The sequence below is a fragment of the Candidatus Pantoea edessiphila genome, from assembly GCF_002933345.1.
Taxonomy (GTDB): domain Bacteria; phylum Pseudomonadota; class Gammaproteobacteria; order Enterobacterales; family Enterobacteriaceae; genus Pantoea_C.
In genome coordinates this window covers 1-57,671 of the sequence record NZ_PDKR01000002.1, presented here as the reverse complement: position 1 = coordinate 57,671, position 57,671 = coordinate 1, and the positions used below count along the sequence as shown (strand labels likewise).

The 57,671-nt window shown below is 26.5% G+C and carries 47 protein-coding genes, 5 tRNA genes and 1 pseudogene; 14 read left to right on the top strand and 39 right to left on the bottom strand.

The genetic code is table 11. The features are described 5' to 3' along the window. Positions 1–92 precede the first annotated feature (92 nt). A complete protein-coding gene (locus tag CRV09_RS01955) occupies positions 93–518 on the bottom strand; it encodes a DNA polymerase III subunit psi (RefSeq protein WP_158675181.1) in 426 nt (141 codons plus the stop codon). Positions 519–753: 235 nt separating this feature from the next. Between CRV09_RS01955 and CRV09_RS01950 the strand changes: the two genes are divergently transcribed. Beyond that, positions 754–841: transfer RNA gene (locus CRV09_RS01950), tRNA-Leu, on the top strand. Positions 842–939: 98 nt separating this feature from the next. Here CRV09_RS01950 and CRV09_RS01945 read toward each other — a convergent pair. Then, positions 940–1,022, bottom strand: a tRNA-Leu gene (locus CRV09_RS01945). 891 nt (positions 1,023–1,913) lie between these two features. On the opposite strand from CRV09_RS01945, the gene pepA reads away from it, so the two are divergent. The 6 genes from pepA (at position 1,914) to CRV09_RS01915 (ending at position 9,326) form a co-directional block, all read left to right on the top strand. Continuing rightward, complete coding sequence (gene pepA, locus CRV09_RS01940) at positions 1,914–3,422, top strand: leucyl aminopeptidase (RefSeq protein ID WP_136132457.1); 1,509 nt, start codon at positions 1,914–1,916, stop codon at positions 3,420–3,422. Between the two features lie 35 nt (positions 3,423–3,457). Further along, positions 3,458–3,910, top strand: coding sequence for a DNA polymerase III subunit chi (locus CRV09_RS01935; protein ID WP_136132456.1), 453 nt, complete (start codon positions 3,458–3,460; stop codon positions 3,908–3,910). Between the two features lie 14 nt (positions 3,911–3,924). After that, positions 3,925–6,774 (top strand): valine--tRNA ligase, encoded by a 2,850-nt coding sequence (locus CRV09_RS01930; RefSeq protein ID WP_136132455.1) that lies wholly within the window; start codon positions 3,925–3,927, stop codon positions 6,772–6,774. 71 nt (positions 6,775–6,845) lie between these two features. Beyond that, positions 6,846–7,853: an ornithine carbamoyltransferase gene (gene argF / locus CRV09_RS01925; protein ID WP_136132454.1), complete on the top strand. Its 1,008-nt coding sequence runs from the start codon at positions 6,846–6,848 to the stop codon at positions 7,851–7,853. A 48-nt stretch (positions 7,854–7,901) separates the two neighbouring features. Further along, complete coding sequence (gene pyrB, locus CRV09_RS01920) at positions 7,902–8,834, top strand: aspartate carbamoyltransferase (RefSeq protein ID WP_136132453.1); 933 nt, start codon at positions 7,902–7,904, stop codon at positions 8,832–8,834. A 105-nt stretch (positions 8,835–8,939) separates the two neighbouring features. Further along, positions 8,940–9,326, top strand: coding sequence for a Rid family detoxifying hydrolase (locus tag CRV09_RS01915; protein WP_136132452.1), 387 nt, complete (start codon positions 8,940–8,942; stop codon positions 9,324–9,326). A 192-nt stretch (positions 9,327–9,518) separates the two neighbouring features. On the opposite strand, the gene CRV09_RS01910 is transcribed toward CRV09_RS01915, so the two are convergent. The 18 genes and pseudogenes from CRV09_RS01910 to rplU all read right to left on the bottom strand — a co-directional run bounded on the left by CRV09_RS01910 (position 9,519) and on the right by rplU (position 30,137). Further along, positions 9,519–9,851, bottom strand: coding sequence for a PNPOx family protein (locus CRV09_RS01910; protein WP_338419101.1), 333 nt, complete (start codon positions 9,849–9,851; stop codon positions 9,519–9,521). Positions 9,852–10,146: 295 nt separating this feature from the next. Next, complete coding sequence (locus CRV09_RS01905; protein WP_136132451.1) at positions 10,147–11,934, bottom strand: DEAD/DEAH box helicase; 1,788 nt, start codon at positions 11,932–11,934, stop codon at positions 10,147–10,149. A 525-nt stretch (positions 11,935–12,459) separates the two neighbouring features. Next, entirely contained in the window at positions 12,460–14,559 is a 2,100-nt protein-coding gene (gene pnp / locus CRV09_RS01900) for a polyribonucleotide nucleotidyltransferase (RefSeq protein WP_136132450.1), read from the bottom strand. 244 nt (positions 14,560–14,803) lie between these two features. Then, positions 14,804–15,073, bottom strand: a complete 270-nt coding sequence (gene rpsO, locus CRV09_RS01895) for a 30S ribosomal protein S15 (RefSeq protein ID WP_136132449.1) — start codon at positions 15,071–15,073, stop codon at positions 14,804–14,806. 132 nt (positions 15,074–15,205) lie between these two features. After that, the gene (truB, locus tag CRV09_RS01890; RefSeq protein ID WP_136132448.1) at positions 15,206–16,156 is read right to left on the bottom strand and encodes a tRNA pseudouridine(55) synthase TruB; all 951 of its coding nucleotides are present in this window, start codon (positions 16,154–16,156) and stop codon (positions 15,206–15,208) included. Beyond that, positions 16,156–16,539 (bottom strand): 30S ribosome-binding factor RbfA, encoded by a 384-nt coding sequence (rbfA, locus tag CRV09_RS01885; protein ID WP_241973708.1) that lies wholly within the window; start codon positions 16,537–16,539, stop codon positions 16,156–16,158. The genes truB and rbfA overlap by 1 nt, the downstream gene beginning before the upstream one ends. Positions 16,540–16,606: 67 nt before the next feature. Then, the gene (gene infB / locus CRV09_RS01880; protein ID WP_136132446.1) at positions 16,607–19,252 is read right to left on the bottom strand and encodes a translation initiation factor IF-2; all 2,646 of its coding nucleotides are present in this window, start codon (positions 19,250–19,252) and stop codon (positions 16,607–16,609) included. A gap of 17 nt (positions 19,253–19,269) precedes the next feature. After that, positions 19,270–20,757 (bottom strand): transcription termination factor NusA, encoded by a 1,488-nt coding sequence (nusA, locus tag CRV09_RS01875; RefSeq protein ID WP_136132445.1) that lies wholly within the window; start codon positions 20,755–20,757, stop codon positions 19,270–19,272. A gap of 12 nt (positions 20,758–20,769) precedes the next feature. After that, positions 20,770–21,234, bottom strand: a complete 465-nt coding sequence (rimP, locus tag CRV09_RS01870; RefSeq protein ID WP_136132444.1) for a ribosome maturation factor RimP — start codon at positions 21,232–21,234, stop codon at positions 20,770–20,772. Between the two features lie 295 nt (positions 21,235–21,529). Then, positions 21,530–21,614 (bottom strand) — tRNA-Leu (locus CRV09_RS01865). Positions 21,615–21,666: 52 nt separating this feature from the next. Next, a complete protein-coding gene (gene secG, locus CRV09_RS01860; RefSeq protein ID WP_136132443.1) occupies positions 21,667–22,005 on the bottom strand; it encodes a preprotein translocase subunit SecG in 339 nt (112 codons plus the stop codon). A gap of 107 nt (positions 22,006–22,112) precedes the next feature. Then, positions 22,113–23,474, bottom strand: coding sequence for a phosphoglucosamine mutase (glmM, locus tag CRV09_RS01855; RefSeq protein ID WP_136132442.1), 1,362 nt, complete (start codon positions 23,472–23,474; stop codon positions 22,113–22,115). Further along, a complete protein-coding gene (folP, locus tag CRV09_RS01850; protein ID WP_136132441.1) occupies positions 23,467–24,312 on the bottom strand; it encodes a dihydropteroate synthase in 846 nt (281 codons plus the stop codon). Before folP ends, glmM begins: the two co-directional genes overlap by 8 nt. Positions 24,313–24,415: 103 nt before the next feature. Beyond that, positions 24,416–26,284 carry an ATP-dependent zinc metalloprotease FtsH gene (ftsH, locus tag CRV09_RS01845; protein ID WP_136132525.1) on the bottom strand — a complete coding sequence of 623 codons (1,869 nt, stop codon included), beginning with the start codon at positions 26,282–26,284 and terminating at the stop codon, positions 24,416–24,418. Positions 26,285–27,188: 904 nt separating this feature from the next. Next, entirely contained in the window at positions 27,189–27,665 is a 477-nt protein-coding gene (greA, locus tag CRV09_RS01840) for a transcription elongation factor GreA (RefSeq protein ID WP_136132440.1), read from the bottom strand. 799 nt (positions 27,666–28,464) lie between these two features. Beyond that, positions 28,465–29,463, bottom strand: a pseudogene (gene cgtA, locus CRV09_RS01835) (Obg family GTPase CgtA); the annotation flags it as partial. A gap of 89 nt (positions 29,464–29,552) precedes the next feature. Further along, positions 29,553–29,810, bottom strand: a complete 258-nt coding sequence (gene rpmA, locus CRV09_RS01830; RefSeq protein WP_136132438.1) for a 50S ribosomal protein L27 — start codon at positions 29,808–29,810, stop codon at positions 29,553–29,555. Positions 29,811–29,825: 15 nt separating this feature from the next. Beyond that, entirely contained in the window at positions 29,826–30,137 is a 312-nt protein-coding gene (gene rplU, locus CRV09_RS01825; protein WP_136132437.1) for a 50S ribosomal protein L21, read from the bottom strand. 228 nt (positions 30,138–30,365) lie between these two features. Between rplU and ispB the strand changes: the two genes are divergently transcribed. Further along, positions 30,366–31,334: an octaprenyl diphosphate synthase gene (gene ispB / locus CRV09_RS01820; RefSeq protein ID WP_136132436.1), complete on the top strand. Its 969-nt coding sequence runs from the start codon at positions 30,366–30,368 to the stop codon at positions 31,332–31,334. Between the two features lie 8 nt (positions 31,335–31,342). Here the strand turns inward: ispB and murA are convergent, their stop codons facing one another. Continuing rightward, positions 31,343–32,605, bottom strand: a complete 1,263-nt coding sequence (gene murA, locus CRV09_RS01815) for a UDP-N-acetylglucosamine 1-carboxyvinyltransferase (protein WP_136132435.1) — start codon at positions 32,603–32,605, stop codon at positions 31,343–31,345. 59 nt (positions 32,606–32,664) lie between these two features. Then, complete coding sequence (locus tag CRV09_RS01810) at positions 32,665–32,922, bottom strand: BolA family protein (RefSeq protein ID WP_136132434.1); 258 nt, start codon at positions 32,920–32,922, stop codon at positions 32,665–32,667. A gap of 364 nt (positions 32,923–33,286) precedes the next feature. Here CRV09_RS01810 and lptB point away from each other — a divergent pair, with 364 nt between their 5' ends. After that, entirely contained in the window at positions 33,287–33,946 is a 660-nt protein-coding gene (gene lptB / locus CRV09_RS01805; protein ID WP_136132433.1) for an LPS export ABC transporter ATP-binding protein, read from the top strand. A gap of 608 nt (positions 33,947–34,554) precedes the next feature. Here the strand turns inward: lptB and CRV09_RS01800 are convergent. The 5 genes from CRV09_RS01800 to zapE form a co-directional block, all read right to left on the bottom strand. Further along, positions 34,555–35,016, bottom strand: coding sequence for a ClpXP protease specificity-enhancing factor (locus CRV09_RS01800; protein WP_136132432.1), 462 nt, complete (start codon positions 35,014–35,016; stop codon positions 34,555–34,557). Between the two features lie 3 nt (positions 35,017–35,019). Next, a complete protein-coding gene (sspA, locus tag CRV09_RS01795; protein WP_136132431.1) occupies positions 35,020–35,664 on the bottom strand; it encodes a stringent starvation protein SspA in 645 nt (214 codons plus the stop codon). A gap of 231 nt (positions 35,665–35,895) precedes the next feature. Continuing rightward, complete coding sequence (gene rpsI / locus CRV09_RS01790; protein WP_136132430.1) at positions 35,896–36,294, bottom strand: 30S ribosomal protein S9; 399 nt, start codon at positions 36,292–36,294, stop codon at positions 35,896–35,898. A gap of 19 nt (positions 36,295–36,313) precedes the next feature. Further along, the gene (gene rplM, locus CRV09_RS01785; protein WP_136132429.1) at positions 36,314–36,742 is read right to left on the bottom strand and encodes a 50S ribosomal protein L13; all 429 of its coding nucleotides are present in this window, start codon (positions 36,740–36,742) and stop codon (positions 36,314–36,316) included. A gap of 186 nt (positions 36,743–36,928) precedes the next feature. Continuing rightward, complete coding sequence (zapE, locus tag CRV09_RS01780) at positions 36,929–38,041, bottom strand: cell division protein ZapE (RefSeq protein WP_136132428.1); 1,113 nt, start codon at positions 38,039–38,041, stop codon at positions 36,929–36,931. 457 nt (positions 38,042–38,498) lie between these two features. On the opposite strand from zapE, the gene CRV09_RS01775 reads away from it, so the two are divergent. Beyond that, positions 38,499–39,836, top strand: coding sequence for a Do family serine endopeptidase (locus CRV09_RS01775; RefSeq protein ID WP_479683926.1), 1,338 nt, complete (start codon positions 38,499–38,501; stop codon positions 39,834–39,836). Between the two features lie 664 nt (positions 39,837–40,500). On the opposite strand, the gene efp is transcribed toward CRV09_RS01775, so the two are convergent. The 4 genes from efp to CRV09_RS01755 all read right to left on the bottom strand — a co-directional run bounded on the left by efp (position 40,501) and on the right by CRV09_RS01755 (position 44,271). Continuing rightward, positions 40,501–41,067, bottom strand: coding sequence for an elongation factor P (gene efp, locus CRV09_RS01770; RefSeq protein WP_136132426.1), 567 nt, complete (start codon positions 41,065–41,067; stop codon positions 40,501–40,503). A 458-nt stretch (positions 41,068–41,525) separates the two neighbouring features. Then, positions 41,526–43,181 (bottom strand): chaperonin GroEL, encoded by a 1,656-nt coding sequence (gene groL / locus CRV09_RS01765; RefSeq protein ID WP_136132425.1) that lies wholly within the window; start codon positions 43,179–43,181, stop codon positions 41,526–41,528. A gap of 55 nt (positions 43,182–43,236) precedes the next feature. Continuing rightward, a complete protein-coding gene (locus tag CRV09_RS01760; RefSeq protein WP_136132424.1) occupies positions 43,237–43,533 on the bottom strand; it encodes a co-chaperone GroES in 297 nt (98 codons plus the stop codon). Between the two features lie 288 nt (positions 43,534–43,821). Continuing rightward, entirely contained in the window at positions 43,822–44,271 is a 450-nt protein-coding gene (locus tag CRV09_RS01755; RefSeq protein WP_136132423.1) for an FxsA family protein, read from the bottom strand. A 298-nt stretch (positions 44,272–44,569) separates the two neighbouring features. On the opposite strand from CRV09_RS01755, the gene cutA reads away from it, so the two are divergent. Both cutA and CRV09_RS01745 read left to right on the top strand, forming a co-directional pair. Beyond that, complete coding sequence (gene cutA, locus CRV09_RS01750; protein WP_136132422.1) at positions 44,570–44,884, top strand: divalent-cation tolerance protein CutA; 315 nt, start codon at positions 44,570–44,572, stop codon at positions 44,882–44,884. 191 nt (positions 44,885–45,075) lie between these two features. Next, a tRNA-Phe gene (locus CRV09_RS01745) sits at positions 45,076–45,148 on the top strand. A gap of 222 nt (positions 45,149–45,370) precedes the next feature. Here CRV09_RS01745 and CRV09_RS01740 read toward each other — a convergent pair. From CRV09_RS01740 to CRV09_RS01720, 5 genes are all read right to left on the bottom strand, one after another. After that, positions 45,371–45,964 carry a YfaZ family outer membrane protein gene (locus tag CRV09_RS01740; protein WP_136132421.1) on the bottom strand — a complete coding sequence of 198 codons (594 nt, stop codon included), beginning with the start codon at positions 45,962–45,964 and terminating at the stop codon, positions 45,371–45,373. Between the two features lie 504 nt (positions 45,965–46,468). Then, complete coding sequence (locus CRV09_RS01735; RefSeq protein ID WP_136132420.1) at positions 46,469–46,996, bottom strand: single-stranded DNA-binding protein; 528 nt, start codon at positions 46,994–46,996, stop codon at positions 46,469–46,471. Positions 46,997–47,233: 237 nt separating this feature from the next. After that, positions 47,234–48,637, bottom strand: coding sequence for a replicative DNA helicase (gene dnaB / locus CRV09_RS01730; protein ID WP_136132419.1), 1,404 nt, complete (start codon positions 48,635–48,637; stop codon positions 47,234–47,236). 221 nt (positions 48,638–48,858) lie between these two features. Next, positions 48,859–49,821 (bottom strand): tRNA dihydrouridine(20/20a) synthase DusA, encoded by a 963-nt coding sequence (dusA, locus tag CRV09_RS01725; RefSeq protein ID WP_136132418.1) that lies wholly within the window; start codon positions 49,819–49,821, stop codon positions 48,859–48,861. A 142-nt stretch (positions 49,822–49,963) separates the two neighbouring features. Next, complete coding sequence (locus CRV09_RS01720; protein WP_136132417.1) at positions 49,964–50,203, bottom strand: CsbD family protein; 240 nt, start codon at positions 50,201–50,203, stop codon at positions 49,964–49,966. A gap of 836 nt (positions 50,204–51,039) precedes the next feature. Here CRV09_RS01720 and CRV09_RS01715 point away from each other — a divergent pair. After that, complete coding sequence (locus CRV09_RS01715; RefSeq protein WP_158675180.1) at positions 51,040–51,276, top strand: 1-acyl-sn-glycerol-3-phosphate acyltransferase; 237 nt, start codon at positions 51,040–51,042, stop codon at positions 51,274–51,276. Between the two features lie 1,462 nt (positions 51,277–52,738). Here CRV09_RS01715 and lysC read toward each other — a convergent pair. Then, positions 52,739–54,088 carry a lysine-sensitive aspartokinase 3 gene (lysC, locus tag CRV09_RS01710; protein WP_136132415.1) on the bottom strand — a complete coding sequence of 450 codons (1,350 nt, stop codon included), beginning with the start codon at positions 54,086–54,088 and terminating at the stop codon, positions 52,739–52,741. A 379-nt stretch (positions 54,089–54,467) separates the two neighbouring features. Here lysC and pgi point away from each other — a divergent pair, with 379 nt between their 5' ends. Next, positions 54,468–56,114: a glucose-6-phosphate isomerase gene (pgi, locus tag CRV09_RS01705; RefSeq protein WP_136132414.1), complete on the top strand. Its 1,647-nt coding sequence runs from the start codon at positions 54,468–54,470 to the stop codon at positions 56,112–56,114. Positions 56,115–56,354: 240 nt separating this feature from the next. On the opposite strand, the gene CRV09_RS01700 is transcribed toward pgi, so the two are convergent. Both CRV09_RS01700 and CRV09_RS01695 read right to left on the bottom strand, forming a co-directional pair. Beyond that, positions 56,355–57,287 (bottom strand): homoserine O-succinyltransferase, encoded by a 933-nt coding sequence (locus CRV09_RS01700; protein WP_136132413.1) that lies wholly within the window; start codon positions 57,285–57,287, stop codon positions 56,355–56,357. An 83-nt stretch (positions 57,288–57,370) separates the two neighbouring features. Next, positions 57,371–57,447: transfer RNA gene (locus CRV09_RS01695), tRNA-Asp, on the bottom strand. Positions 57,448–57,671 lie beyond the last annotated feature (224 nt).

Here is a 57,671-nt window from a genome sequence, read left to right as displayed (position 1 = left end):
ACTCAGTCATAACTATATTCATATATAAATGCTTTTATCACATATGTTAATAAATAATAATATTTAAAACAATTTTCTTTTTAAACTAAAAATTACTTAAAATAAGTATAATAATTACATAATTTTTTCCAAAATAAACGTTTTTCTCTACTATTATTCATTAATTTAGAAATATGACTAGTATATAAAGTTAAACTATTGGATAATTTTTTAGTTTTTACACCTATTAACCAATAAGGACAAGTTAATTTATCTGTAGATGTTGTTAATTGTTCCGGCTGAATTACTTTTACCTGAGAATGTATTATATTTAATGAGTATAATACGTCGTCTATAAATATTTTATCTAATTTAGATATTTTATCAGTTACTATTACTATCTTTATATGTGGTGAAATATTTAAATTAGATAATCCTTTTAATAATTTTGGTCTATTTAACTTATACTGAATAATGCCTATGTTTTTTAAAATAAAATTTATTTCACAATTAGTTCGAATATCTTTAATATTAATCAAAATACATTCCACTTAGCAAAAAATCAATCATATATTAATAAATATTATTGAGCCAATATTTTTTATTAAAAATTATTTTAAAAAAACTAAAAAATAAATTTTAATTATTTCAAACAAGTGTTAGATTATAAAGATATATTAATTTCTGGGTTTACTATTTACAATAAATAAATTAACATAAACGAAGACAAATACTTTAATTTTAAGTTAACAATTTTAAAAAAAGAAATAATATGCGAGGATGGCGAAAATGGCAGACGCGCTAGCTTCAGATGCTAGTGTCTTAAATTATAGACATGAGGGTTCAAATCCCTCTCTTCGCATGATTTTTTAATTTTATATTACTGATCAAATTGATTAATTATAAACAATGTATTATCTTTTCAAGATAATTACTAATCAATTGTTTATATTAATAAAATGCCGAAGGTCGGATTTGAACCGACACGTATGTAATACGGTTGATTTTGAATCAACTGCGTCTACCAATTTCGCCACTTCGGCGCTACAATATGATAATTTTATAAATTAATAAAATAATATCAAATTTTTTTAATTGATAAAATAATTTTAATATATCGAGCTATCCTTTTTGAAAGGATAATGTTTCATACCGTACTGAATAGTATAGATAATACAAATGTATTTCAAATACAATTATTTTAAAATAGTAATTCATATATAAAAATTAATTAGAAAATTATAAATTAATTAAAAGAGTATATCATTTATTAATTATTTTAATAATATTATAAATTTTTTAAAATAGTACCAAACAGTAATTATAATTAATATATTGATTAATATTAATTAAAATCAATTAATTAAATTAATAAATATTTTATTGGTTAAATATGAAATATAATAATTTATAATTGAAATAAAGCTGATTTTTGATTTAGTTAGTTTCGTTTACTGATAACCCTATTTTTTTTTAATATATCACTGTGAATAAGTATACTATATATTTATTAGCTTTTATTCCTAATAATAAAATGCTAATATTAATTATATTTTTATTACTTATAATAATTTAATTTGAAGATCTTTATAAGATAGATTTTCAATTGATGTAAAATCAATTTCATGATATATAGAATAAAAAAATAAATTAATTCAATTTTATTGTATATTTCATACAATAGCTATTATTAAATAACAAGCTTAAAGCTAAAAATTTATTTACTAATATTTAATAAATGGATAATTTTAGCCGTTATTAATTTACCTTCTTTACAATTTATTACAAATATTATTTACATAAAAATTAATTTATATGTAATATCAGTTAATATTTGTATTTTCTAATATATTATAAAGCATAATAAGATAATTATTTTCCATGATATGTAGATTATTTATTTTTTAATATTTTTTTAAAATTTAGGAGAGCACATGGATTTTAGTGTAAAAAGTGGAAGTCCAGAAAAACAACGTAGTGCTTGTGTTATAGTTGGTGTTTTTGAACCAAGACGTTTATCAGTTATTGCAGAACAATTAGATAAAATTAGCGACGGATACATAAGTGCTTTATTACGTAGAGGTGAACTTGAGGGTAAGGTAGGTCAAACATTACTTCTACATCATGTACCAAATATTTTATCTGAACGCATTTTAATTATCGGCTGTGGTAAGGAACGAGAACTTAATGAACGTCAATATAAACATATAATTCAAGAAATTATAGATATACTAAATAATACAGGATCTATGGAAGCCGTATGTTTTTTAACTGAACTACATGTTAAAGGACGTAATACTTATTGGAAGGTACGCCAAGCAGTTGAAGCTTCTCTAGAAAAGCTATATAATTTTGACCAGCTAAAAACAAATAAAGTAGAATTAAGACGACCTTTACGTAAATTAGTTTTTAATGTTTCTACTAGAAAAGAATTAACCATAGGTGAAAAAGCTATTCAACATGGTATTGCAATTGCAGATGGTATAAAATTTGCAAAAGATCTTGGTAATATGCCGCCAAATATATGTAATTCTGAATATCTTGCATTGCAATCAAGTAATATTGCAGAAAAATTTGATAGTATAAATACCAATATAATTGAAGCACATCAAATGAAAAAATTAAGAATGAATGCTTATTTAGCAGTTAGTAAAGGTTCTTATAATAAGCCATTGATGTCAATAATTCATTATAAAACCAATACATCATCTACTGATAGACCTATTGTATTAATTGGTAAAGGAGTAACGTTCGATTCTGGTGGTATTTCCATAAAGTGCTCTAGTAGTTTAGATGAAATGAAGTATGATATGTGTGGTGCAGCTGCAGTATATGGCATCATGAATGTAATAGCAACATTGAATTTACCAATTAATGTAATTGGTATTATGGCAAATTGTGAAAATATGCCAGATGGAAATTCTCTTCGTCCAGGAGATATAATAGAAACAATGTCAGGACAAACTGTTGAAGTATTAAATACAGATGCCGAAGGTAGATTAATATTATGTGATGTATTAACTTATGTTGAACGATTTGAACCAGAATCAGTAATTGATATAGCAACTTTAACAGGAGCTTGTGTCATTGCTTTAGGCCATCATATGAGCGGTTTAATGTCAAATCATAACCCATTGGCACACGACCTCATTAATGCGTCTGAACAATCGGGAGATAGAGCATGGCGCTTACCTATAACCGATGAATATAATGATCAGTTAGAATCCAATTTCGCCGATATTGTAAATATTGGTGATCGTTCTGCAGGAGTTATAACTGCAGCTTGTTTTTTATCGCGTTTTACACGTAAATATAATTGGGCGCATTTAGATATTGCAGGTACAGCTTGGAAATCAGGAAAAACAAAAGGTTCTACTGGTCGTCCAGTAGCAATGATTTCGCAATATTTGTTAAATCGCTCAGGATTAAATGAGTATGATTAGTATTAAAATTTTATTAATTTAATTATATAATTTCCATGAAAATAGCAACATTTTACACCATGACACCACAATATGTATCAGATAACGATCTAAACAATATTGAAGTGTTAGTATGTTATATAGTTAAGAAATATTGGTATAAGGGGAAAAACATTTTAATATATTGTGAAAATATATATCAAGCTATACGTATTGATGAAATGTTATGGCAAAAACCTTTAAATGCCTTTATACCTCATAGTCTTATAGGAGAAAATATAACTTGTAAAGTTCCCATAGAAATAGCATGGTTAAAAACCAAAATAAATTCATCATCATATGATGTTTTAATTAATTTAGTCGTTGGCATTATAAATATTGCTAGCAATTTTAATGAAATAGTAGACTTTGTACCTTATAAAGAGCATTTAAAAAAATTAGCTCGTATTCGTTACAAAGAATATCGTAAAATTGGTTTTAAGTTAAATATAACAAAATTCAGTAATTAAGATAATATATAAAAATGGAAAAAAAATTTGATCCAAAAAGTTTCGAGCAAATTATATATGAAAACTGGGAAAAGAAGGGTTATTTTAAGCCCCAAGAAAATTTAAATGAAGAAAGCTTTTGCATAATGCTACCACCCCCCAATGTTACTGGCAGTTTACACATGGGTCATGCTTTCCAGCAAACAATAATGGATATCATTATACGTTATCATAGAATGCAAGGAAAAAATACACTATGGCAAACTGGTACAGATCACGCTGGTATAGCAACTCAAATAATTGTTGAAAATAAAATAAAAAAAGATGAGGGTAAAATACGTCAAGATTATGAACGTGATGAATTTATTCAAAAAATTTGGCATTGGAAAAAAGAATTAGGAAATTCCATTAATAATCAAATGCGTCGTCTTGGTAATTCAGTTGATTGGGAAAGGGAACGATTTACTATGGATGAGGGTTTTGCCACAGCAGTTAAAGAAGCGTTCATTAGATTATATAATGAAAAATTAATCTATCGTGGTAAACGTTTAGTAAATTGGGATCCTAAGTTGTGCACTGCAATTTCTGATCTAGAAATAGAAAATAAAGATATTAAAGGTACAATTTGGTATATTAGATATCCACTTGCCAATAGGGTTAAAACTAACGAAGGCAAAAATTATTTGATAATTGCAACTACAAGACCAGAAACATTATTTGGTGATACTGGAGTTGCAGTTAATCCTAAAGATTATCGTTATAAAAATCTTATCGGAAAATCAGTTATAGTTCCAATTGTAAAACGTGAAATTCCTATAGTTGGTGATAGCTTTGTAGATATACATAAAGGTACCGGTTGTGTAAAAATTACACCAGCGCATGATTTTGTTGATTATGACGTAGGTCTTCGTCATAAATTACCTATGATTAATATATTTACATCAAATGGTTGTATTTGTGACTATTATCAAATTTATAATACAAACGGAGAAAAAATTAATAGTTGCGAAATTCCTTTAAGATTTAGAAAAGTTGATCGTTTTGTTGCAAGAAAAGATATAATAAAAGTTCTAAATGAAATTAATTTATTAGAAAAAGTTAAATCTCATAATTTAACTATTCCATATAGTGACAGAAGTGGTGTTGTTATTGAACCAATGTTAACCAACCAATGGTATGTTCGTATGAAGCCATTAGCAATGGTAGCAATAGAAGCAGTAAAAAAAGGATATATAAAATTTATACCAAAACAGTATGCAAATATGTATTTTTCCTGGATGTATAATATTAAAGATTGGTGTATTTCTCGCCAATTGTGGTGGGGACACCGTATACCTGCTTGGTATTCAAATGATGGTAGTATTTATGTTGGGTCAAGTGAAATGGAAGTTCGAAAAAAAAATAATTTAGATCCTAATATTATATTATGGCAAGATGATGACGTATTAGATACATGGTTTTCAGCTAGTCTTTGGACTTTTGCTACACTAGGGTGGCCAAAAAACAATAACTTACTTAATACTTTTCATCCAACTAATATTATAGTCAGTGGTTTTGATATTATCTTTTTTTGGATTGCTCGTATGATTATGTTAACTATGCATTTCATTAAAGACATAGATAATAACCCACAAGTTCCTTTTAAAATTGTTTATATGACCGGTTTAATTAGAGATGAACAAGGTCAGAAAATGTCAAAATCTAAAGGTAATATTATTGACCCTATTGATATAGTAGATGGAATTTCATTAGAACAATTATTAAAAAAACGTACTAGTAATATGTTATTACCACAATTAGCTAACAAAGTTTCTATGATTACGGCAAAACAGTTTCCAAACGGAATAAAACCATCAGGTGCGGATGCTTTGAGATTTACTCTAACTGCTTTAGCATCGACTGGTCGTGATATTAATTGGGATATGAAACGGTTAGAAGGATATCGAAATTTTTGTAATAAGCTATGGAACGCTAGCCGTTTTGTAATCATTAATACAAAAGAATTTAACCATAATCAAATTTATCAAGATATTAAGTTATCTAATGCAGATCGTTGGATCTTGTCAAAATTTAATAATGGTGTAAAAAATTATCGTGAAGCACTTGATTCATATCGTTTCGATATTGCAGCTAACATATTATATGATTTCACATGGAATGAATTTTGTGATTGGTATTTAGAAATAGCTAAAATAGTATTTAAAGAGGGAAATAAACTTGAGGTACATAGTGTAAAGAATACTTTAGTTTTTGTTTTAGAATCATTACTTCGTTTAGCACATCCAATTATTCCATTTATTACAGAAGCTATTTGGCAAAAAGTAAAAAGATTAAAAAACATTGACGAAAGCACCATAATGTATCAACCCTTTCCTGTCTATAAAAAAGAAAAAGAAGATAAAGAAATAGAAGAACATTTCGAATGGATAAAACAATTTATTAGTACAATACGTAATATCCGTAGGGAAACTAACATACAATCAAATAAATTCATAGAACTATTTTTAATTAATTGTTCTACATCAGTTTTGTCTATCGTAAAAGCTAATTATAATATGTTAATAAATTTAGCAGGTTTAAAAGCATTAACTATTTTAGCTAAAAAAAATCAAAATTTAATTTCAATAACTAAAGTTATCAAAGGAGCAGAAATAATATTACCTATAATTGACAATATAGATAAAGATATTAAATTAAGTAGTTTAAATAATGAAATAATAAAATTAGATGTAGAAATACAAAAAATAAAACATAAACTTACTAATAATAAATTTATTTTACACGCTCCACAAAAAGTTGTATTACAGCAACAGAACAAAATGAAAGAATTGGAGCAAAAAAAAATAATATTAATGAATCATCTTATTGAAATTAAAAATTTATAATTAAAACCATACCAATATCTTATTAAAATAATTTTTATTTAGTAAAGTATAATATAAATGTAGGGAGATATATGTGTCATTTATATAAACGTCATTTTTTAAGGTTATTAGATTTTTCTCGTGATGAAATTAATTATTTAATTAGGCTTTCTTCTAGATTAAAACAGGCAAAAAAAAGTTTAAATGAAATTCAATATTTAAAGGGAAAAAATATTGTCTTGATTTTTGAACAAAATTCTACTCGTACTAGATGTTCTTTTGAAGTTGCTGCTTATGATCAAGGTGCTAATGTTACTTATTTAAATCAATTTGATACTCAAATCGGTAATAAAGAATCAATAAAAGATACAGCACGTGTACTAGGTCGTATATATGATGGAATTGAATATCGTGGATTTAGTCAAAAATCAATAGAGCAGATAGCTAAATATGCTGGTATTCCAGTTTGGAATGGTTTAACATCAGAATTTCATCCTACTCAATTGATTGCTGATTTACTAACTATACAGGAACATCTTCCAGATAAAAAGTTAAATGAAATAAAATTAGTTTATGTAGGTGATGCCAGAAACAATATAGGAAATAGCATATTAGAAGCATCTGCTTTATTAGGAATTAAATTGCGTATTTTATCACCTAAAGTTTTATGGCCAAAAAATAATTTTATTAAATATTGTTTAAAAATATCTAAGCACAATGGAGGAGGAATAATTTTTACTGATAATATTATTGATGGAGTAAAGAATGTAGATTTTATTTATACAGATATATGGGTATCTATGGGAGAAATGGAAGAAAATTGGAAGGAACGTATTGATTTATTACGTAATTATCAAGTTAATAATAATATGCTATCACTTACTAATAATCCTCATGTTAAATTTTTACACTGTTTACCTTCATTACATGACGAAAATACAATTCTTGGTTCAGAACTATCAGGAAAATATAATTTTCATAATGGTATTGAGGTAAGTAATGAAGTATTTGAATCAAAAAATAGTATTGTTTTTGATCAAGCAGAAAATAGAGTTCATGCTATTAAAGCAATTATGGTTGCAACTCTCGTTAAAATTTAATTTATTAATTTTATATTAGAGACTTAATATGAGGAAAAAAAGAAATATATGTATAATACAATATATCATAAACATATTATTTCAATAAATGATTTTAGTTCAGATGAATTAATGCTTGTATTAAATGCTACTGCAATGCTAAAGAAAAAACCACAACCTGAGCTATTAAAACATAATGTAATAGCTAGTTGTTTTTTTGAATCATCAACCCGTACTCGTTTATCATTTGAAACTGCTATTCATCGTTTAGGTGCTTCAGTAGTTGGTTTTACTGATATAAATACTACTTCATTAAGTAAAGGTGAAACTCTTGTTGATACAATTTCAGTAATTAGTAAATATGTTGATGCTATAATCATGCGTCATCCACAGGAAGGTTCTACACTTTTAGCAACGAAGTTTTCTGATGGTATCCCAATTATAAATGCAGGCGATGGAGCTAATCAGCATCCAACCCAAACGCTACTTGATTTATTTACAATTTATGAAACACAAAAACGTATAACAGATTTAAATATAGCTATAATAGGTGATTTAAAATATGGTCGTACCGTACATTCACTTACTCAAGCGTTAGCTAAGTTTAATGGTAATCGCTTCTTTTTTATTTCTCCTGTTATATTATCTATGCCTAAATATATAACCGATTTTCTGGATGAAGAAGAGATTCCGTGGTCATATTACAATAATTTTAAAGAAATAATTTCTTGTATAGATATTCTTTACGTAACTCGCATACAGAAAGAACGCATTGATCCATTAGAACCTGTTAATATTAAATCAAATTTAGTATTACAAGTTAATGATTTAAAGAATGCTCGTAATAATATGAAAGTTCTTCATCCTCTGCCACGTGTTAATGAAATTGATGTTAATGTAGATAATACACATTATGCCGGATATTTTAATCAAGTTAAAAACGGTCTTTACACTCGCCAAGCTTTATTAGCTTTGCTTTTAAATGATAAATTTGTAATATAAGATTAAATAATGAAAATTATAAACAAAAACTATATTTAAAAAAATATAAGATAACATAAAAAATAACATCTAGGTTATTAGATTAAAATATTATTAGGAATAAAAATGTTCTCAAGTATAAACACAAAAAATGCTCCTATTCCCATTGGTCCTTATGTTCAAGGTGTAGATTTAGGTAATATAGTAATTACTTCTGGTCAAATTCCAATAAATGCAATTACAGGTATGATTGATGATCAAATATCTAAACAAACACAACAGTCATTAGAAAATATAAAATCAATTCTTGAAGAAGCAGGATTAAAAGTAAGTAATATTGTTAAAACCACAGTATTTTTAATAAATATTAATGAGATTGATATAGTTAATTCAACTTACGAATTATTTTTTATAGAAAATAAAGCTAAATTTCCAGCACGTTCCTGTATTGAAGTTAATAGACTTCCAAAGGATGTAAAAATTGAAATTGAAGCAATTGCTATACGTTGTTAATTAAATAAAAACTTTCTACTTTAACAAAAAATATTGGTTAATTATATCAATGACTTGATTTTATAACTATAATTTATATTGATATCTTTATTATCTAAAAATTCCTGTACCAACTAATTTTTTTTCCAAATTTATCTGTATTATCCGTCATTTTTATTTCATTTAATGAAATAGACCAGATCGGAGAAGATATCATAAAAGACATTGGAAAGATTTTTTGATAGCTATTGAGTGCTTTTTTTTAATTTTACCCTCTAATATTGAAATATATCCTTTATATTGTATTCCTTTAACTAGAAGTATATTTTTTGTTTGGTTATTAATCGTACCAGCAACATAAGGGTGTTTTTTTAAGTTTGATCCATGTATTGTATCTAATTTAGTCATTATCCAAAATGACATATTATATTTATTAAATACATAAAAACAATTAGCACACCATACATGATGATAATCAGTATTACAACACAATGAAAGTATATGCTGTTTTTTTAAAAAATCTAGAATACGATAAAAACTAGACAAAATTTCATCCTTAAAATATTTAAGGTAATATATAGTATATTAAATTAAATTGATTAATTTAATAAATAATAATTAAGCATAACATCAATATTATTGATATAATATTATTTTAATATCTAAAAAAACAAAATAATTTATTAGTTATTTAGTAAAAAGGAACTTTCTATTATAGTTCCTTTTTTATGGTATATTAAGGTTATTTAATAACTAATATATTGATATATACCAATATTTTAATATATCAATCATATAATAAATATGGAATCATCCTTTCTATTAATTTTGATCATTGAAGTTATGATTTGTTTAAAATAATACGACGTTCTACATTGAAATGTCTATTATTCCTGCTAGATTGACGGTTAATATGTCCTTTATTTAATTGTACATTTCCTATTAATTGCATGTTTATTAGCTTGTTTAAAATACGTGTTTTATTAAAACATTGCATGATATTACATGTAATATTTTTTGATAACTCTATAGTTGAATGTGTATTAAATAATCTAATATTTCCTATATATCTACTATTGATAGAACCTTCATTTGCAATAGCGCCTACAATATGACGAACTTCTACTCCGTCATTAAGTCCTACTTCAATGCGATATAATTGCATTTCACCTATCTTAATATTTAAATTAGTTCCTTGGTAAGGATTATTTTTTTCTAGTTTAATTTTATTGCGTGAATTACGCAAATCTCGAGTGTATCTATTATATAATTTATTACGATTTAAGGTATTATTAGTAGTATATGATGGTGTATCTTTAGGTAACACTAATGGACGTTCTCCTTGAGCTATCTTTAGTAACACTGCAGCTAATGTCTCCATATCTAAGCTTTTTTCTGGATGCATTTTAGAAAGTAATCGGCGATACTGATCAAGATCATTATTTTGAAGTTGTTTTCTGACTTTTTCGGTGAATTTAGCTAAACGACGTTGACCAAGAACTTCAGCGTTAGGTAATTTAACTTCTGTTATTTTTGTATTTATACTTTTTTCAATGTTACGTAGTAAACGACGTTCACGGTTTTCAACAAATAAAAGTGCACGACCAGAACGACCAGCACGGCCAGTTCTTCCAATACGATGAACATAAGATTCTACATCTAATGGAATATCATAATTAATAACTAAACTAACACGTTCTACGTCTAAACCACGTGCAGCAACATCGGTTGCAATTAAAATATCAATTCTACAATCTTTTAGACGTTCTAAAGTTTGTTCACGTATTGATTGATTAATATCACTGTTCAATGCTGCACTATTATAGCCATTCTTTTCTAAAGTATCAGCTAATTCTACAGTAGCATTTTTGGTTCGTACAAAAATAATTGCAGCATCGAAATCTTCTGCTTCTAAAAAACGAATTAATGCATCAATTTTACGACCACAAGCTGTCCAATAACTTTGTCTAATATCAGGTTGATTTTCTATATTTGATTTAATACGTACTTCTTTTGGATTTTTCATAAAACGTTTAGTTATACGACGAATTGCATCTGGCATAGTTGCAGAAAATAGGGCAGTCTGACGATTTTTAGGAATCCTTTCTATAATACTCTCTACATCTTCAATAAAACCCATACGCAACATTTCATCTGCTTCATCTACTACTAATCCTGTTAATCGTGATAAATCTAATGTTCCACGTTTTAAATGATCTAAAAGACGTCCAGGAGTTCCTACAATTACTTGGGGTCCTTGACGTAATGCTCTTAATTGTATCTCATAACGCTGGCCACCATAGATAGCAACTATATTTAATCCTTTTATATATTGAGAAAATTTAGTTATAGCTTCAGTAACTTGAATAGCTAGTTCTCTAGTTATTGCCAATACTAAAATTTGTGGTGCTTTTATATTAGACTTAATATTGTTTAATAAAGGCAAAGCAAAAGCTGCAGTTTTACCACTTCCGGTTTGTGCCATTCCTAATACGTCATAACCTGATAGTAGATAAGGAATACAACTTTTTTGAATTGGAGAAGGCTTAATATAGCCCATGTTTTTTAACGATTTGAGTATTTCAGAATTTAATCCAAAATCATTAAAAGTAGTTTTAATGTCAGTCATGCAATGTATTTTCCTCTTAAATTTAGAGACTAGTTTATATAATTTATTAATAATTTTTTTATTAAAAATATAATATAGATTGATTGAAACAGAAAAGTATTAACAAAAAGAAAAGTGCATCATCATAGTATGATGACGACTTTTAAAAATACAATAAATTGTTTTATTTTAATAAAAATTTGTAATATTTTGTGGTTAATTAAATTATATAAAAATAAAATTTTATAACTACAAACTTATAATTATTTAATTAAATATTTTAATTAAGGCAAATAAAACTAATTCTTAGTAAATTCTATAATTACCCTCCTGATTGTATTTTATTAAAAATGATTTTTATTATTATAAATATTTCCAAAACATTTCTCATATCTACTTATTATATAAAATATTAAAAATTTAAAAATGATTATAAAATCAATATTAGTAATGAAATATAAATAAATTATTTTAATTAAATATTAATAATATATACTATTGAATATAATTAATTTATCTACAATATATTTTAACTTAATATTAGATTTAAATGTTTGATTTTTTTATAGCATCTTTTATACTTAGTCTGATACGACCTTGTCGATCTATTTCTATAACTTTTACTAATACTTCTTGACCTATTTTTAAATAATCAGCTACTCTATCGATGCGTTTATCAATTATTTGAGAAATATGCACTAGACCTTCTTTATTCCCTTGAAGGGTAACAAAAGCACCAAAATCTAAAATACGAGTTACTTTACCATTATAAATATTATTAAGTTCTATATCTGAAGTTATTTCTTTAATCCTTTTAATAGCTAATTCAGCTTTTATATTATCAGTAGCTGCAATTTTTATAGTACCATCATCCTTAAGTTCAATATTAGTAGATGTTTCTTCTGTAAGATTACGAATTACTGACCCACCTTTGCCAATTATATCCTTTATTTTAGCTGGACTTACATAAATAGTATAGATACGTGGAGCAAATTCAGAAATTTCATTTCTAGGTTTGCTAATAGCTTGTTCCATAACGTTCAGAATATGTAATCTAGCACCTTTTGCTTGATTCAAAGCAATTTGCATGATTTCACGAGTAATTCCTTCAATTTTAATATCCATTTGTAAAGCAGTTATGCCTTCTCTACTTCCTGCTACTTTAAAATCCATATCCCCAAGATGATCTTCATCTCCTAAAATATCAGATAATACAATAAAAATTTTATCTTCTTTTATTAGACCCATTGCGATACCTGCAACAGCAGATTTAATTGGTACTCCAGCATCCATAAGAGCTAAAGAAGCTCCACATACCGAAGCCATAGAAGAAGAACCATTAGATTCAGTAATTTCAGCTACTATACGAACAGTATAAGGAAATTCTTCTTCACTTGGCATAACAGCTAATATTGCACGTTTTGCTAATCTACCATGACCAATTTCCCGACGTTTAGGTGAACTAATAATACCTATTTCACCTACAGAATACGGAGGAAAATTATAGTGAAATAAAAAATTATCTACACGTTCTCCCATTAATTCATCTAAATTTTGAGCATCTCTTGTAGTACCTAATGTCGTAGTAACTAATGCTTGAGTTTCTCCTCTAGTAAATAAAGCAGAACCATGAGTTCTCGGTAATACACCAGTTCTAATATCCAAACTACGAATCATATCTTTTTCGCGACCGTCAATACGCAACTCACCATTTATTATACGATTTCTCACAATCTTTTTTTCTATAGAATGAAATATATCATTAATTTGAATATTTGATAAAGATATGTCTTCAATCTGCATTTTAGAAATAATATCGTTTTTTATTAAGTTAATTTGTTCATGACGTTTTTGTTTTTCAGGAATGTAATAAGCATCACTTAATCTATATATAGACAATTCTTCAATACGAGATTTTAATATATCATTAGTTTTTTCTGGTTGCCAATCCCAACATGATTTACCATTTTCATTGACTAATTCATTTATATTCTCTATTACAACTTGTTGTTGTTCATGACCAAACATTAAAGCATCTAACATTTGTTCTTCAGTTAAAAATTTAGCCTCAGATTCAACCATTAGCACAGCATTTCTATTACTAGAAACTACTAAATCTAAATTAGATTGTTTTAGTTCATTTACAGTTGGATTTAATACATATTGATTATTTATATATCCAATACGTGCAGCACTAATAGGACCATTAAATGGCAATCCTGACAGAGATAGAGCGGTTGAAGCGCCAATCATTGCAACTATATCTGGATGAATTTGAGGGTTAACGGAAAGTACAGTAGCTATAATTTGTACTTTATCTTGAAAATTTTCAGGAAAAAGAGGTCTAATAGGACGATCAATTAAACGTGCAATCAATATTTCACTTTCACTAGGACGCCCTTCTCGACGAAAGAATCCTCCTGGAATACGACCAGCTGCATAACTACGTTCTTGATAAGTTATATTAAGAGCAAAAAAATCCTGTTCATCTGCTATAGTTCTTTTTTGGCATACAACAGTTACAAATACTGCGGTATCATCCATGCTCACCATTACTGCTGAGGTAGCTTGTCTAGCTATCATACCAGTTTCTAATGTAATAGTATGTTGGCCGTATTGGAATTTTCTTAAAATCGGATTTAACAAAATCAAAGTCCTCAACTTTGAGGGCAGCGCTGTTTTGGCCTGCCGTTTATTACTGATCTTTAATTACATGTTCAAAAATAATTAATAAATTATTAAAATTTTAACTTTGCAACTAAAGATCACATTAAGCAACAAATTAATATTATTGCTAATTAATTTAATACTTAAATCTTATTGTTTAAGTATATAACAAACTTATTTAATATTTATGTATATTATTACTTATAAAATAGATCAGCTAGATTTACCGGCGTATATTAAGATTTTCAATTAAACTTGCATACTTTAAAGTATCTTTGCTCTTCAAATAGTTCAATAGCTTACGACGTCGAGATACTATACGTAATAATCCAATACGACTATGATGATCTTTTTTATGTTTAGAAAAATGTTCCTGAAGATAATTAATACGAGTAGTTAACAAAGCTATCTGTATTTCAGGTGTTCCCGTATCTTTAGAATTTCGTCCGTATTTAGAAATAATCTCTTTTTTAGTTTCTATGTTAAGAGACATAATGCACTCCATGTAATACAAAATTATATTAATATAACTAATGATTATATATTTGATATTTTATTAGATATTTTCTAAAAATAATATATTTGTTGTTAATAACTAATAAATTATATAAATAATTCATAAAAATTAGATTTGTTTATCATCTAGATAATTATTTAATAAACGATGTGGATACATATAATTATTTATAATTTTTGCAACCCCAATAAATTTACATAATTTACTTTCTATTACCCGAACAAAACCTTCTTGTATGGTTTTATCAATAAATATTATTGATTGTCCTTGTTTAAATTTATTTGCTAAATCAGGTAATAAATTGATCATTGGTAAATGAGACAACTGACTGTCAATTGGTAAGATCAATTGATTAACAAGTTCCTTTAGAGAAAAACCGGTTTTAATAAAAACTGAATATAAATTATTTATTTGATCTAAAGTAATCATTTTATTTATAGAACAATGTGCAACTTGTAAACGGCGTAGAGCAGCAACATGAGCACTACAACCTAATTTCTCTCCTATATCTTCAATAAGAGTACGGATATAAGTTCCTTTAGAACAGCTTATTTCCAATTCTAATTCATCATCAATGTATTTAATGATTTTTAATTCATAGATAGTAATCAAACGTGAATCACGTTTGATTACTATACCTTTACGAGCATATTTATACAAAGGACAACCTTTATATTTTATAGCTGAAAACATAGGTGGAACTTGTGAAATAACACCTTTAAAACTTTCTAATACAGTATATAAATTTTGCTTGGTAAAATTAATAAGGTTTTCTTTTAATACATTACCATATGCATCTGCAGTATCAGTACGTTTACCCAAACGAGCAATAACTAGATAACGTTTGTTTGCATTTATTAAATATTGTGAAAATTTAGTTGCTTCTCCGAAGCAAATAGGTAGCATACCCGTTGCTAGTGGATCAAGAGTACCAGTGTATCCTACTTTATTAGAATTAAAAATATGTTTTATTTTTTGTAATGCGTAATTAGATGAAATACCATTTGGTTTATCTAGCAATAAAATACCATTGATATTGAGATGATTGTTAACTTGCATTAAATTACCTTATTTTCATACACAACAGTATTAATTTTTTTTATAAGACTACAAATATATTCACCTTTTTTTAAAGAGCTATCATAAAAAAAATCTAATAAAGGAGTAATGCGTAATTTCAGGTTCTTACCTAATAAAAAACGTATATAACCACTATATTTTTTTAATATTCTTAACTCATCGTGTATGGTATCTAAATTTCGTTTTTCATTTAAAAAAGTAACAAATATTTTTGCATAAGATAAATCACGAGAAACTTCAACACCAGATATAGTAATCATCATTTTTAAACGTGGATCATTAATTTTTTTTTGTAATATTATTGTGATTTCTTTATGAATCTCTTGTGAGATACGTAACGAACGACTGAATTCTCTTGTCATAATTATAACACCCTAGAGATTCGATAGGTTTTCTATTTACCTATCGAATTGTATAAATCCGTATTAATTATACTATACGTTTTATTTCTATGTTTTCAAATACTTCAATTAAATCACCAACATGTATATCATTATAATTTTTAATTCCTATTCCACATTCCATGCCGTTTCTAACATCATTAACATCATCTTTAAAACGTCTTAAAGATTCAATTTCACCTTCATAAATAACTATATTATCACGTAAAATCCTAATAGGATTGTTACGCTTTATGTTTCCTTCTGTTACCATGCAACCTGCAATAGAACCAAATTTTATTGATTTAAATACATTACGTACTGAAGCTAATCCAATAATTTTCTGTTTACATTGTGGTGTTAACATTCCTTGCATTGCTAATTTTACTTCATCAATGAGATTATATATTACAGAATAATAGTGTAAATTTAAACCTTCATTGTCAATGATATAACGAGCTGATGAATCAGCTCTTACATTAAATCCTATTATAATGGCATTAGATGCAGAAGCTAGGGTTGCGTCCGTTTCAGTAATTCCTCCTACACCACCACTTATAATATTTAATCTTATTTCTTTATTAGAAAGTTTCATTAAAGAATCAGAAATAGCTTCGACAGAACCTTGAGTATCTGCTTTTAAAATGATATTTAGCTCAGATATTTTATTTGTTTCTAAATTAGAAAATACGTTTTCTAATTTAGATTTTTGTTGACGTGCTAATTTAATTTCTCTAAACTTCCCTTGACGATGGAGAGCAACTTCACGTGCTTTTTTTTCATCTCTAACAACAGTTAGTTCATCACCTGCAGATGGTACACCAGATAAACCTAAAATCTCAACTGGAATTGAAGGACTTGCTTTTATTATTTTATGTCCTATTTCATCACGCATTGCACGAATACGACCATATTCAAAACCACATAGAACAATATCGCCTTGATTAAGTTGTCCTTCTTTTACTAATATAGTGGCAACTGGTCCTCTGCCTTTATCTAAGGATGATTCTATTACTATCCCTCTAGCCATACCTTTATTTACAGCTTTTAACTCAAGCATTTCCGCTTGTAATAAAATAGCTTTTAACAAATCGTCTACCCCAACTCCAGTTTTCGAAGAAATATTAACAAATATATTTTCTCCGCCCCATTCTTCTGGAATAATACCATGTTGGGTTAATTCATTCTTAATACGTTCTTGATCAACCCCTTGTTTATCAATTTTGGTTATAGCTACTATGACTGGTACTTTAGCTGCTTTTGCATGCTGTATTGCTTCAATTGTTTGAGGCATAACCCCATCATCTACAGCTACAACTAATATTACAATATCGGTTATTTGTGCACCACGTGCACGCATTGCAGTAAATGCTGCATGTCCAGGAGTATCAAGAAAGGTTATCATACCATTATGAGTATCAACATGATAAGCACCTATATGTTGAGTAATACCTCCTGCTTCACAAGTTGCAATTTTGGAAGAACGAATATAATCTAACAACGATGTTTTACCGTGATCTACATGACCCATTATAGTAACTATTGGTGAGCGATTAGCTTTTTTTGCATTAATGTCAAGATCTTTTTTTAATGATTCTTCCAATTCATTTTCACGACGTAATATTACTCTATGTCCCATTTCTTCTGCAACAAGTTGAGCTGTTTCTTGATCAAGAATTTGATTAATAGTTGCCATTGCTCCCATTTTAATCATAGCTTTAATTACTAATGAGCCTTTTACAGCCATTTTATTAGCTAATTCAGAAACAGTAATAGTCTCTCCTATAATTACATCACGATTTACTATTTGAACTGGTTTGTTAAAGCTTTGATGTAACAAACTTTGTTTATTACGATTTTTATTACCTTTGCTAATTCTAATAAAACTACGTAATTCTTCAATATCATTTTTAGATTCTGTACGTTTATTACCTTTCTTTATTGAGCGTAATATTTTGTTATTACGTTTATACTTATGGCTAGATTCTATTTGACGGTCATTTTCATCTTCAGCTTGATGAATATAATTAGAATTAATGATATTATAATCGTTTTCTTCTTTCTTTTCCCATTCATCTGCTTTTTTTTCAGCTAGAATACGTGCGTTTTCTACTGCGAGACGTGCTTCTCTTTCAAGTTTAAGACGTGCTGTCTCTTCAGCTTTACTCTTCAATACAGCAGCATCAAATTCAAGACGCTCTTTATTATTTTGCAGATTGTATATCATTTCTTTTTTGATTGAGTTGTTTTTTGTTTTATTATTAAATAATGTATTTTTATTTGATAAAATTTCTGTTTTTTCTTTAATTAAGATAGATTTTTTTAATTTAATATTATGCTCAAAAATCTTTTTATTTTTTAAAACAGAATGTTTTATTGGATTAATTTTTTCATTTTCTAAAATATCTTTATTATAAGTATGTTTTTTACGGACCTCGATATTTATTGACTTATGTTTTCCACCAATACTTGGAATATTTAAAGTACTACGCATTTTACGTTGTAAAATCAATTTATCAAAATAGTTTTGTTTACCATGTTCATGATTTAAATATGATAATAAAACTTCTTTTTCATGCTGAGTTACTACATCATCTTCAGATTTAGATATTCCTGCATTAGCAAATTGTTCAATTAACAGATCTACTGAAATCTGAATTTCCGAGGCCAGCGATTGTACGGTTACATCTATCATTATATTCCTTCCCGTTATTACGCTTTATTACCAAACCAACATATATTACGTGCAGCCATAATTAGTGCACCAGCTTTTGTTTTGTTTAGTTCTTCAATATCAATCAAATCATCAACACTTTGTTCTGCTAAAGATTCTAGTGTAGATATACCTTTTAATGATAATTGAAAAACTAAAGAACGATTTAAACCTTTCAGACTTAAAAGATCTTTGTTTGGTTTGTGAACAACAATACTTTCCTCTTTAGCTAATTCTAAAGTAGTTAATATATGTTTTGCTTTTTTACGCAAATTCCTGATTATATTTTCATTTAAACCACCAGTTTCTACCAATTCATTAATTGGTAAATAAGCTAATTCTTCTAAAGAATATACACCTTTTTCAACTAATATTAATGCAATATCTTGACTAATATCAAGTTTTTTAGTAAATATATTTATAGCTGTATGTGCTTCAGCTTGATGTTTTTCTTTTAAATTTTCAACAGTCATTACGTTTAATTGCCAACCGCTTAGCTGAGAGGCTAACCTTACATTTTGACCATTTCGGCCTATTGCTTGTGCAAGATTGTTTGTCTCAACTGCAATATCCATAGTATGATTATCCTCATCAACTACAATTGATGTTACATCTGCTGGCGCCATGGCATTAATAACGAATTGTGCTGGATTATCATCCCATAGTACAACATCAATTCTTTCTCCACTTAATTCATTAGAGACAGCCTGAACCCGTGCACCACGCATACCGACACATGCACCTATTGGATCAATACGTTTATCATTTGTTTTAACTGCAATTTTAGCTCGAGATCCAGGATCACGAGTAGCAGCTTTAATTTCAATAATTTCTTCATTAATTTCAGGAACTTCAATACGAAATAATTCTATTAACATTTCTGGTTTAGAACGAGTAATAAAGAGTTGAGCACCTTTTGCTTCTGGACGTATAGAGTATAATACTCCTCTAATGCGATCTCCTAATCTAAAATTTTCTCGTGGTAAAACATCTTCACGTAAAATCACAGCTTCAGCATTACTGCCTAAATCTAAAGAAATACTATCGCGATTGATTTTTTTTACTATACCGGAAATCATTTCGCCTTTTTGTTCACGAAATTTATTAATTATCATTGCACGCTCAGCTTCACGTACTTTTTGTACAATTACTTGTTTAGCAGTTTGAGTAGTAATACGATCAAATTTAACTGATTCTATTTGATCTTCAACATATTCACCTAAATTAAACTCTTCATTTTCAAATTGAGCAGCTTCTAATGTTATTTCACGTGTTGGCTGTATTACTTCTGTAACTATTTCCCATCTACGAAAAGTATCAAAGTCACCGGTTTTACGATCAATGGTTACACGGACATCTATTTCTTGCTCATATTTTTTTTTAGTTGCAGTAGCTAATGCACGCTCTAATGCTTCAAATATTTTTTCACGCGGTAAAGATTTTTCGTTAGAAACGGCTTCTACAACAGCTAATATTTCTTTGTTCATGTTTGGTTATTCTCAATCCGAATTTTGGAAGCAAGGAACTAGATTTGCTTTTTTTATATTATTTAAAGCAAATACTTTATCATCTCCTTCAACTTTTACCGTAATCATATCTCCTTTAACAGATTTGATAATTCCCTTCCACTTACGACGGTTTTGAACAGCTACATATAATAATAAACACACTTTTTTTCCTAAAAAGGAAATATAATGTTCTAAGGTAAATAAAGGACGATCTAATCCAGGAGATGATATTTCAAGATTATAGGGAGTGTTAATTGGATTTTCCGCATCCATTATTGCACTTATTTGGTGGCTAACATTTGTACAATCGTCTATATTAATACCATTTTTACTATCAATATAAATACGAAATGTTGATATATGATTTTTGATAAAATCAATGCCTATTAATTGGTATCCTAAATTTTCTATCTCTGTTGATATTAACTTTGTCAAGTTTTTTTTAAGTTTAGACAAAACTATTATTCCCCGTATATAAATAAAAGGATGTTTTAGATCACTTTTATTAAATAAAAAACCCCGAATTCCGGGGTTGTTGTTATCAATTAAACAATAAATGATCCAAAATAACAAACAACCTCCTAGAAATTCTTTAAAATAAATGCTAAAAAATAAAGTAACAAAACAAATATAAAAATTAAATTTTAAATGATATTAGCTATTTTAATTATAAAAATATCAACAGCAAATATGTTAATAAACCAAGATAAATAAATTAATTTCATCAATATTAATATCTTCTAAATAATGATACCGAGGACGGGAGTTGAACCCGTAAACCAAAAATAGGCACTACCACCTCAAGGTAGCGTGTCTACCAATTCCACCACCTCGGTATTTATTTTTGCTAGCGGCTAATTTATAATCCAATTATGTACTTATTAATGACTAATAAGTAATATTAACTTTATTGTTTTTTAAAGAAGAATCATTGGTTTTTATTTTCTGAGATTTTACAGGAACAGAAAGTTTTTCCCATTCAGAATTTCTACTTAGAAAAGTATTGCTATTCCAATTAATCAACATTAGAAGAGTGATAAAAAACAATATAGCTAATATAGCAGTAATGCGATTTAAAAAACTATCAGAGCTGATTGAATTAAAGAGCATATCTGATCTTGAACTAAATGAAGTTTCTATACCTGCACCTTTACTATGTTGAAGCATAACTAAAGCCACAAAAAATATGGATACGGTAAAGAAAATTATCAAAAGAAATAGATACATAAGTAATCCATCAAAAAATCACTATAATTCAATTAAATTATAACAGAAATGTTATAAAAGAAACTTTTTTTCTGCAATATTTTTAAAATACTATAACTTCAATTAATTTATAATTCATCAATACTAATACTTAATTTAATTTCATTCACAAGACGATCAGATAGTTCTTTTATTTGTTTTTCATCTTTACCTTCTACCATGACACGAATAAAAGGTTCAGTACCTGACTTTCTTATTAGTACTCTACCACATCCTAATAATTCTTTTTCTATTTCATTAAATAAAATTTTCACTTTATTGTTTTGCAAAGGATTTTTATTATTAGATACATGAATATTTACCAATATTTGAGGTAACATTTTGATACCATCACATAAATCATGTAAACTCATTTGATTACGAACCATTGCAGTAAGTACTTGTAAACTAGCAATAATACCATCACCAGTAGTGGTTTTGTCTAATAAAATTACGTGGCCTGAATTTTCAGCGCCTAATCTCCACCCTTTTTCATTCATTTTTTCAATTACATAACGATCTCCTACTTTTGCACGCTCAAAAGGAATTCCAAGTTTTTTGAGTGAAATTTCTAATCCTATGTTACTCATTAAGGTACCTACTGCTCCACCACGTAAATTACCCTGCAGTAGACCTTCCCGTGCAATGATATAAAGAATTTGATCACCATCTATTTTTTGTCCTAAATGATCAATCATAGTAATACGATCTCCATCACCATCATAGGATAAACCTAAATCAGCTTTTTCTGAAAGTACACGTTGTAACATATAAACATGTGATGTACCACATTCTTTATTAATATTTATACCATTAGGTTGTACAGCAATAGGAATTACTTTAGCTCCTAGCTCATTTAATACATTAGGAGCGATATGATAGGTAGATCCATTTGCACAATCAACAACAATTTTTAATCCGTTAAGATTTAGATTATTCGGGAAAGTTCCTTTACAAAATTCAATATAACGGCCTGATGCATCAACAATTCGACTAGCACGTCCTAGTTGTGCAGATTCAACACAAGTTATAGGTTTTTCCATTTCTAATTCGATACATTCTTCTACATAATCAGGTAATTTAGTACCTTTTGAAGAAAAAAATTTAATACCATTATCATCATAAGGATTGTGTGAAGCAGAAATAACAATACCTGCTTCTGCTCTAAAAGTTCTAGTTAAATAAGCTATGGCAGGTGTTGGCATTGGACCAGTAAATGCTGCAGATAAACCTGCTGCAGATAAGCCTGATTCTAATGCCGATTCTAACATATACCCAGAAATACGAGTGTCTTTACCTACTATTATTTTTTTCGATCCATGTTTTGATCTATTTCTTGTAAGGACTTTTCCTGCCGCCCAACCTAACTTTAAAACAAAATCAGGTGTAATTGGCAATTTTCCAACCTTCCCTCTAATCCCATCAGTACCGAAATATTTGAGATTACCCATAACTGCATTCCTTCATTTTTTGCACAGTATTTACTATATTGATCGCTTCTAAAGTTTCTTTAACATCATGTACACGAATAATTTGAATATCTTGCATTAAAGCAATTACTGCACAAGAAATACTTCCTACTAAACGATCTGTTGGATTAATAATTTTTAACAAATTGCCTATCATTGATTTACGTGAAACTCCTATTAATAATGGCAAACCAAAATGATGGAATTTTTTTAAATTAGCTAATAATTGATAATTATGAAGTAAACTCTTACCAAAACCAAAACCTGGATCTAGTATAATATTATTTTTTTTTATCCCTGATTTTTCATAATAAGCAATTTTTTTAGAAAAATATATATTCACTACATCAATAATATTTTCGTGTTTGCTTGATTTATAAGAAGATAAAATAATAGGATTATGTGTTAAACAAACAGGATAATTATTCATGGCAGCTAATTCTACTGCTCCATCTTCAGATAATGAATGAATATCATTAATGATATGAGCACCTGCTCGTAAAGATTCCTTCATCACCTCCGTTCTAGAAGTATCTATCGAAATCCAAATGTCAAAATTTTTTGTAATAGCTTCAATTACGGGTATTACACGTTCTAGCTCTTCTTCAATGCTTATATTAACAGCTCCAGGACGAGTTGATTTTCCTCCTACATCAATAATATTAGCTCCTGCATTAATCATATTTTTGACTTGCAGCAAAGCACTTGATAATGAATTATACTTACCGCCATCCGAAAAAGAATCAGGTGTAACATTTAAAATACCCATCACTTTCGTATTGGATAAAACTAAACACGAATCCCTAGCAAATAATCTCACAATTTTAAACCCTAAATCAATTAATTTTAAAATTAAATATTATAATACTTTAACTAATCATTTTTATTATGCCTATTAGTATTATTATTATTTAAGTTGGATTTTATGATTCATTTGCAGAATTAATTTCATTTTGTTGTGTTTTAATATTACCTGAATTTTTCCAGCTAGCTGGACACCTAACTTGACGTCTTGACATTAAGTCATCTATTTGTAATGCATCGATAGTTTCGTATTTCATTAAAGCATCTTTCATCGCATGCAATATATCTATATTCTCATAAAGAATAGATCTAGCTCGCTGATAGTTGCTATCTACTAAACGTTTTACCTCTTGATCTATAATACGTGCAGTTTCATCAGACATATGTTTAGCTTTAGCTACTGATCGTCCTAAAAAAATTTCATTTTCTTCTTCAACATATAGCAATGGACCTAATTTTTCAGAAAATCCCCATTGGGTAACCATGTTTTTAGCTAAATTAGTAGCAATTTTAATATCATTTGAAGCACCAGTAGAAACGTAGTCCACGCCATAAATTATTTCTTCTGCTAAGCGACCACCATATAGCGTAGAAATTTGACTTTCTAATTTTTTTCTACTTATACTAATTTCATCGTCTTTTGGAAGAAAAAAAGTAATACCTAAAGCACGACCTCGAGGAATTATGGTTACTTTATGAACTGGATTATGTTCTGGAACTAAACGTCCAATAATAGCATGTCCTGCTTCATGATAAGCAGTTGATTCTTTTTGTGATTCTGTCATTACCAAAGAACGACGTTCCGCACCCATCATTATTTTATCTTTTGCTTTTTCAAATTCAATCATTGAAACAACTAATTTGTTTATCCTTGCTGCAAATAATGCTGCTTCATTAACAAGATTAGCTAAATCAGCGCCAGAAAAACCTGGAGTACCACGTGCTATAATAGTAGGGTCAACATCTGATGAAAGTGGTACACGACGCATATGAACTCTCAAAATTTGTTCTCTACCACGAACATCAGGTAATCCTACTACAACTTGGCGATCAAAACGACCAGGACGTAGTAATGCAGGATCAAGAACATCGGGACGATTTGTTGCTGCAACAACTATTATGCCTTCGTTTCCTTCAAAACCATCCATCTCAACTAGCATTTGATTTAATGTTTGTTCACGTTCATCATGTCCCCCTCCTAAACCAGCTCCCCTCTGACGACCTACTGCATCGATTTCATCAATAAAAATAATACAAGGTGCTGTTTTTTTAGCTTGTTCAAACATATCTCTGACACGAGAAGCGCCTACTCCTACAAACATTTCTACAAAATCAGAACCAGATATAGCAAAAAAAGGTACTTTTGCTTCACCAGCTATTGCCTTAGCTAATAGAGTCTTTCCCGTTCCAGGCGGACCAACCATTAAAATACCTCTAGGAATTTTACCACCTAATTTTTGGAAACGACTAGGCTCACGTAAATATTCAACTAATTCACTTACTTCCTCTTTTGCTTCATCACAACCTGCAACATCAGCAAAAGTAATTTTTACTTGATCTTCAGCTAGCATGCGTGCTTTATTTTTACCAAAGGACATCGCTCCTCTACCACCACCTTGTATCTGACGCATAAAAAAAGCCCAAACACCTATTAGAATAATCATTGGAAACCAAGATATAAATATAGAAGCTAATAAACTTGGTTCTTCTGGTGGGACACCAACTACTCTAACATTTTTAGTTAGTAAATTATCAAGTAGCTTAGAATCATTAATGGGGATATAAGTTTTATATTTATGATTATCTTTCTTAATGACAGTGACTTCACGCCCATCGATACGAACTTCACGAATCCTCTCTTGATTTACTTCTGATAAAAAAGTCGAATAATCAATTTTATGACTAATTAGCTCATTTGGTCCAAAACTTTGAAATAAAGACATCAATACTATCGCGATGACCAACCAAAGGATTAGGTTTTTCACCATATCGCTCAAAGGATTAACCTCAACGTTGCAACACATGTTAATAGATATAGTAGTATTATCATTCTGTTACCTTTGGAATTTAAATACCTACTTATTTAAATTTTATCTATTTTACTTGATTTTAATATCATGTAATTTATGCAAAAATCCAATACTTAAGTTTAATAATTATATCTATATATTGATATAACTTAATACAATACTTATAAATATTCATTTATTCCTAAAATATCATAGTTCATCATAATCCCTAAAATAATATAATATATTAATTAATGTATTATATTAATCTATTTTCTAACATTAAAATAAAATTTATAAGATTTCCAATTTCTATTTCACAGTTAGCAAAACAATCTTTAATATATTTATTTTTATAAATCAGATGTAAATTTTAAGAAAAAATAATATTTTTTGTAAAAATTTAAAGAAAATAAAATTTTATAACATATTAAATCTCGATATTATTATTTAATTCTAAAATAGACAAAATATTTAAAGTTTAAATTATGATTTATACGTTATTTATAAGGTAACTATATTATATAGATATATTTAAATCTTAACCTAATTAGGTTTTGAAAAATTTTTATAGTTATAAAAAAGAAATGGCGATAGAAGTATCTATTTTCAATCCCTTTATAGAAAAATTTAAGATTAATCTTAAATATTCAAGAAAGATATTAAAATTATTATTTTACTCTAATAAAACTAAATAGAATGAACAATTATCAATATTAAATTGATAAAATAATTTAATTAATATATTGGAAATTATGTTATAAAGAAAAATAAATTTTAATAAAAGCATATCAAATATTATTTATTTTAATTAATCAAAAAGGCCACGCTTCCGTAGCCTTTTCTGTCATATTTTATAATTAATTTTTTAACACATTAATTTCTAAAGATATTCAACATTTAAAATTTTATATTTCACATCACCACCTGGAGTTTTAATCATTGCAACATCGTTAGATTTTTTGCTAATTAAACCCCTAGCCATAGGTGAATTTATAGATATTAAATTTTTTTTAAAATCAGCTTCATCATCACCTACAATTCTGTAAGTAAATTGTTCATTTGTATTAATATTAATAATGCTTACTGTTGAACCAAAGATTACACGTCCGGTGTTTGGTATTTGAGTAATATCAATTATCTGAGCATTAGAGAGTTTTATTTGAATTTCCTTAATACGACTTTCACAAAATTCTTGCTCTTCACGAGCAGCATGATATTCTGCATTTTCCTTTAAATCTCCATATTCACGTGCTTCAGCTATAGAAGCGATGATACGGGGACGTTTAATAGTTTTTAGTTCATTTAGCTCTTTTCTTAACTTTTCAACACCTTTTAAGGTCATTGGAATTTGATTCATTTAATGATTTCCTTATTTTCTCATCTATCTTAATTATTTCTCCTGATCAGTGGTTAAAGAAAGTGTTCTTTAAGAGAATATTGCCTCTCCTTAACTATCATTTTATAAATAAAACAATTATATTTGTAAAATATTATTAGGTAATAAAATTTTATAATTTATCATCTCCAATTAAAATAATTAGCTTTTTATAAATTTTATGTTTTTATAATATTTTTCTGAATTTAATATATTATATTTTAAAGTAATTTGATTAGTTTTCATTGTTTATAATATAATATGATATGTTTCTTTATGGTTTTATTAATAAAATCAATGTCATAAAAATATCTTTTTTGCTTAATTTTGCATTAAAATTTATTTATTAAATATAACTATAAATGTAATAATATATGTTTGTTTACAGAGAACATTATATAAAAAGTAATGACAACTCTAATTAATATAACTTATATATATCAAATTAATATATAAATATATGAAATATATTGTATATTATTAAATAATATTTTTATATAATCGACAAAGAGTTTTTTAATTGTATACTTTACAAAGTAAAATTTTTACTTTAACTTATTACATTACTTTAACTTATTACATAATAATATAATAAATATATTTAAATATAACTATAATCATTATTTTAAAAACTAAAATTAAAATAGATAAAAAGCTTGATTATTAAACAACTCAAAACAAAAGAACACACATTGAGTCGATGTTTTACTCAATTACTCAATTACTCAATTTAATATTGTTAATATAAAAACTAAAATCTATTATTTTATTTTTTTAAATAGATGAATTCTGATAAATCAGAACATAACCTATTAACTCTTGTTCTATTAAGACCGGAAATCAGATAATATCTATCTTTCCATTCTAAATGACTTATAATTTTCTCAATTTGTACTTGAACTTTCTGTTCATCTAATAAATCAACTTTATTAAAAATTAGCCAACGTGGCTTTTGAAATAAATCGTGATTATATTTCTTTAACTCGTCAATTATAATATTTATATCTTTTATTAAATCAAAATCATTGTCAATATTTGTAATATCAACTAGATGTAATAATAATTTACAACGTTCTAAATGTTTTAAAAACCTTATTCCTAAACCAATACCTTCTGCTGCACCTTTTACTAATCCAGGAATATCTGCAATAATAAATTTTTTATTATCTTCTGCGTTTACTACTCCTAAAGTTGGGACTAAAGTAGTAAAAGGATAATTGGCTACTTTTGGTTTAGCAGCAGAAATATTACTAATTAGCGTAGATTTTCCAGCATTTGGTAAACCTAATATTCCAACATCAGCTAATAACATTAATTTGAGTTGTAAATTACGTCTTTCTCCTTTTGTACCTATAGTTCTTTGATATGGATTACGGTTAATGGAAGATTTAAAACGAGCGTTACCTAAACCATGCCATCCGCCTTTCCCAATTTTTAATTTTTGATTATGGTATATCATGTCCTTGACTATTTTTTTTGTATTACAGTCAATAATACGAGTACCTAACGGTACTTTAACAATAACGTCTTTCCCACGTTTTCCTCTACAATTACTACCTTTTCCATTTTTACCATTTTCAGCATGAAAAGTTTTCTTAAAACAAAAATCGAATAATGTATTTAAATTTTCATCAGCTATTATGTAAACATCACCCCCATCACCTCCATCACCACCGTCTGGACCTCCTTTTGGTACATATTTTTCACGACGAAAACTAATACAACCATTACCTCCATCACCTGCAATAACTGAAATAGTTGCCTCATCAATAAATTTCATTAGATACTTCCACTACTATTTTTAAGTACATCAATCATAGATTGAATTAGTGAATGACAATTAATTCACTTATCAATAATAGTAATAATTTATAAATTAATTACATTAACGTATTTACGATTTTTTGATCCTTTAACCTCAAATTTAATTTTTCCATTTGTAAGAGCGAATAAGGTATGATCTCGACCGCATCCTACATTTTTACCAGCATGAAACTTAGTACCTCTTTGTCTAATAATAATATTTCCAGCTACAACATACTCGCCACCAAAGCACTTTACACCTAGGCGTTTTGAATGAGAATCACGCCCATTTCTAGATGAACCACCAGCTTTTTTATGTGCCAATTTTAAAATCCTCTTTTAAAAGTTAATGTTAACAATTTTAACATCAGTAAACCATTGACGGTGTCCTTGTTGTTTACGGTAATGTTTACGACGACGAAACTTAATAATTTTAATCTTCTTATCACGCCCATGATTAATAATTTCTGCATTAATATTACTGTTCAAGACAAATGGTGTGCCAACTTTTAAGCATTTGTCGCCTGAAATCATTAAAATATTATTGAATTTGATAAAATTTCCAGTTTTAACATCTAATTTTTCCAATCTAATGATCTGTCCTTCAGTCGCCTTATATTGTTTGCCACCACTTTGAAAAATAGCATACATATAAATTTTACCTTAATTATTATTTTAGTTATTTAATTAGAATATTATTCTTCATAAAAAATCGAATTTTACACAAACTGTTAAATTAAAACAATAGTATAATCAAACAATATTATATAAAATAAAAATTCAATATTATTTATTAAATAAATTATATATAATATAAAGTATATTAAACAATAATTTGATTAATAATAGTTAATAATAAAATAAAGAAAGACAAGAGAAATGAATTTAAAACAAATTAACACTCTAATTGAAAAAGACATAAAAGATGTTGACAGAGCCATTTTTAATCAGTTGGATTCTAGTGTATCGCTTATTAATGAGTTGGGTTCTCATATTATTAATAGCGGAGGTAAGCGTATAAGACCTATAGTAGCTTTGTTATCCGCCCTTTCTATTGGTTATCAAGGTAGATTACATATAATTAATGCAGCAATGATAGAATTGATTCATACTGCAACATTATTACATGATGATGTGATTGATGAATCTCGTCTTCGTCGCGGTAAAACAGCAGCTAATATAAAATTTGGTAATTCATCTAGTGTATTAGTAGGAGACTTTATTTATACTAAAGTTTTTCAAATGATGGTTAGCATAGGGTCTATGAAAATTATATCATTAATATCTGAAACAATAAATTCGATAGTTGAAGGAGAAATTTTACAATTAATAAATTGCAATAATGTAAATATTTCTGAAGAAAATTACATGAACGTTATTTATAGAAAAACTGCTCATTTATTTGAAGCTGCAGCACAAACTTCCTGCATTATTGCAAATGCAGATCCATTACAAGAAAAAGCACTAAAAATTTATGGATTCCATATAGGTGTTGCCTTTCAATTAATCGACGACATTTTAGATTATAACTCAAATATCGAAAAAACAGGAAAAAAGATAGGTAATGACTTAGAAGAAGGGAAACTTACATTTCCTTTATTACATGCAATACAAAATAGCTCATTAGAACAAAAAAAAATGATTCGTATAGCAATTGAGCAAGGTAGTAGTGATTTGATGGATCAGATATTAAAAATAATGAGCCAATATGGTTCATTGGAATGGACACGTAAAAGAGCAGAATATGAGATAAATAAGGCTATACAAGCATTGAGAGTAATTCCTGAAAATCCATGGAGTGATGCATTAAGATCACTTGCGAATATTTTGGTACAAAGAACTTATTAATAATTAAGCTATTCTTCAATTATACGTTCTATTTTAGCCCCTATAGAAGATAATTTTAGTTCTATGTGTTCATAACCTCGATCTATATGGTGAATATTATCAATTATTGTTGTTCCTTTTGCGACACAACCTGCTAATACTAAACTAGCTGATGATCTTAAGTCAGGCGCTATTACTTGAGTTCCCAATAAATTTTTAACTCCTTTACAAATAGTAGTATTGTTTTCTATTTTAGCATTAGCACCCATACGTATAAGTTCCGGTATATGCATGAATCTATTTTCAAATATAGTTTCTGTAACAATACCTATCCCTTCTGATACTAAGTTTAATAAACTAAATTGAGCTTGCATATCAGTGGGAAATCCAGGGTATGGTTGAGTATAAATATTAACTGCTTTTGGACGTTTACCATGCATATCAAGTCCTATCCAATTTGAACCAATTTTGATATCAGCACCTGCATTATGTAATTTTTCCAATACAACATCTAGAAGTTTAGGTAATGTATTAAGACAAACAACACTACCACCCGATATTGCGGCTGCTACAAGAAATGTGCCAGTTTCTATACGATCTGGTAGAATACGATAAACTCCTCCACCTAATCGTTTAACACCTTCAATAGTAATTTCATTACTTCCTACACCATTAATTTTAGCACCGAGCATGTTAAGAAAATTTGCCGTATCTACAATTTCTGGTTCCTTTGCTGCGTTTTTAATAGTGGTTATACCAACAGCTAATATAGCTGTGATCATCAAAGTAACAGTAGCTCCGACACTTATTTTATTCATAATAATATGAGCACCTTTCAATTTTCTATCAATATTGGCTTTAATAGAACCATCTTCTAATTTTATTGTAGCTCCTAGTTGCTGAAGTACATTAATATGCAAATCAATAGGACGATCACCAATAGCGCAACCTCCTGGAAAAAAAATTTGCCCTTGGCCAAATCTTGCTAATAACGGACCAAGAGCCCAAATTGAAGCACGCATATTTTTAACTATATCATACAGTACTAAACAACTATTAACTGTGCTAGTATTAATACAACATATAGAACCATTACGTTCAATTGTTGCACCTAACTGGCTAAGAATTTTTATGGCAATATCAATATCACGTAAATTAGGTACATTTTGAATTTCAATAGATTCATTAGTAAGTAAAGTTGCGAATAAAATAGGTAATGCTGAATTTTTTGCACCAGAAATAAATACGTTACCTTTTAGACGTGTTGGTCCTTGAACACGAAATTTTTCCATTAGCAATACACCTAAAAATATTGTCTATGATAGATTATAATAATATATACACTCAATAATTAAAAATTACCTATCTCTTTATTACTTGACCATTCTTCAGGAGTATACGTTTTTATGGAAATAGCATGAATTGTATTGTTTGAAATGTATTTAGCCAATTGTTTATAAATTAATTGTTGTTTTTGAACATAGTTAAGTTTACTAAATATTTTACCCACAGCTATTATCTTGAAATAATTACTACTATCACTACTAACATAAACCTTTTCTAAAGGTAAAGATGTAATCAACAATTTCTTAATTTCACTATCTTTCATTTTTATTTATTTCACTTTGTTTTTTAACAAATCTATCTGAATAAATTTTTAGATTCTATAATATATCTAGTTATTAAATTTATTTGTATAATTATTCATTATTAATTAAACATAATATTTGTTAATAATTGTATACCAACAAAATATATTTTCTTGGTATATATTAAGAAACAAATATAAATCAAAAATGTCATTTTACTAAATTATATTAAATCATTCAAGATCATTGTTAATTTTATATTCTATTGTATTAAATAAAATTATTTATTTAAAAAAATATTAAAAAAATCAATTATTAAATTAATGTTTGTTAATAAAATTAATTTAATATTATGAATATATTAAATAAATTAGATCAATAATTATGTCAATATTAATTGTAGAAAAACTAACTAAAATATATAAAAAAATAAATGTAATAGACAACCTAAGTTTGCAAATAAAATCCGGAGAAATTATTGGATTATCTGGTCCTAATAGTTCTGGTAAAACTATAATATGCTATATATTGATAGGTATCGTTCCAATTGATAAAGGTAAAATTATTATAGACAATAATGATATAAGTGCTTTATCTTTATATAATCGTAGAAAAATTGGGATTGGATATCTTCCAAAAGAACCATCTATTTTCCGTCGATTAAGTGTTTACGATAATATTATGGCTGTACTTCAGGTTCGAGAAGACTTTAATGAAAAACAACGTCAGTATTATGCTAATAATTTAATAAAAGAATTACAAATAGAATACTTACGTAAACATATGGGATGTGAATTATATGGAGCAAATAGAAGAGTTGTAGAAATTGCTCGTACAGTAACTGCAAATCCCAAGTTTATAATAATGGATGAACCATTTTCAAACATGGATGAAAATGAAGTAAATATAATAAAAAAAGTCATTAGTCATTTAGCAAATACAGGAATAGGTATAATAATTACCGATGTAAATATTAATAAAATATTCAATATCTGTAGAAGAGTTTATTTACTAAGTCAAGGAAAAATTATTTCAAATGCTTAAAAAAGCAATAATTTTAAATTATGAAATAACTTAATTTTCTATAAAATATTATTGTATTATATACTATTTTTATACCAGTTTTTTTTGATTTAACTTCCTGTAAATTATTTGTTGATAATTTTTCAATTAAATTAATTTAATAATCTTAATAAATATATTTTAGTATAAATCTTAAAATAGGTTATTAATGGTTATATTAATAACAATTAATCAATAAACATACTTTTAAAAGTATGTTGCTTTGTTAGCTTTAATATACGTAATATATTAAATTCCAGATATATCTATATATTTATCACCAGATATATCTATATATTTATCAAAGTATATAAAATTCTTACATATACCTGAATAGATACAAAGTTAATGATTCTAAGCATCAAAATTATTATATGGAAGTTTATAAGATATTATAATAACAATATAACTGCCAATGTATCAAATTATAAAATAGTAAATATTTGTATCATAATACAAAATAGCAAAGCTCATTTCAATACAGTACAGTAATAACATTTTAATACAAAACTAATCTCTATATGCTCTTTTATTCATATTTACAATTTATTGAAAAATAAATAATAAAATACTTTATTAAAGATAATAAATTATTTTATAACACGAAATTTAGGTTGTTTTTTGTTAATAATTTTTTTGTCAATTTTATCTTTGATATTAGAGTATTTATTATTAAACGGTAAGTTTTTTATATCAGTTTGAAAATTTATATTTTTCTTATCTGATGGATTATCATATTCAAATACAGTACCTATACCGTTTTCATGAGCATAAATTGCTAAAATAGAATTAATGGGAAGATTAATATAGTGTGAAATACCATGAAATCTTGTATTAAATGTAATAAAATCATTACCTAAATTTAAATCTTTTACTGCTTGTGGTTCAACGTTTAAGATAATTTGACCATTAGAAGTATATATAAGAGGTACTTCAATTTCAGGTGTATTAATATTAACCAATAGATAAGGTGTTAATTGATTATCTAATAACCAATCATAAAAAGCACGTAATAAATAAGGACGAACATTAGTAATGTTTGAATTTTCCACAGACTAACTCCTAATTTGAAAATGCATTTCACGTTCAACTTCAGTTAATGAAGTTACAAAAGAATGACGATTAAAAACTCGATTCATATATTCCTGTAAAGAATTAGAATATAGTTCTTCTTTGTTTATACCCATTAATGGTAGACGCCAAAGCAACGGAGCTAAATAACAGTCTACTAAACTAAATTCTTCACTCATAAAAAATTGCGTATGGTCGAATAAAGGAGCTATTGAAAGTAGCTCTTCACGTAACTTCTTAGAAGCCAATTGGGCTTCATTAATATCAGCAGTATTTGTTATAGTATTAACTATGCTATACCAATCACGATCTATACGATGTATTATTAAACGACTTTCTCCACGCGCTATTGGATAGACAGGCATTAATGGTGGATGTGGAAATCTTTCATCTAAATATTCCATTATAATGCGTGATTCATATAATGTTAATTCACGGTCTATAAGAGTAGGAATAGTTCCATATGGGTTTAGTTTGATTAGATCTTTAGGTAAGTTATCCATCTTAACTTGCTCTATTTCTACATTAACACCTTTTTCAGCTAATACAATACGAACTTGATGACTAAAAATATCAGCAGGACCAGAAAACAACGTCATTATTGAACGTTTATTAGCAGCTACTGCCATTAAAAACCTCCATTATTATTAGTAATATAAATAACAAATTTCATAATTATATATGAGTTAAATATTAAATTATACTTTAAAAATAATATTAAAGTTATTTATAATATCTAAACCATAAGTGCATAATTATTCTAAATTTTAAATATTATCTTGATTTTTAAATTAAAAAAGAGAAAACCTGCTCTGCAGGTTTTTTATTAATTACGTTCCTTATTCTAAATAATAAATTAATTAACGTTTTGAAAATTGTGGACTGCGTCGTGCTTTACGTAAACCTACTTTTTTACGTTCAACTTGACGAGCATCACGAGTAATGAAACCTGCTTTACGTAGGTCTTCATGTAATCCATTATCATATTTTAATAACGCACGAGTTATACCGTGACGAATTGCTCCGGCTTGACCTGAAACACCACCACCTTTAACAGTAATATATAAATCTAATTTATTAGTTAAGTGAAGTAGATCTAAAGGTTGCATCACAATCATACAAGCAGTTTTTCTACCAAAATATTTTTCTAAAGAACGTTTATTTATTAAAATATTTCCACTACCTGATTTAATGAATACACGCGCAGATGAACTTTTTCGACGACCAGTACCATAATTATAGCCCTGAATTTCAGCCATTGATTTTTTCTCTATTATGTTAAATGTTAAGTAAATGAGGTTTTTGTGCTACATGCTTATGATTATTCCCGATATAAACTTTTAACTTACTATACATAACGTCCCCCAATTTAGTTTTCGGGAGCATTCCTTTAACTGCTATTTTAATTACTCGTTCTGGATTACGAACAATCATTTCTTCAAAAGTAGATTTTTTAATTCCACCTATATAACCAGTATGGCGATAATAAATTTTGTTAGAACGTTTATTACCAGTTAATAAAATCTTTTCAGCATTTAAGACAATAATATAATCACCAATATCAACATGTGGAGTATATTCTACTTTATGTTTGCCTCTTAAAAGGTATGCTATTTTAGTTGCTAATCGACCTAGATTTTTCCCAGATGCATCAATAATATAATTATCATGTTGAACATTTTTTTGTTTAGCCATAAAAGTTTTCATTAAAAAGTTTACCTAAATATGCGTTTAATGTTATAAATCTTCAATTATCTAAGTAAAATATTGATTTTTTTGTAAAAAACTTAAATTACTTCTTTAAAATTGAAAATTGGATGTAAATTATCCAATTATAAAATTATAAATAATTAAAATATAAAAATCGAATTTTATTTTTTATTTTTCATAAAATCAATAACTGTTAGCCAAAAAATATTTATCACTTTGCATTTCCTGAATACGTGATAAACAACGTTTATATTCAAATTTTAATTTTTTGCCTTGATAAATATTGACTTCGTCAGTTTCAGCTGAAACTACTAATTTAATATGATTTCTATACAATTCATCAATTAATAATAAGAATCTTTTTGCCATATTTTCATTATCATATGTCATAATCGGAATGTTGTGTACTAATATGGTATGGAAATAACGTGATAATTTAACATAGTCATGTTGATTATGACCTTCTCCACAGATGGAATTAAAATCAACTGATAAAACTCTATTACTAATTCCAAGCACTACCATATTACGATAATTAATTTTCAAATTTGATTTTTTTTTAATTTTATCCCCCGATAGATCATAAAATATTCTATCCATATAGTTATAAGTATTCAAATTAAGCGGAAATTTCCATAAACAGATAGATTTTATAGTACGAGCTCTATAATCAATTCCAGAATTCATATTTATGATATGATAATGTTTGTTTATTTTTTCATTTATTGATGAAAAAAAATTGTTTTGTAATTTATTATGACACAAATTATTTGGAGAAAAGTTAGATGTTATTATTAATATAATATTGCGTTTAAATAGTTCTATAATTAAATTACTAATTATCACAGCATCAGTAATATCAGATATATAAAATTCATCAATAAACAAAATATCTATTTTTAACTTAAATTGATCGGCAATAATTAATAATGGATTACTAAAACCTTGAAGAATCTTTAATTTTTTATGAATAAACAACATTAAGCTATAAAAATCAAAATGAAGTTTACGATTTCCATTAATAGATTGAAAAAATAAATTTATTAACCAAGTTTTACCGCAACCAGGATCTCCCCATAAATAAACTCCTTTTATATTTCTTTTATCTTTTTGCATCAATTTCAATAAAAATAACAATGATTTTTTAAAAATTGATATTTTAATTAGTTGATTATTAATCATATTTTTATGTATGTCATCTAATAATTTTATGGTTTTATATTGTATTTTATTAAACATAAAATTATCTTTTATTATAGCTTTTTTGTATAAAAGAATAGGAGTTAATTTTCGCATAGCTTTCTTAATGTTTTAAATATCTTAAGAAGAATCTTAATAAAATAATATTTATAAATTATATAGTTATGATAATATGGATAAAAATAATTATTAATAAATTTAAATTCTTCGTATTTTTGAACATAATATAAAGATTCAATTAATGAGGTATATTGTTTCATTTTTTTTAAATTATAACTAGTGTTGATTAAATATATTTTAATAATTAGAATTCAAAAAAATTGAATATAAAGTAAGAATAAAATACTAAGAATAAATAAAAATTATTTAATTATGTTAATTTTCCAAGTAAATAGCTTGTCAGAGATATAATTTATTAAAATTTATCAAAAATTCAAATTAAGAATTTAATTTTTTAAAAAATATTAAATTCTTCTATTTTAATTTGTGTTACAGAGAGAGAGCGTTGTATGAAATGAAAAAGAAACTTCAATTTTTAAACTCTTTATTATTAATTATCTGTATCAATGTCATTATTTTAAACGCAATAGCATCTATTCCTATACAACGGATTGAAAATCAAAAAATTACTAGTTTAGCACCTATCTTAAAAAAAGTATTACCTGCAGTAGTCAGTATTCATGTTGAAGGTAAAAAACTTAATACTAAAGGAATAGTTATTCCTGAATCGTTAAAATGCTTTTTTGGACAGATACCAAATCATAATTATAAAAATCAAATTCAACTTTTTGAAGGAATAGGTTCTGGTGTTGTTATAGATGAGAATAAAGGATATATATTAACTAATAATCATGTAGTGAATGGAGCAGGTAAAATTCATGTTAAATTAGGAGATAATAGAGAATATGTTGCTAAATTAATTGGCCATGATGAACAGACAGATATTGCCTTGATAACAATTAAAGAAGTAAAAAATTTAACTAAAGTTCAATTTGCTAATTCTGATTATACACAAGTAGGAGATTTTACTATAGCTATCGGTAATCCTTTCGGTTTAGGTCAAACTGTCACTGCTGGTATTGTATCAGCATTAGGTAGAAATGGTGTTAACTTTATTGAAGGATTGGAAAATTTCATTCAGACAGATGCTGCAATTAATAAGGGTAATTCTGGTGGCGCTTTAATAAATCTAAAAGGTGAATTAATTGGGATTAATACCGCAATATTAACATCAAGTGGAGGAAATATAGGTATTGGTTTTGCATTACCTACTAATATGATAATAAATTTTGTAAATCAATTAATAAAATATGGAGAAATAAGAAGAGGCCAATTAGGTATTAAATGTAGCGATATTACTATTGACATGGCAAAATTTTTTAATTTAAATATGCAAAAAGGTGTATTAATTTCAAAAGTTATAACTAATTCAATTGCAAAAAAAACAGGGATTAAATCAGGAGATATTATTGTATTGATGAATAATAAACCTGTAAATAGTTTCATGGAGTTACGTATCAAAATCGGAAATGCAATTCCTGGAAAAAATATTAAATTAGTATTAATCCGAAATGGAAAACCAAAAAAAATTAATGTTATTATTGATAAATTAAGACCAATTTATAAAGATGTATTGCCATTATTAAAAGGTGCATTTTTTATTAATGGTAAAACACAAAATGGTAATGAAGGTATAAAAATTAAAAGAATAAAACAAGAAACAGAAGCATACCAATTTGGTTTACGAGAAGATGATATAATTACTGATGTTAATAACAGGCGTATACATACAATTAGAGAAATGATTAAAACAATAAAAAATAAAACTTCATTAGTGATGGTCTTAAATGTAATAAGAAAAAATAAAAATATCTATCTATTATTAAAATAAATAAGCAATACCCATTAGCGGATACACCTTTATATCGTATCCGCTATTAATAATATTTCAACTAAAACTATATAAAAATATTTTGAAAAACATTAAAGATTAGATCTTCTAATTAAATACTTTAGAAAAAATAAATTAAATAAAATTCTTAATTAATCTCGATCTCTAGGAAATGATATTGCTACTTAATATCTAATGATATGATTAATAATTTATATATCTATTTTACTGCAAAACAAAAAAACATTACATTTTTTTAAAAGCTTTTATTAGTATATCATCCTATTCGAGAATCTTGATTATTTATTTGTAATAATACTATTCTAAGTAGCTAAAATATCATAAAAAACAAGGTTTTTTACCAATATTAGATATTAGGTCTTATACCTATTATAAATATAAATATTAATATCGCCTCAAATTTTTCACTACTTGTTAATTTACTATGATTAAATTTGTCTACAACCTCATATAGTTACTATTTATTGGTAGAAAGTAGATACAAATTGAAATAATTAATAAAAACATTTTGATAAAAAAATAAAAAACCCTAATAATATTTTCACATACATATTCAGAGTGGTTTTCCATTCTTGTAAGTAAGAACCAATTAAATATAAGTTTATGATATTAAGTAAAAATGATTTCTTGAAATTAATTATATCTATTGCTTTATACGAGATACATATTCTCCAGAACGTGTATCAACTTTGATGATTTCACCAACTTTTAAAAATAATGGTACTTTAATTATTGCACCAGTTTCTAATACAGCTAATTTATTACTAGTACCAACTGTATCACCTTTCAGACTTTGTTCGGTTTTGATAATTTTAACCTCTATAAAGTTAGGTGCTTTAATATTAATTGGCACATTATCCCACAGAGTTATAATGTACTCAATATTTATTTGCATCCATTTATTAGTTTCGCCTATAATTTTTTTATTAACTTGAAAATGCTCAAAATTATCGGGATGCATAAAATAATAAAAATCATTATCATTATATAGATATATTAAATTAATATCTGTTATATCTGCGCACTGGAAAGAATCATTAGATTTGAAAGTTTTTTCAATACGAGTACCTGTTAATAAACGACGCATCTTAACGCGAACAAATGCTTGTCCTTTTCCAGGTTTAACAAATTCACTAGACTCTATAGAATATGGTTCGTTATCAATAATAATTTTCAAACCAGAACGTAGATCATTACTAAAACAAAACATTTAGTCCCTTATTAAAATTAATCCTAAACATAGATTAAAGATGATATAACATATAAAGATATTTTATGAAAATACAGGTTTTTTAATATGTTATCAATTTTCAAAATAGAAACTGCCAGAAATTTATTATAAACTTATAATAAATAATACTAAAAAGTACTATTGTAATAAATAATTAATTATATAATTACTTATTAATCATAATAAAAATATTCATTTATTTTTTATTAACTCTAATACAGATCAAAAAATAAATTATAGTAAATCGCGGTAAATTTTGATCATATAATACAAATCAATAGAATTGATGTTTATCATATAATGATTATTTCTATTATATCAAATTAAAACTAATTTTTAAAAATTTGCCAAAAAACTCCCTCTAATCAATTAATTATTAATTAGAGGGGAAATAGAAAATTAAATATATTTAAAGAGCAATAACAGTCAAAACATAATTACATCATACCACCCATACCGCCCATGCCACCCATGCCAGGAGCACCAGCGCTATTACCTATATCGGGAGTATTACTTTTTGGCATATCAGTAACCATACATTCAGTAGTAATCATTAAACCAGCAACAGATGCTGCATATTGAAGTGCAGAACGTGTTACTTTTGTTGGATCTAATATACCGAAATCAATCATATTACCATATTCTTCGGTTTGTGCGTTATAGCCATAATTACCAGTACCAGCTTTTACATTATTTGTAACAACTGATGGTTCTTCACCAGCATTAGCAACGATTTGACGCAATGGAGCCTCCATTGCACGTAAAGCAACTTTAATGCCAACATTTTGATCTTCATTTTGGCCTGTTAAATTGATTAATTGCACTGCAACGCGTACTAAAGCTACACCACCTCCAGAAACAACACCTTCTTCAACTGCTGCACGAGTTGCATGTAATGCATCTTCAACACGAGCTTTTTTCTCTTTCATTTCAACTTCAGTTGCTGCACCAACTTTTAAAACAGCAACTCCACCTGCTAATTTTGCTACACGTTCTTGTAATTTTTCTTTATCATAATCTGAAGTAGCTTCTTCAATTTGCTGACGAATTTGAGCTACACGTCCTTGAATTTCTCTTTCTTTACCCATTCCATCAATGATGGTAGTAGTATCTTTATTAATAACAACTCGTTTAGCTTGACCTAGATCGTCTAAAACAGTTTTTTCAAGTTCTAAACCAATTTCTTCAGATATTACTGTACCACCAGTAAGAATAGCAATATCTTGTAACATCGCTTTACGACGATCTCCAAATCCAGGAGCTTTAACTGCAGCTACTTTTACGATACCTCGCATGGTATTTACTACTAAAGTAGCTAGAGCTTCACCTTCAACATCTTCTGCAATAATTAATAATGATTTTCCGGATTTTGCAACAGATTCTAGTATCGGTAACATTTCACGAATGTTAGAAATTTTTTTATCAGCTAATAAAATAAATGGAGTTTCTAACTCAACTGCTCCTGTTTCTGCTTTATTTATAAAATAAGGAGACAAGTAACCACGATCAAATTGCATACCTTCAACTACATCTAGCTCATCTTGTAATCCATTTCCTTCTTCTACAGTAATTACACCTTCTTTTCCAACTTTTTCCATTGCTTGAGCTATTAAAGTACCTACACTTTCATCAGAATTAGCAGATATAGTACCAACTTGTGCTATTGCTTTAGGATCTGAACAAGGTACAGAAAGTTCTTTTAATTTCTCAACTGCTGCAATTACTGCTCTATCAATTCCACGTTTTAAATCCATAGGATTCATACCTGCTGCTACAGCTTTCAATCCTTCATTTACAATAGATTGTGCTAAAACAGTAGCAGTTGTAGTGCCATCTCCTGCAGCATCATTTGCTTTAGAAGCTACTTCTTTAACCATTTGTGCACCCATATTTTCAAACTTATCTTCTAGTTCAATTTCACGGGCAACAGAAACTCCATCTTTAGTAATGGCCGGAGCACCAAAAGACTTGTCTAAAATTACATTTCTACCTTTTGGACCTAAAGTAACTTTTACTGCATCTGCCAATACGTTTACACCACGCAGCATTTTCACACGCGCGTCATTACTGAATTTTACGTCTTTAGCTGCCATTTCAAATATTCCTCAAACTTCATTATATTCAGTGAACTATGCATAAAATTAAAGTTTAAAATTTTTCAACAATTGCTAAAATATCACTTTCTGTAATGATTAATATTTCTTCTTCATCAATTTTTTCAGTTTTAGCACCATAATTTTCATTGAATATTACTACATCACCAACCTTTACGTCCAATGGTTTTACCTGACCACTCTCAAGAATACGACCGTTACCAACAGCCAGTACTTTACCACGAGTGGATTTAGATGCTGCAGAACCAGTTAGCATAATACCACCAGCCGATTTAGCTTCGACTTCTTGACGCTTGACGATAACACGATCGTGCAACGGACGAATTTTCATTTGATAGTTCTCCTTTAAGAAATCCAATCATTTTATATTTTGTTGGTTTTGAATACCGACCAAATGACTTACTAGCCTTGTTGGTGAAATAAATAGGGACATGAATTAATCCTTTCAAGGGGTAATTGCAACAAATTTTTTACAAAAATATTTTAACTACTTGTTTTATAAATATAATTAATTTTTATAAATATAATTAATTTTTATAAATATAATAAGTTTCCAATAAAATAAAGCGACAGTAAATCACAATGTCTATATTTTAATTCAATTTAAATTTGTAATAAGTTAATATTTATTATCATCATATTGATTAATATATTTGTTGTTTTTCCTTTCAAATTCCCCATTTATAGTAAAGCTCTTATTATTAAAAGTAGCCCAGATAACAAAACGCTTCATAATTTTGAAAACTAAGTAATTTTGTATTAGTGGTATTAATAATAATAAGCCAAATAAATCAGTAAAAAATCCCGGTAATAATAACAAGAAACCACTAACTATCAAAGAAATAATTTTTACTATTTCTTTCGTTGGTACTTTATTATATATTAATTTTTCTTTTATTAATATAAAATTTTTTACACTTTGATTCTTAACAAGTAATAGACCAATAAATGAGGTAAATAATGCTAGCAATATAGTAAACGCAACGCCAAGTATGTTAGAGATATAAATAAATAAAGAAATTTCAATCCATGACAGGATAAAAAATATTATTAATAATAACCAACGCATTGAATTCTCCTACAATGCATATTTTATATTGTTTTTATAAACATATAAATAATCTTATAAACATATAAATAATCATAAAACGCACATAAATATTTAATATTGAATTATCTTTATTTACTTTAAATTAATAAATATCCTTTTGAAGCTAATTTCTTTTAATAGTTTAATTTATTTAAAATGTATTATTAATTAAGACTTGTTAATTTATTATATTGTAATTATATTAATAATTATTTTAAAATTGCAAATTGTGCTATTAGTTCGATAAATTTATGGAAATTTTAATAAAGAATATTAAATGAAAATCAAAACAGGTGTGATTTTAGTGATTTCTACCGTACCGGAATCACATGCTCATAAAATTGCCAAAAAATTACTACATGCCAAATTAGCATCTTGTATTAATTTAATTCCAGGAATAATTTCGTATTATTTCTGGAAAAATAAATTAGAACATGCTAATGAGATCCAAATGTTAATTAAATGTAAGAGAATTAATCAAAAAACATTGATAAAGTTACTTAAAGAAATACATCCTTATGAAATTCCAGAAATATTGGTCATTCCAATTTCATATATAGATGACGCATATTTATCTTGGTTAAGCATATAAAATTTGTTAAAAAAACTTCAAAAATAAATAATTTAAAATAATTAAATTTTGATTAATCCCAAAAGTAGATTGTTTTTTATACTTTTTAAGTAAAATTATAAAAACATAAAAGTATACAATGAATATTGTGTTTTTATTAAAATAGCAGTTGACTAAATATAATATTTACGGTCTAATAAGATTCATTTGTTGCCCAGATAGCTCAGTAGGTAGAGCAGGGGACTGAAAATCCCCGTGTCGGTGGTTCAATTCCGCCTCTGGGCACAATATAATAAAAAATAAGTACTGAAATTAGTAGTAATGCTGGAAATATCTTATTTTAAGATAAGCAAGCTCAGATGCCAACTTAGCCTGATTATATCTATTGATATTGAGCTTTGCTATTTTAAACTTAATACTTAATATATTATATAAATAAATTATATTTAATTTATATCCTTCCTGATAATAAAACAATAATCTACCACTCTTTTTTTAGTGGTAATATTAAAACAATACTGATATACCTAAATAAGGACTTTTGGCTAAATATTCAATTGATGCATAACCTGAAGAAGGAGCATTATTATTGTTTAATATTATATACCTATAACCCGCTTCTAAACTAATTTTAGAAATAGGTTTAAATTGCACTCCAGCATGTAAAGCATGATAGCTATTAGGGTTCTTTTTTATAGAAAAACATTCCAAACCATAGTGGTATTGGCTGTATATACTCCAATATGAGTCAAAAAAATACTTAATACCAGTACCTATTGCTAAAGACATTTTGGTTCCGTTTGTCGATTCTTCATATTTAGAAAAAACCACCTTTACAGAAGGATATAATCTAAATGACTTTCTTATGTCCATATTATAACCAAAACCCAAATCAAATGTATTCCCTTTATAATATGTATATAATAAACTTCCACTTAAAAATGGCCCTTTAGTATTAGTACCAGCTCCAATAGATAGCATGGTATTATATCTTCCGACAGAAACAACACCTTCAGCTGCGTACGACATCTGTGATGTTACCATTATGCCAGTTAATAAAACAAAAGATAATATACTTCCTGTAATAAACCTCTTTAACATAATTTTATTCCCCCCGAATAAATAACATTTATTTAATAATAAAATTAATATCTTAGAGTATAGATAAAACTACTTATGAATATTTATTAAACTATAGTAAGTTTGATTTAATTATAAATAAAATTTTGCTTATCTATATCAATATTTAAAACAAAATTTACAAATTTAATTGATTATATATTAAAGATTAAAAAATTTGATTATTGAAATACCAGAAAATATATATCTTCTTAAGAAGAAGATATTTTTTATTTTAATTTTGTTTTTAAATTTAAAACCAATTTATTTTTATGCAATTTTCTTAGAGCTACGGTTAGTTAAAAATAATAATTAATATTATAGATTTAATTATACAGAAATTTTTATATTAACATAGTAATATCAATATCGTATTCACATTAAAGAAAATTATTTTCTATATTATATATAAAAACATGTTATAATGTATTTACTTATAAATAAATTTATTAATAATATATAATTAAAATTAAGGTAATAATTTAATTAAAACGGAATATCGTCATCAAAGTTTATTAAAGATTCATCACCTTTGGTTTGTGAAACGTTTTGTTTTAAACAAACTTCTTTATCTAAATTAACCTGATTCCCAATATTAGGATTATTTGATTGATTCCAATTATTACTATTTTGATTAGTTCCTTGAATGGCAGAAATACTACTTTGTTGACGGTTACCTAACATTTGCATATTCCCACCTACATTTACTACCACTTCTGTAGTGTATCGTTCTTGACCATTTTGGTCTTGCCATTTTCTAGTACGTAATTGACCTTCTATATATACTTGAGAACCTTTTCGTAAATATTCATTGGCTATTTCTGCTAATTTACCAAAAATGACTACACGGTGCCATTCAGTTGATTCTTTATTTTCCCCAGTATTTTTATCACGCCAATTTTCTGAAGTAGCTAGTGTAAAATTAGCTACAGCGCTTCCATTAGTCATATATCTTACTTCTGGATCTTGACCTAAATTACCTATTAAAATAACTTTATTAATACCTCTTGCCATATTATAATTTCCTATTTAAATAGCAAATTGTTATATAATTAAATAAGCATTTAATTTAAAATAATTATTTTATATTGTAATATAAAAATAATAAATATCAAGAAAAAGAGATTGATAGCAATATAAAAACACACTGAATTTTTATTAGCTAATTATAATAATTTAATATTATTAAATAATTTTAATATCTTAAAAATTATTTAAGACTAATGTTATATCAAAATATATAAATATAACTTAATTATCGTAATAACTACCTACATAATTATCAAAACGTGACCATTTTCCATTGAAAGTTAAATACACAGTACCAATAGGACCATTGCGTTGTTTACCTAAAATTATTTCTGCAACACCTTTTAAATCACTGTTTTCATTATATATTTCGTCACGATAAATAAACATTATTAAATCAGCATCTTGTTCAAGTGATCCTGATTCACGTAAATCTGAATTCATAGGTCTTTTATTCGAACGTTGTTCTAGAGAACGGTTTAATTGAGAAAGTGCAATAACTGGAACATTGAGCTCTTTAGCAAGTGATTTTAATGAACGAGAAATCTCAGCTATTTCTAAATTACGATTATCAGAAAAAGAAGGTATACTCATAAGTTGTAAATAGTCTATCATAATTATATTTAATCCATTATTTTCTCGATAAATGCGACGAGCGCGTGCACGAATGTCAGTAGGTGTTAAACTAGAGGAATCATCTATATAAATATTTCTTTTTTGTAATAAAATGTTAATTGTACTAGAAATACGAGTCCAATCTTCTTGATCAAGTTGACCTGTTCTTATACGTGTTTGGTCAACTCTTGATAATGATGATAGCATACGTACTATTATTTGTTCACTAGGCATTTCTAAACTAAAAATCAAAATCGGTTTGTCATATAACATTGCAATGTTTTCACATAGATTCATAGCAAAAGTAGTTTTACCCATAGAAGGACGTGCTGCAATGATTATTAAATCAGACGGTTGTAAACCAGATGTTTTTTTATTTAAATCTTGATATCCAGTATTAATACCAGTAATACCATCTTGAGGATTTTTTATTAATGATTCAATACGTGAAACAGTATTTTCAATGATTTGACTAATATTTTTCGGGCCATCATTTTTATTAAAACGTGATTCTGCAATTTTAAAAACATTAGATTCAGCAAAATCAAGTAATTCTTCACTATTTCTACCCTGTGGATCATAACTAGCATTAGCGATCTTATTTGCTACTAATATTATTTCCCTTAATATTGCACGTTCACGTACTATTTCTGCATATGCACAAATATTTGCCGCACTTGGTGTGTTTTTAGTTAGTTCAGCTAAATAAGCGAAACCTCCTACTATTTCAAGTTTGCTGTTAATTTCAAGTGACTGCGATAAAGTTATTAAGTCAATTGGTTTTTTACTTTCTAATAAATACTGCATTTCTAAAAAAATAATTTTATGAGCAAAATTAAAAAAATCATCAGCTATAATGAAATCAGAAATATTAAACCAACGATCATTATCTAACATTAAGCCACCTAAAACAGATTGTTCTGCCTCTATGGAATGAGGTGGAATCTTTATATTTTCTAAATGATAATCTTGATTTTTATTTTGCTTATTTGTATTTTTTTTTCTTAACATAATAATATTAACTAATATTTTTGAAAGAAAATATGAAAAATTATGCTTTAATTAAGCTTGGTTCTTCGATTCTCTATTTGAGGCATGATTTAATAATTCAAATAAATGATCAATAGGTAGAGATTAATTTTTTTAATTAACTAAAATTTTTAAATAACAATTTATTTATTATATAGTTACAAAAAATTGCAGAAACTAAACTAGCTTGGATGAAAATCATTTCACTTAAGCATTTTCAATGCTTCTTCTATTACCCAAATACCTGCATTAGATCTGTAAATATTTTCACTTAAGTGACGCTTCCATTGATTTGAACCAGGAAGACCTTTAAATAAATTTATAGTATGGCGCATTATTTTACTAATATTAACTCCTTTTTTCATTTCATCTTCAATATAAGGATACATACTTTTAATTAATAATATAGGATTTATTGTTTTTTTAAAACCGAAAATTTTATCATCAACCCCAGATAAAATCATAGGGTTCTTATAAATTTCTCGTCCCATCATAACACCATCAAGATATTGTAAATGAACTTGTGCTTCTTCTAATGTCTCTATTCCTCCATTGATTACTATTACAAAAAAAGGGAAATCTTTTTTAAGATTGTAGATATAAGAATAGTTTAAAGGTGGTATTTCGCGATTTTTTTTGGCATTAAATTTCAGAAGACAAGCTTTTCTTGCATGAAAAATAAAATTAATACAACTGCTAAGTTCTGATATGGTCCCTATGAAATCGCTTAAAAAATTGTAACTATCTTTTCCATCTATACCAATTCTAGTTTTTATTGTTATTGGAATATTTACAACATCATATATAGCTTTAATATTATCAGCTACTAAATTTGCATTATTCATAAGACAAGCACCAAAATAACCTTTTTGTGCTCTGTGAGATGGACAACCAATGTTTAGATTAATTTCATTATAACCATGACTTTCCGCCAGCTTGGCACAATATGCTAATTCAGATGAATTATTACCTGCCAATTGTAACGCAACTATATGCTGATCTTTGTTTTCATCTAATTTGTATTTACCATTAATAATTTTATTTGTATTTATCATTTCAGTATATAGAATTGCGTAAGCACTCAATTTACGATAAAAGTAACGACAATGACGATCAGTCAAAGCAAGCATAGGTGCTACAGCAAAACGTCGATAATAATTATTCATGATTCTCAATTTAAATTTATTATAAATTGATAATTAAGGAAGAAATATTAAAACTATAGTAATTAAATTTTACCAAGAAAAATTAAGGCACTTCCTTGTGCCTATCTTAAAATTTAGTTGTTTATTAAATATTGATTACCTACTACCAACGACAATCCTTATTATGGCTTTCCCACAGACAATCTTTATTATGACTTTCCCATAATTTTAATTCTCTCTCTGCGTCATCTCTAGCACAACCATAACGTTCTTGAATTTTACCGATTAATTGATCTCGTTTACCTTCAAAGCACTTAAAGTCATCGTCTGTTAATTTTCCCCATTTTTCTTTTATTTTACCTTTAAACTGTTTCCAATTTCCGCCAATCTTATCCTTATTCATTTTAAACCTCCAAATTTAGGTTTAATATTACCTCTATAGAAGATAATTAAAACGTTGAAATAACAGTTTCTTATATATCAAAAAACTAACTTTAGTAGATAATTTTACATATTTCTCAATATTGTCATAATATAAATTTTATAAAGTTGATCAATTTTATTGAAATTTTGATTCATTATATTAATAATTATACATCAAAATTATTAATATAACGTATAATATTTAAAATATAATTAACATATACCAAAGGAAATCATTAAAATAAAGTTTTAATTATAAATTAATGAATTTATCTCAATTGATAATTTTAAATATTAATAGTTAATAAATAAAATAAACTTTTACATCATAAAATAATTCTAATATTTGTTATATAAAATATTAGAATTATTTTAAATTTTATTGAACAATTATTTATTAAAATTAATTAATTAGTATTGAATTAAAACTCAAAGTATATAAAATATACTAATAATATTATTTATTTTCGTAATTATAATTAATAAAATATATATATTCTTAAATACATTTTTATTTTAAAATCTTTAATTATAACTATATTAAATAATTCATTCAATTAGGGAGTATTTTGTTAAAATGTAATTGGTATAAAACATACATTTATTTAATAGATCTATTAATATCTTTATTAATAAAAAGTAAAACAGTTACATAAAATAATATTAGTAATATTGACAAAAAATATATTGTATATGTATTACACGATTATTCAATCGTAGATTTAATAACATTACGTAGGCAATGTATTAAATCTAATTTGCCTAATCCATTGTTATCTATAGAAATTGATGGTATAAATTTACCTTGTTATATTTTTGTTGAAAATAACAAATATCCTCACTATTTTAATTCCCATCAAAAGATTTTATGGAACCATAAACATTACTGGAATTAATATATTACGTAATTTATCACAGAATGGTCACAAAATCGTTTATTTTCCTTGTCATCGCAGTCATGTAGATTATTTTTTGATATCTTATGTGCTATATCATATCAAACAAGGATTAACACTACCTTATATTGCAGCGGGTACAAATCTTAATTTCTAGCTTATAGGATTATATTTTTCGTCGGCTAGGTGCTTTTTTATCCGAAAACCTTAAAAAGTAATAAATTTTATTATATAATTTTTTCGACAATATTTAAATAAATTATTTTATTACGGTTGCCCAATAGAATTCTTTAGAGAAGGTAAAAAAATTACGGACTGGTTTATTACTATACAATCATTATTAATGATATAGCAATAAATTTATTACTTTAATAGGTTATGAAATTATAATAGAAATTAATACTTATGTTGCTGAATTAAATAATAATAAAGGCGAACATAATTTTTTCAAAACTTATTAAAACTATATAAATTAAATAAATAGATTAAATAATCTTGGCAATGTTAATTTCGGCAAAACCATTATCTTTAAATAGTCATTTTAAATTAAAAATAGAATAGATATTAATTATTCACGGTGTTTAACACCTTTTTTAGATAATCTTACTAGTAATATTATGGTTCGTATTAATGAAGCTAGTTCAGTAAATGCTGTAACAGCCCTTTTAGCTTAAAGTCAATATTCCTTGACTTATAAATAATCAACTGAACAATTGAATTGTCATATAAATTACACTGTTTTTCTAAAATTACAGTACCTAATTCAAATATTGAAGAATTGATAAATCATGCCATAAACACAAAAATTATCAATTAAAAAGGATAACAATAGTTATATTATAGCGTTATCATCTAATCAAGTAAAAAATTTATATATTTTCAAAATAATATTCAACATATGTTAATAATGCCTTCATTAATTGCATTTATTGTTATAAAACAAAAATATATAAAGATAAATTAATTAATAAGTATAATTATTATATATCCTTTAATAAAAAGAGAACTATTTCTCCGCTGGCAATCAAATGAAGTATCAAGATTAATAATAAGGTTATGTAATTAACTAGAAAAATAAAAAATAATCTTCTGTAGAAGAAATTGGTTATTTTTAATACCCCTAGCCGTTATCGTGTTTTGCAAAAAAACAGTAAAAATATCATAATGCTATATGATTATATTTTTTCATACTTAGCATTCAAATAACTATAAATTATAAATTATTAAAAACAAAAAACCTTAAATTAGCTCATAGTCTTTTATTAAATAAATGCATACACATATCAGAATTATTTGATAGTAATTTTTTAATTAAATATTTATGGTTTAAAAAAAATAATAAATATATATATGATAATGGTTGTGTAAATTTAATGAAAACTTTAACTGTACACAAATTTTATCAGAAATATTAAATAATGATAAGAACTAAATTATCATTTATTAAACCATATAAGAATAAATTTTATAGTAAATAGAAATAAATATTTATAAAATAAAATGAATATATTTCAAAATAATTACTGAATAATACTTAATATAAATACTTCCAGTATTTATTTATACATTTAATATTATAAATAAATTGTTATTATGATAATTATATCATTATAAAAGTTTTATTCAAATAAATTATGATGCAAAATACGAATGATATTTTCTGAATCTATATTTGATACTATAAAACATATATTGTAATTACTGATACCATAGTAAATCATCCGCAAATTAAATGGTTCTAACATTCCAAATATCATTTTGCATATACCATTAGCTTTAGATAAATTATTACCAATAATAGCAATAAGAGATAAATTATCTTCTATATTAACATGGCAAAAAGATGAAAGTTCACATAATAATTTATTATTAATAATATTAATTCCTCTTGATTGATAACTATCATTAAATGTTATTGCTACGTTTACTTCAGAACTAGTTAAAAGGTCAATATATATCCCATGATTTGATAATGTGTTAGTTATTCTAGCTAGAAAATCTAGTTGATGAAAAATATTTAAGCTCCTTAGATTTAATAAAGTTTGTCTACGACGTAAAGCTAAAGCTCTAAATAAAGGTGTGGTATCAGTTTTATTGCAAACATATGTGCCTCCTTTTTCTGGATTTTTACTAGAACTAACAAATACTGGGATATTACTTCTTGCTGCAGGTAACAAAGTAGACGGATGTAACACTTTTGCTCCAAAAATTGCCATTTCTGCAGCTTCTTTAAAAGTTATTTCATCTATTCTTTTAGCTGTTGCTACTAGATGTGGATCAGTGGTATAAATTCCAGATACATCTGTCCAAATATCTATTCGTGTTGCTCTCAATGCTTCACCTAATAAAGCAGCTGTATAATCACTGCCACCACGACCTAAAGTAGTAGTTCGTCCTTGAATTTCACTACCAATAAAACCTTGAGTAACTACAATTTTATGTATTATAAGTGGTTTAAGATATTTATTAACTAGATTAGATAATGTATTAATATCTGGTTGAGCGCAACCAAAATTATCATTTGTTTTCATTACATTTCGAACATCAAACCACTCAACATTCATTCTTCTTTCACGTAAAATATTAACAAAAATAATACTAGACATTAATTCACCATAACTTACTATTTCATCTTTTAACGATTCAGAATTAATTCTGTAAGCTTTTTCAGCTAATATTTCAATAGATCCTATCATATTATTTATTAATATTTTTAAAGAATTATTTTCTTTAATTTTATAGATAATTGAATTCTGAATATTACTAATCTTATTAATTAAATAAAGTCTATTACTTTTATCTTTACCTTCAGAAAGGGATACAAGAATATTGGTTATCCTAGCAGAAGCAGATAAAACTACTAGACGTATATTAGAATTATTAATAATTATATCAGCACTATGGCTCATTGCATTAAAATCAGCAACGCTAGTACCTCCAAATTTTGCTACGATCAGTTTTTGAGTCATTATTATGACCTCATATATAAAAAATAAACAACAAATACTCAATAAAGAAATATCAAAAGAACATATTTTAATTAATTAGAAAAAATAAATTTATAATTTTCATGATAATTCAAAAAAATCATCTACTATATTTAATAAAAACATATATTTGATAAAGTATTTGAAATAATTTAAATATATCAATCAGTATTGATATAAAAAAAGATGAAAAATTACTTTTTAAAGTTATACAAAAAATAATATAAATCAAAAATAATATAAATTAATATAATATAACTTATTAAATTAATTGTTCAATAAAAATTAATTTCAATTGTTTTTTATTGAAATTTTATGATTATAATCAAAACAACTAATTTTTAATATAAAGAGTTTCGATATGAAAAATATTAATCCAACAAATACCATAGCTTGGAAAGAATTAAAAAAACATTTTGAACAAATTAAATCATTACACCTTTCTGACTTATTTAATAAAGATTGTAATAGATTTTCTAAATTTTCTATCCTTTTTAAGGATCAGATTTTGATAGACTTTTCAAAAAATCGTATTACACATGAAACAATAGATAAACTACAAGCATTAGCAAAAGAGACTTATCTTAAAGATAACATTGATTCTATGTTTTCTGGTGAAAAAATTAATTTCACTGAAAATAGAGCTGTATTACATATTGCTCTTCGTAACCGTAGTAATACACCTATAATATTAAATGGAAAAAATATTATGCCTAAGATAAACAAGATATTAAACAAAATGAGAATTTTTTCTGAAGAAGTTATTAATGGTAATTGGTTAGGCTATACAGGAAAGCCTATTAAAGATATAGTAAATATTGGTATAGGTGGCTCAAATCTTGGTCCATTAATGGTAACTGAAGCATTATGTCCGTATCAAAATCACCTTAATTTGCATTTTGTTTCTAATATTGATGGTTCACATATTAATAAGACATTAAATAATTTAAATCCTGCAACAACATTATTTTTAATAGCATCTAAAACATTTAATACTCAAGAAACATTAACTAATGCTCATAGTGCACGTGATTGGTTTTTAGAAAAAACAAATAATAAAAAAAATATGTCTAAACATTTTATCGCGCTGTCTACTAATAAAAAAGCAGTAGAAAAATTTGGAATTAATATTAATAATATGTTTGAGTTTTGGAATTGGGTAGGAGGAAGATATTCTTTATGGTCATCAATTGGACTATCGATTATTCTTTCTATTGGATTTAGTAATTTTGAGCAATTTCTTAACGGTGCATATGAAATGGATAAACATTTCTCTGAAACACCAATTGAAAAAAATATACCAATATTATTAGGATTAATTGGAATTTGGTACAATAATTTTTTTAGTGCCGAAACTGAAGCTATTTTGCCCTATGATCAAAATATGCGCCATTTTGCTTCATATTTTCAACAAGTAAATATGGAATCTAATGGCAAAAACATTGATAGGGAAGGAAATAATGTAAATTATCAAACTGGTCCTATAATTTGGGGAGAATCTGGCACTGATGGTCAACATTCATTTTATCAACATATACATCAAGGTACTAAATTAATTCCTTGTGATTTTATTGCACCTGCAATCCATCATCATCCTTTAAATGATCATCATTTAAAACTTTTATCTCATTTTTTTGCACAAACCAAAGCATTAGCTTTTGGTAAAACCGCTAATGAAATAGAAAAAGAATTTATTAATAAAAAACAAATAAACAAATTTATAAAAAATATCTCATTATTTAAGACATTGGATGGCAATCATCCTACAAATTCGATATTAATTCGTAAGCTTACTCCATTTAATCTTGGTGCTTTAATTGCACTTTATGAACATAAAATTTTTACACAGGGTTCTATATTAAATATATTTAGTTTTGATCAATGGGGAGTAGAATTAGGCAAAACACTAGCAAATGATATTCTATCAGAATTAAAAACTGAAGATAAAACAAAAAAATATGATAGTTCTACTAATGAATTAATTAATTGTTATAAAAATTGGCGATAATCAATTAAAAAATTATTATAAATAAAACCATTTATAAAATAAAAATATTTTAAAGAAATTTAATTCTGTTATAAGATATAAAATATATTAAATTTATTTAATATTTGTTATTAAACAATTTTATATTTACTCAATCTGGAATATATAAGTTGTTAATACAACAAGTTATATTTAAAACATCAATTAAAATCATTAACATGATTTTAATTTTCATCTTTAACTTAATATAGCGTGATATTGTTATGATATTAAATTCATATCTAACAAGTTAGAACATGTTGTTTGATATACATAATGGTTAAGCCAATTAGAAAATAACAAATTGCCATGACTACGCCAAGTTATATTAGGTAATAGTTCAGTATTGTCTTTTGGAAAATAATTACAAGGTTTTTTACATAAAGTACCTAAATTAAAATCACGATGATATTCATCAGAAAGCGTAAGTAAATCATATTCTGGATGACCAGTGATAAAAACCAAACGTTTATCTGTACTTGACATAAGATAGACATTGGAAAATGGTTCCTCTAATACAGCATGCAATTGCAAATCCGTATTATTAATAATAAGCTGAATAGAAAAATCTGCATAACGGGAATGAGGAACAAAAAATTTATTATCAAAACCACGTATCAGCAAATCATTAGAATTTAATAATCTATGATTAAATACACCAAACAGCTTATCATGTCTTATTTTTTTAGGGATTCCATAAAAAATATTTAAAGCAGCTTGTGCAGCCCAACATATAAATAACATTGATGTAACATGTTCTTTTGCCCAAAAGAATATGTTTTTAATTTGAGACCAATAAGAAACATCCTTAAAATCAATTAAGCCTAAAGGTGCGCCAGTTACTATTAAACCATCAAAATTATCATTATAAACATTATCTAATTGACAATAAAAGTTATTAAGATGTTCACTTGATGTATTTCTTGATTGATGACCATTAATACGTAACAATTTTACATCAATTTGTAAAGGAGAATTAGAAATTAGACGTAGCAATTGATTTTCAGTTTCAATTTTTTTTGGCATTAAATTAAGTATTAATATTTTCAAAGGACGGGTTTCCCAGACTCTAGAACTTGATGAAGTTATTACAAAAATATTTTCATTACGTAATAATTTCACTGCTGGCAAACAATTTGGAACTATGATTGGCATAAAACATTTCCTATCATTTAAGAAAAATAAAAAAGAGTAAAATAGAAGATAATCTTAAAATATACTCTTAATATAAATACAACTGGCGGAACGGACGGGACTCGAACCCGCGACCCCCTGCGTGACAGGCAGGTATTCTAACCAACTGAACTACCGCTCCAATATCATTGTTATATAGTGTTAAATCTTAAATATAGTTAATGTAAAATAATTATTGATTTCATTTGAAAGAAACCAACTGAGCTACAAGCCTGCTGAATCTTTATTATTAAGACAACAAATTAATTATCAGACAATTTATGTAGGTACTTCGCAGAAAAGCATTTTTATATAAATAAGTAAGGAGGTGATCCAACCGCAGGTTCCCCTACGGTTACCTTGTTA

Excerpts from the sequence above, each read along its gene's own strand:
- argF (WP_136132454.1), top strand. The coding sequence starts at position 6,846 with ATGTGTCATTTATATAAACGTCATTTTTTAAGGTTATTAGATTTTTCT.
- CRV09_RS01700 (WP_136132413.1), bottom strand. The coding sequence starts at position 57,287 with ATGCCAATCATAGTTCCAAATTGTTTGCCAGCAGTGAAATTATTACGT.
- truB (WP_136132448.1), bottom strand. The coding sequence starts at position 16,156 with ATGCAAGTTAACAATCATCTCAATATCAATGGTATTTTATTGCTAGAT.
- CRV09_RS01720 (WP_136132417.1), bottom strand. The coding sequence starts at position 50,203 with ATGAATAAGGATAAGATTGGCGGAAATTGGAAACAGTTTAAAGGTAAA.
- murA (WP_136132435.1), bottom strand. The coding sequence starts at position 32,605 with ATGGAAAAATTTCGTGTTCAAGGACCAACACGTCTAAAAGGTAACGTA.
- CRV09_RS01760 (WP_136132424.1), bottom strand. The coding sequence starts at position 43,533 with ATGAAAATTCGTCCGTTGCACGATCGTGTTATCGTCAAGCGTCAAGAA.
- pgi (WP_136132414.1), top strand. The coding sequence starts at position 54,468 with ATGAAAAATATTAATCCAACAAATACCATAGCTTGGAAAGAATTAAAA.
- CRV09_RS01930 (WP_136132455.1), top strand. The coding sequence starts at position 3,925 with ATGGAAAAAAAATTTGATCCAAAAAGTTTCGAGCAAATTATATATGAA.
- pyrB (WP_136132453.1), top strand. The coding sequence starts at position 7,902 with ATGTATAATACAATATATCATAAACATATTATTTCAATAAATGATTTT.
- glmM (WP_136132442.1), bottom strand. The coding sequence starts at position 23,474 with ATGGGTAATCTCAAATATTTCGGTACTGATGGGATTAGAGGGAAGGTT.
- efp (WP_136132426.1), bottom strand. The coding sequence starts at position 41,067 with ATGTTTTGTTTTAGTAATGATCTACGTTCTGGTTTGAAAATTATTATT.
- ispB (WP_136132436.1), top strand. The coding sequence starts at position 30,366 with ATGAATTTAAAACAAATTAACACTCTAATTGAAAAAGACATAAAAGAT.
- lptB (WP_136132433.1), top strand. The coding sequence starts at position 33,287 with ATGTCAATATTAATTGTAGAAAAACTAACTAAAATATATAAAAAAATA.
- rplU (WP_136132437.1), bottom strand. The coding sequence starts at position 30,137 with ATGTATGCTATTTTTCAAAGTGGTGGCAAACAATATAAGGCGACTGAA.
- ftsH (WP_136132525.1), bottom strand. The coding sequence starts at position 26,284 with ATGGTGAAAAACCTAATCCTTTGGTTGGTCATCGCGATAGTATTGATG.
- lysC (WP_136132415.1), bottom strand. The coding sequence starts at position 54,088 with ATGACTCAAAAACTGATCGTAGCAAAATTTGGAGGTACTAGCGTTGCT.
- rplM (WP_136132429.1), bottom strand. The coding sequence starts at position 36,742 with ATGAAAACTTTTATGGCTAAACAAAAAAATGTTCAACATGATAATTAT.
- CRV09_RS01915 (WP_136132452.1), top strand. The coding sequence starts at position 8,940 with ATGTTCTCAAGTATAAACACAAAAAATGCTCCTATTCCCATTGGTCCT.
- infB (WP_136132446.1), bottom strand. The coding sequence starts at position 19,252 with ATGATAGATGTAACCGTACAATCGCTGGCCTCGGAAATTCAGATTTCA.
- rpsI (WP_136132430.1), bottom strand. The coding sequence starts at position 36,294 with ATGGCTGAAATTCAGGGCTATAATTATGGTACTGGTCGTCGAAAAAGT.
- CRV09_RS01735 (WP_136132420.1), bottom strand. The coding sequence starts at position 46,996 with ATGGCAAGAGGTATTAATAAAGTTATTTTAATAGGTAATTTAGGTCAA.
- secG (WP_136132443.1), bottom strand. The coding sequence starts at position 22,005 with ATGTATCTATTTCTTTTGATAATTTTCTTTACCGTATCCATATTTTTT.
- nusA (WP_136132445.1), bottom strand. The coding sequence starts at position 20,757 with ATGAACAAAGAAATATTAGCTGTTGTAGAAGCCGTTTCTAACGAAAAA.
- CRV09_RS01740 (WP_136132421.1), bottom strand. The coding sequence starts at position 45,964 with ATGTTAAAGAGGTTTATTACAGGAAGTATATTATCTTTTGTTTTATTA.
- greA (WP_136132440.1), bottom strand. The coding sequence starts at position 27,665 with ATGAATCAAATTCCAATGACCTTAAAAGGTGTTGAAAAGTTAAGAAAA.
- groL (WP_136132425.1), bottom strand. The coding sequence starts at position 43,181 with ATGGCAGCTAAAGACGTAAAATTCAGTAATGACGCGCGTGTGAAAATG.
- cutA (WP_136132422.1), top strand. The coding sequence starts at position 44,570 with ATGAAAATCAAAACAGGTGTGATTTTAGTGATTTCTACCGTACCGGAA.
- zapE (WP_136132428.1), bottom strand. The coding sequence starts at position 38,041 with ATGCGAAAATTAACTCCTATTCTTTTATACAAAAAAGCTATAATAAAA.
- CRV09_RS01755 (WP_136132423.1), bottom strand. The coding sequence starts at position 44,271 with ATGCGTTGGTTATTATTAATAATATTTTTTATCCTGTCATGGATTGAA.
- rpsO (WP_136132449.1), bottom strand. The coding sequence starts at position 15,073 with ATGTCTCTTAACATAGAAACTAAAAAAGAGATTATTTCTAAATACGGA.
- CRV09_RS01810 (WP_136132434.1), bottom strand. The coding sequence starts at position 32,922 with ATGAAAGATAGTGAAATTAAGAAATTGTTGATTACATCTTTACCTTTA.
- sspA (WP_136132431.1), bottom strand. The coding sequence starts at position 35,664 with ATGGCAGTAGCTGCTAATAAACGTTCAATAATGACGTTGTTTTCTGGT.
- dusA (WP_136132418.1), bottom strand. The coding sequence starts at position 49,821 with ATGAATAATTATTATCGACGTTTTGCTGTAGCACCTATGCTTGCTTTG.
- dnaB (WP_136132419.1), bottom strand. The coding sequence starts at position 48,637 with ATGTTAAGAAAAAAAAATACAAATAAGCAAAATAAAAATCAAGATTAT.
- CRV09_RS01935 (WP_136132456.1), top strand. The coding sequence starts at position 3,458 with ATGAAAATAGCAACATTTTACACCATGACACCACAATATGTATCAGAT.
- rbfA (WP_241973708.1), bottom strand. The coding sequence starts at position 16,539 with ATGACAAGAGAATTCAGTCGTTCGTTACGTATCTCACAAGAGATTCAT.
- pepA (WP_136132457.1), top strand. The coding sequence starts at position 1,914 with ATGGATTTTAGTGTAAAAAGTGGAAGTCCAGAAAAACAACGTAGTGCT.
- CRV09_RS01905 (WP_136132451.1), bottom strand. The coding sequence starts at position 11,934 with ATGACTGACATTAAAACTACTTTTAATGATTTTGGATTAAATTCTGAA.